This window comes from Brevundimonas lenta, from assembly GCF_014196335.1.
Taxonomy (GTDB): Bacteria; Pseudomonadota; Alphaproteobacteria; order Caulobacterales; family Caulobacteraceae; genus Brevundimonas; species Brevundimonas lenta.
The window spans coordinates 718,727-776,397 of sequence record NZ_JACIDM010000001.1 but is presented as its reverse complement, the minus strand read 5'-3'; the positions used below and the strand labels follow the sequence as shown (position 1 = coordinate 776,397).

Genomic DNA, 57,671 nt, shown 5'->3' with positions numbered 1-57,671 from the left:
GCCTTCCCCTGTTTGGCCGCGAACTCCAGGCGCCTGGTCTGGGTCAGGGTGGCCCCGTCGACGGCGCCCAACGCCACCGACACCGCTCCCGATCGCAGCGCCTGCTCCAGCACCCAAAGCGCTTCGGCCAGGGTGGCGGTCGGCGCGAGGATAAAGGCGGTCCCGGGCAGCCCGGGACCGTAGGGGCGTCCATATTCCCCCAGCCAGGCTCTTGGGGCCGTCATCAGCACCGGCCGGGCGTCATCCCCACGCCGCCGCGACAGGGCGAACAGCATCGTCGCCGCCATGTCCCGCGGACCCGGCGCGCAGGCTTCCTCCAGAGGCGCGGCGGCCTCGGGAAAGCGATCCTGAAAAGGGGCGGGTGCGGCGGTCATGACCATTCAAACGCTGAATGTTCACTATTTGTTCTGACCGTCAGAGAGTCAAATTTGAATCGCCGCCAAGGGTGGGAAAAGCCGCTTCAGCCCTTCGGCCGGGCCTTCAGCTCGTCGCGGATTTCCGCCAGCAGGGCTTCGGTCGCGGTCGGTTCAGGCGCGGCCGCTTCCGCACGCCGCAGCTGGTTCACCACCTTCACCAGCAGGAAGATGACGAAGGCGACGATCAGGAACTGGATCACGACGTTGATGAAGGCGCCGTACTGGATCGCGACCTTCTCGACCTCAGCCGTGGCCGGGTTCTCGCGCTTGAGCACCCATTCCAGCTTGGAGAAGTCCATGCCGCCCAGCAGCAGGCCGATCGGCGGCATGACGATGTTGTCGACGAGGCTGGTGACGATCTTGCCGAACGAGGCGCCGATGATGACGCCGACGGCCAGGTCGATGACGTTGCCTTTCGCGATGAACTCCCGGAACTCGGTGACCAGGCCCATCTGCGATTCCTCGATCAGGCGTCCTCGGACGCGTTCAGCCGCTCGCGCAGTTCCTTGCCGCTCTTGAAGAACGGCACGGCCTTCGCAGGAACCTCAACGGATTCGCCGGTGCGCGGGTTGCGACCGGCGCGCGCGGGTCGTCCCCGGACGGAAAAGGCGCCGAAGCCGCGAAGCTCCACCCGGCCGCCGTCCCCCAGCGCTTCAACCATGCGCCCGAGCACGACGTTCACCACACGCTCCACTTCAGCGTGGGTCAGGTGCGTATTTTCGGCCGCGAGCCTCTCGATGAGCTCGGATTTGATCATGCAGGCCCCCGCCCTGTTCAGCCCTTCCGGGGCACATACGGGTGCATCCGGGCGATGGATGCAAGCCCACACTATCCTTCGTCCCGTTGGGGAAAAAGACCCAAACCCCCCTTGAGGTCTCGAATTGTGGGTTAACTGTCCGAAACCGTACATAAATCGTGATCGACTGTCCCGGCATGAGACATGAAAAAAGGCGGCCGCATCGCTCCGGCCGCCTTCTTCATTCGCCAGTGGCGAGGACCTTACTCCTTGGAGCCGGCCTTCTCGCGCAGGGCGGCGCCCAGGATGTCGCCCAGCGATGCGCCCGAATCGGACGAACCGAACTGTTCGATGGCCTCGGCCTCGTCCTTCATTTCCAGCGCCTTGATCGACACCGAGACGCGGCGCGAGGCCTTGTCGATGCCGGTGATCATGGCGTCGACGCGATCGCCGACCGAGAAGCGCTCGGTGCGCTGTTCGGCGCGGTCACGCGACAGGTCGGACTTGCGGACGAAGGCGGTCGCCGGAGCGTCGTCTTCACCGAACTTGACCTCGATGCCGCCGGTCTCGATCGCCGTCACGGTGACGGTGATCTGCTGACCCTTCTTGTAGACATCGCCTTCCATCGGATCGCCGCCGAGCTGCTTGATGCCCAGCGAGACGCGTTCCTTCTCGACGTCGACGTCCAGAACCTTGGCCTTGACGGTTTCGCCCTTGCGGTAGCGCTGGATGGCTTCCTCGCCCGAGACGTTCCAGTCCAGGTCCGACAGGTGCACCATGCCGTCGATGTCGTTGTCCAGGCCGATGAACAGGCCGAACTCGGTGGCGTTCTTGACTTCACCCTCGACGGTCGAGCCGATCGGGTGAGCGGCCACGAAGGCATCCCACGGGTTGTCCTGGGCTTGCTTCAGGCCCAGCGAGATGCGGCGCTTGGAGGCGTCGACGTCCAGCACGACCACGTCGACTTCCTGCGAGGTCGAGACGATCTTGCCGGGGTGGACGTTCTTCTTGGTCCAGGACATTTCCGAGACGTGGACCAGGCCTTCAACGCCGGCTTCCAGCTCAACAAACGCGCCGTAGTCGGTGATGTTGGTGATGCGGCCCGACATCTTGGCGCCGACCGGATACTTGGCTTCCACGCCGTCCCACGGGTCGGCTTGCAGTTGCTTCATGCCCAGCGAGATGCGCTGCGTGTCCGGGTTGATCTTGACGATCTGGACCTTGACGGTGTCGCCGACGGCGAGAACCTGCGACGGGTGCGAGACGCGCTTCCACGACATGTCGGTGACGTGCAGCAGGCCGTCGATGCCGCCCAGGTCGACGAACGCACCGTAGTCGGTGATGTTCTTGACGACGCCTTCGCGGACTTCACCCTCTTGCAGCTGTCCGACCAGCTCCGTGCGCTGTTCGGCGCGGGCTTCTTCCAGAATGGCGCGGCGCGAGACGACGATGTTGCCGCGCGGACGGTCCATTTTCAGGATGGCGAAGGGCTGTTCCTTGCCCATCAGCGGGGCGACGTCGCGCACCGGACGGATGTCGACCTGCGAGCCCGGCAGGAAGGCCGAGGCGCCGCCGAGGTCGACGGTGAAGCCGCCCTTGACGCGGCCGACGATGGTGCCGTTGACCGGCTGGCCGTCGGCGAAGACGACTTCCAGGCGGGTCCAGGCTTCTTCGCGGCGAGCCTTGTCGCGGCTGATGACCGCTTCACCCAGGGCGTTCTCGACGCGCTCCAGGTAGACTTCGACGTTGTCGCCGAGCTTCGGAATGACGGCGCCTTCGCCGATGCCGAACTCGCGGGCCGGGATGCGGCCTTCGGTCTTCAGACCGACGTCGATGATCAGGATGTCTTTTTCGATGCCGACGACGCGGCCGTGGACGACCTGGCCTTCGCCAAGGTCACGGCCTTGCAGTTGCTGGTCGAGGAGGGCGGCGAAATCGTCGCGCGAGGGGGTGAGGGTGTCGGTCATGTAACTCTGGAGTTTCCGAATGGGTTGAGGCGCGTGGCCGGACGGCCCCGCGCGGGTGGTGGAAAAAGGGAAGTCAGGTCGTCGGGACGCGAGGCAACGAAATCAGCCAGGACGCCCGCGGAAGCCGAGGATGGGAGCGTTGGATTTGCGAAGCGGTCTAGAGACCGTGTTTCGCGCGCGCCGCCTCGACGATACGGCGGGCCGCATCGAAGGCGGCCTCTATACCCATGTCGGTCGTGTCCAGCAAGACGGCGTCGGCGGCCTGCACCATCGGAGCCGCGCCGCGTCCGGCGTCACGCTCGTCGCGTTTGACGATATCGGCCAGCATCTCCTCGAAGGCGATGGTCGCGCCGCGCCCGGTCAGCTGCTTCCAGCGGCGCATGGCGCGCACTTCCGGGGTGGCGGTCACGAACAGCTTCGCCGGCGCATCCGGCGCGATGACGGTGCCGATATCGCGCCCGTCCAGCACCGCTCCACCAGGCTGGGCGGCGAACGCCCGCTGGAACTCCAGCAAGGCGGCGCGAACCCCGGTGTGGCCCGCCACGCGGCTGGCGGCCTCGCCGGCGTCGCCGCTGGTCAACCGCTCGGTGTCGCTCAGATGGCTCGCGTCCAGCGCCCGGGCCACGCTCTCGGCGACGGCCTCGTCGTCCAGAGAACCGCCGGCGTCGAGCACGCCGACGCCCACGGCGCGGTACAGCAGACCGGTGTCGAGGTGCGGCAGACCATATTCGGCCGCCAGCCGCGCGGCGATCGTGCCCTTGCCCGAGGCGGCCGGACCGTCAACAGCGATCACCAGACTCATGGGCGCGCGCTCCCCTGAAGGCGAAGGAAGCCACGGGCCGCGCGATACGCCAGCCATCCGCAGGCCAGAGCGACAACCAGATGCCCGGCTAGCCAGAGCCAGAACATCACCGGATCCTCCGCCAGGCGCACGACGCCTCCCCGCCGCAGGTTGATCTCGCCCACGTCCAGCCGCCCAAAGCCCGCCCAGGCGATGGCCAGAGCCACCCCGGCGAACAGCACGGCGTCAAACGCGTGACGGCCCTTCGACTTCGGCCGGCCGGTCAATCCGGTTTCCTCACGCATCACCCGTCTCCACGATCGCGCCCAGGCCCTGCATCAGCTCCACGAAGCCCGGGAAGCTGGTTGCGATCATCCCAGGCTCGTCCACCGTCACCGCCTCATCGGCCGCAAGGCCCAGCACCAGATGGCTCATGGCGATGCGGTGATCGCCGTGCGTCGTCACCGTCGCTCCGCCGCGCACCGGACCGCCGGTGACGGTGAATCCCTCAGGCTCCTCCTCCACCTTCACGCCGCACGCCTGGAGGCCCGCCGCCATTAGGGCGATCCGGTCGCTCTCCTTGACCCGCATCTCGCCGATCCCGCGCATCACCGTCGCGCCCTCGGCGAAGGCGGCCGTGGCGGCCAGGATCGGATATTCGTCGATCATCGAGGCGGCGCGCTCTTCCGGCACGACCACGCCCTTCAGCGCAGAGTGTCGCGCCGTGATGTCGCCGACCTCTTCGCCCCCGGCCATCCGCCGGTTCGCGATGGTCAGATCCGCACCCATCTCACGCCAGGTCTCGAACAGACCGGTCCGCAGCGCGTTGAGCATCACGCCTTCGACCGTCACCACCGAACCCGGAACGACCAGGCCGGCCGCCAGCGGGAAGGCCGCCGACGAAGGATCCCCGGGCACGGCTACGGCGGTTCCGGTCAGGCTTTGCCCGCCCTGCAGCGACACCTTCCAGCCCTCGCCCATCGGCAAGACGCCGACCTCGACTCCGAAGGCGCGCAGCATGCGCTCGGTGTGGTCCCGGCTCTTCTCCGGCTCCGTCACCGTCGTTACGCCGTCTGCATTCAGCCCGGCCAGCAGGATTGCGGATTTGATCTGGGCCGAGGCTACCGTCTGCACATAGTCGATCACCGTCAGGCCGCCGCCGCTGACGGCCACCGGCAGCCGGTCGTCGTCTGCCTGCCACTCGAACCGCGCTCCCATATCGGCCAGGGGTCCGGTCACCCGCTTCATCGGCCGCTTCCGCAGGCTCGCGTCCCCGTCGAAGGTCACCGTGATCGGATAGCCGGCCGCCGCGCCCATCAGCAGGCGCACTCCGGTGCCGGCGTTGCCGCAGTCGATAACGCCCCCAGGCGTGCGGAAGCCGCCCTGTCCGGTCACGCGCCAGCGCCCCTCGCCCAACCGTTCGACCGTCGCACCGAAGGCCTCGACCGCGCGGGCTGTGGCCAGAACGTCGTCGCCTTCCAGCAGCCCTTCGATTTCGGTCACGCCGGTCGCCATCGCGCCGAAGATCATCGCCCGGTGGGACATGCTCTTGTCGCCCGGCGCGCGCGTCACACCGATCAGCGCGGGGCTGCGGCGGGCGGTCAGATGAGTGGTGGTCGGCACCCGGCGGTCTCCGAAAAGGTCAGGGCGGCGCGGGCGCGCGGAGATGGCTTTTGACAGCGGCCCTCAGGGGTGGCAAGGGAGCCGCCCGAATTCCCCCTACCGTGAGAGGCGCCTCCGTGGCTAATCCCGAACTGGGCCAAAAGCAGGTCTGCCCGAACTGCCAGGCCAAATTCTATGATCTGGGCCGTCGCCCGGCTCACTGCCCCAAATGTGCGACCGACTTCGACCCTGAGGAAGCGCTGAAGTTGCGCAACCGTCGCGGCCGTCCGGCCGGCTACCCGGCTGACGACGAGGCCGAGGATCAGGTCAAGGACAAGAAGGTCGACGGCGACGAGGACGAGGAAGAAGAAGAAGCGGTCGCAACGCCGGAGATCGACGAGGAAGGCCACGAGCCCATCCTCACGCCGGACGACGACGACGACACCGCCGTCGATCCGACCGAAGAGCCCGGCATGGGCGAAGCGGTCGAGGATGACGACGTCCTGGCTGACGACGATGACGACTCCGTGCCGTTCATCGAGGACGAGGACGACGACTCGTTCGAGGACGAGATCGGCACTCCCGAGAAGGACGAAGACTGATCGAAACGGGGGTGTGAAAGCTGCGCTTCAGGCATGCTTGAACGTTGAAATCGCACCCCTTTTCATCAATTACGCTGATTGATGAAAATAAATGTGGAACCGGGCTTGATCGATCCAAAGCCCTGACATAGGTTCCGCCGCCTCGCCGGGGGCCACCTTCTCGAAGGCCTCGGCGGACCGACCGAAAGGTTCGGGGCTTTAGCTCAGTTGGTAGAGCGCTTGCATGGCATGCAAGAGGTCAGCGGTTCGACTCCGCTAAGCTCCACCATGAAGGCCCCGCGGGAAACCGCGGGGCCTTCGCCATATCTGGCCTCCGCTTCTCCATCGCCCGCGCTCGCGCTACCTTCGGGCGGCACGGGAGGCGATCGTGAACACCTTGCTTCGACTCGACGGTCTTGCGCGCGGCCAGGACGCCGCGCTCGGCCTGTTCCGCCTCTACCTCGGCGGCTTCCTCGTCTGGGGCGTCTGGGACAACATCACGTCGGCGGCGCGCATGGCCGAGTTCGAGGCCTTCCTGAGGGCCCTGGATTGCCCCTGGCCGGCCCTGGCGGCCCCGGCGTCGGTCTGGGCCCAGTTGCTGATCGGCGCGCTTCTGATCCCCGGTTTTCTCACGCGCTGGGCAGGCTTGCTGCTGACCATCAATTTCACGGTCGCCGTCTGGCTGCTCGGCCGGCTCGAAGCCCCGGCCGAGGCGGTGGCCCGGGAACAGTTCGGCCCGATGATGTGCGTGCTCGCCGGCTTCCTCCTCGCGACCCACGGCGCCGGCAAGCTGTCCCTCGACGGCCTGCTCCGAAAAGGGCGTTGAACCCGACGCAGGACAGCCCCATCTAGAGCGCTGGCTGGCGCCTCGCCGATTGCGGGGGGCGTGGACGGCCTTAACGCCTGCTTCGGGGGCTGCGAGACGTGAATACGCGAACCATCCTGTTCGACAGCCCCTTCCTGCTGGGCTTCGACCACACCCGGGCCCTGATCGACCGGGCCGCCCGCGCCGCCGCGGACAGCTACCCGCCCTACAATGTCGAACAGCTCGGCGAGCAGTCGGTGCGGATCACCCTGGCCGTCGCCGGCTTCGGTCCAGACGATCTGGCCGTCACGCTCGAAGGCCGGCAGCTGACCATCGCCGGCAAGCGCGAGCCCTCGGACAAGGCCGATCAGGCCTTCCTGCATCGCGGAATCGCCGGCCGGGGCTTCGTCCGCAGCTTCGTTCTTGCGGACGGCCTGGAGATCGACGGAGCCCGACTGGAGCACGGCCTCCTGCATGTCGACATGAGCCGACCCGACGATGTCCCCGCCATCCGACGGATCCCTATCACCACCGGCTAAGGGTCTGGCTTTTAAGACTATATCGATTGGGTCGTCCGTCGTGGCGGACGGGCGATCATCGCTCTTTAAATCGCGGTCGCCGCTTTCGGGACCGAACCAGTGCGCGCTCCGGCGCGTTAGTGCAGCGTAAGGAGGCGGTCGTTATGACGCCGATGAAAATGAACCGACAGGACTTCGCCGATCTCGGGGCCCCAGACCTGGTCTATGTGCGCGCGATCCGCGCCGCCGACGTGATCGCGGACGCCCCTGTGGCCGCTACCGCCGGCCTTTCGATCGATCCAGCGGCCACCCTGTACGCGGTCCACGGCGCCGACGGCGAACGACTGGCGATCATGATGGACCGCGAGACGGCCTTCGCCACCGCTGTGGCCCACGAGCTGGAGCCGGTTTCGGTTCACTGAAGGCGTCCACCGACGCCAACCCTGAAAATCAGGCCGCGGTCGCCGGCGCGTTGTCGCGGACGAACAGCGCGTGGATAGCGTCCGGCGTATGCGCCTGACGCAGTTGCTCGCGCATTTCGGACGAGCGCAGGGCGCGCGAAACGGCGGCCAGGGCCCGCAGGTGGTCCGCTCCGTCACGCGGCGGCGCGAACAGGGCGAACAGCAGGTCCACCGGACGGTCGTCGACGGCGCCATAGGCCACCGGCGTATCCAGACGAACGAACACGGCCGTCACCCGGGCGATGCCCTCCAGGCGCGCGTGAGGCACAGCCACGCCGGCGCCGAGGCCGGTCGACCCCAGAGCCTCGCGCTCGAGCAGGGCCTCCAGCACGCGATTGGCAGGCATGCCCAGCGCTTCCGCCGCGGCGTCCGCCACCACGTGGAGAGCCTGACGCTTAGACGATGCGCCGCTGCGCAGAACGACACCGCCGTCCGCCAGCAAATCACCGATGTCCATGACGATTACGCCCCGACTGCACCCGTTCGGGCGGGCGCCATTTAGACGACCCGCCCCGTTGTGGGAAGCACTATGACTCTTGACCGTTTACAGAACCGTGTCCGTTGAACGTTTTTGACGTTCGCTCCGGGTCGATCCAGCCGACGTTTCCGTCGGGCCGGCGGTAGACCACCGAGATGCCGCCGTGCCCGGCGTTGCGGAACACCACGACCGGATAGCCGGTCATGTCGAGTTCGAGCACAGCGCGGCCGACGGTGACCGTGCGGATTTCCGCCTCGGTCTCGGCGATGACCATCCCCGTCGGGGGCGGCTCGTCGTTGGAGACGTCACCGAAGGTGTCGTCCTCGACCTCGTCCGGATTGCGAAGGACGATGCTGCGCGCAACCTCGCGGGCCGCATCCTCCGTCTTCTCCGGCGATAGCCGCTTCGGACCGATGTGGTGATCCTTGAGCCGCCGCTTGTAGCGGCGGACCCGCTTCTCGAGCTTGTCGAGTGAGTCAGAGAAGGCGCCATGTGCGTCGCCACCGAGTCCGGTGGTGACGATGGCCTGCCCCGACGCCAGCCGCACCCAACAGTCCACCTTGAAGCCGTGTCCGTCTTTCGACACCACGACCTCGGCGTCCTGGGCGCCGCGTTCGAAGTATTTACCGATCCCGTCCTGGAGTTCCTGGGAGATGCGCGAGCCTAACGCTTCGCCGACATCTACATGCTTGCCGCTGATTTGGACTTGCATGTGGATTAGAACGCGCCCGGCTTGGGTTGGTGTCAACGCCGATCACCGATTTGTGGTGACGGTCCGGATTTCGCCCGTTCCGCCGTCGGTCCCCGAAGCGCCCTAGCCCGCCTTCAGCAGGCGTTTGCGCTCGACCGAGGAGGGTATCCGGAGAGCCTCGCGGTATTTCGCCACAGTGCGGCGAGCGATGTCGATGCCCGCCTCCTTCAGCAGTTCGACGATCCGGTCGTCGGACAGGACGTCGCCATCCCGGCCCTCGCCGTCGATCATCGACTTGATCCGGTGGCGCACGGCCTCGGCTGAATGCAGCGCCCCGCCGTCCGACGACTGGATCGCCGCCGTGAAGAAGAATTTCAGCTCGAACACGCCACGGGGCGTCGAGACGTATTTGTTCGAGGTCACCCGGCTGACGGTCGACTCGTGCATGCCGATCGCGTCCGCCACCGTCTTCAGGTTCAGCGGCCGCAGGAACTCCACGCCGAACGCGAGGAAGGCGTCCTGCTGGCGCACGATCTCCGACGACACCTTCAGGATCGTCTTCGCCCGCTGGTCCAGCGACTTGACCAGCCAGCTGGCCTGGGCGGCGCAATCGGCCACGAAGGTCTTTTCCGTATCGGACCGCGCACCCGCCGAGACCACGCCGTGATAGCGCTTGTCCATGATCAGGCGCGGCAGGGTGTCGGCGTTGAGCTCGACCTTCCAGCCGCCGGCCGGATCGGCGCGCACATGCACGTCCGGGATCACCGTCTGGGCCGGCTCGCCGCCAAAGCCCGCGCCGGGCCGCGGCGTCAGCGCCTTCAGCTCGGAGATCATCTCGGCCATGTCCTCGGCGTCCACGCCGCAGACTTTCTTCAGCGCCGTCAGATCCCGCTTCGCCAGCAGGTCCAGGTTCTCGAGCAGGCAGTTCATCGCCGGATCGAAACGATTGCGCTCGACCAGTTGCAGCTTCAGGCACTCCGGCACCGACCGGGCCATGACGCCCGTCGGCTCGAAGCCGTGGCAGGTCGTCAGCACCGCCTCGATACGTTCCAGGTCCACACCCAGGCGCTCCGCGATCTCGCCGAGGTCCGCCCGCAGATAGCCGCCCTCGTCGACCGCATCGATCAGGGTCAGGGCGATCGCGTGATCGGCCGCGGTGAAGCCGGCCTGCGAGGCCTGGGCCTGCAGATGCTCCCACAGCGTCGCATCGCGGGTGTCAGGCTGCTCGCGCCCCTCCCCGTCGGGCAACCCGCCGCCGGATCCGGCGCGCGACCAGTCGTTCAGGCCGACCTGGGCCTCGCCGACGCCCACGTCCTCCATCCGGTCCGAAGTGCGCTCGCCCGGGCTGGCGTCGCCGTAGACGTCGTCCGATCGGGCGTCGAGGGTGCGATCCGCATCCTGCATCCGCCCTTCGTCGAAGGTCAGCTCCGCCCCTTCGCGGCTCTCGACCGCCTCGGCGGGCGCCTCGCCGCGCTCGGCCGCGGGCTCGATGTCCTCGCGCTGCAGCAGCGGATTGCGTTCCAGCTCGGCCTCAACGAAGGCTTCCAGCTCAAGGTTCGACAGTTGCAGCAGCTTGATCGCTTGCTGCAGCTGGGGCGTGATGACCAGCCCCTGGCCCTGCCGTATCTCCAGCCTCTGTCCGAGCACCGCTTGTCGCCCCCCGTCGGACCGTCTGGCCCGAAACTTGCTACGGCGACCCTGTCGCCGAACCGGTTAACGACGTTCTAAGCGCGCAGAGGGCTGACCCGACCTTTACTCGGCGCCCCGGATCGGCAAACGCTGGGGTCCTGCACAGAGAGAAGTCCCCATGCGCCTTGTCCTCGCCGCCTTGCTTCTGTTCGCCCTGCCCACGGCTGCCGCGGCCCAGAGCAACCCGGCCGAACAGACGATGATGCAGACGGTGCAGAGCGAGCACGACCGCCACATCGCCCTGCTTGAGCGTATGGTGAACCAGAACAGCGGCTCGCTGAACCTGCCCGGCGTCCGCGCGGTCGGCGACATGGTCCGCACCGAACTGGAGCCTCTCGGCTTCGAGGTCTCGTGGGTCGATATGGCGGAGACCGGCCGCGCCGGTCATTTGATCGCCAGGCACCCGGGATCGGGCAGAAACGTCCTCCTCATCGGCCACCTCGATACGGTGTTCGAGGCCGACAACCCGTTCCAGCGGTTCGAACGGACCGGCTCGCGCGCCACAGGCCCAGGCGTCGGCGACGACAAGGGCGGGGTGGTGGTGATCATCGCCGCCCTGCGCGCCATGCAGGCCGCCGGAACCCTCCAGGACGCCAACATCACCATCGTCCTGACCGGCGACGAGGAACGGATCGGCGCCCCGGTCGCCATCGCGCGGCAGGACCTGATCGCGGCCGGGCGCGAAGCCGCCTTCGCCCTGGAGTTCGAGAACCTGGCCGTCGAGGACGAGAACGACTTCGGCACCATCGCGCGTCGCAGCTCGGCCAACTGGACCCTGACCACCACCGGCCGCACCGGCCATTCCAGCGGCGTGTTCAACGACAACCTCGGCTACGGAGCCATCTACGAGATGGCGCGCATCCTCGACGGCTTCCGCCGCGAACTGCCCGAGCCCAACCTGACCTACAACGTCGGCGTCATCGGCGGCGGCACGCCTGCCGCCATCGACGCCGAAGGCTTCAGCGTCACGGCGTCGGGCAAGACCAATATCGTCGCCTCCACGGCCGTCGCACGCGGCGACCTGCGCACCCTCACCGCCGAGCAGGACGCCCGCATCCGCGCCGGCATGCAGGCCATCGTGGACGCCCACCTTCCCCGCACCGACGCGGAACTGGTCTTCGGTGAAAGCGGCTATCCGCCCATGGCCCCGACCGAAGGCAACCGCGCCCTCCTGGCCCGCCTCAACGCCGTCAATCGCGACCTCGGCCTGCCCGAGATGGCCGAATACGATCCCGCCCGTCGCGGAGCCGCCGACAGCGGTTTCGTGGCAGCCGACGTCGATACGCTCGGCGGGCTGGGCGTCGCGGGCGGCAATGCCCACGCCGACGGCGAATGGGTCGATCTCGACAGTCTGGTGAGGCAGTCCCAAAGGGCTGCGGTCCTGATCAGCCGACTGAGCCTGGGGCAGCCCTGACGCAGACCGTCAACCGTACATATCGCCCAGATAGACCCGGCGGACTTCCGGATCGCGGATCACGTCCTCGGCCTTGCCTTCGAACAGCACCGAGCCGCCCGAGATGATCGAGGCGTGGTCGATGATCTCCAGCGTCTCGCGGACATTGTGGTCGGTGATCAGTACGCCGATCCCCTGCCCGGCCAGATAACGGATCACCTGGCGGATGTCGGCGATGGCCAGCGGGTCGATGCCGGCGAAGGGTTCGTCCAGCAGCATGAAGCTGGGTTTGCCGGCCAGCGCACGGGCGATCTCGCACCGCCGCCGCTCGCCGCCCGACAGGCCCGAGGCCGGCGCATGGCGCAAATGGTCGATGCGCAGCTCTTCAAGCAGCCGGGCGACCTCCTCATTGATCGCCGCCTGGCCGGAGTGATGCAGCTCCACCACCGCCTTGACGTTCTGCTCGACGGTCATGCCGCGGAAGATCGAGGCTTCCTGCGCCAGATAGCCCAGCCCCATCCGGGCGCGCTGGTACATCGGCTGGCCGGTGATGTCCTCGCCGTCCAGCCAGATCGAGCCGGAGTCCGGCGGGATCAGGCCGGTGATCATGTAGAAGCAGGTCGTCTTGCCCGCGCCGTTGGGGCCGAGCAGGCCCGCTACCTCGCCGCGCTGGACCGTCAGCGAGACGTCGCGCACCACCTGCCGCTGCCCGAACGAGCGGGCCAGGTGTTCGGCCCGCAGACCCGTCGGGCGCGGCGCCTCGACCGCCGCCTCGGGGGCGACGGGGTCATGGACGTTGAGAGCTGAGAGTTCCTTGCGGGCCACGCGTCATTCCGAGCCGCGGCTCAGGTCCCGCTGCGTTCGGGAACGAAGACGCCCTGGACGCGGCTGCCGGAGCCGCCTTCCATCTGCGCGGCCTCGGTACGGGTGTTGTAGGTCAGCCGACCGCCAGTCATGACGTTCTCGCCCTGGGTCAGGATCACGTCGCCGGTCAGCACGATGGTGTCGTTGGCCGGGGTGTAGACGGCGCGATCGCCGCGGATCGTCTGCTCGGGAGTGACGAAATAGACGTTGCCCGTCGCCTCGACCCGGCTCAGGTCGCCGTTGTTGATCGTGCCCTCGACCCGGTCGGCGCGGATGCGGCTGTCGCCCTGCGTCAGCTCGGCGCGTCCACGCAGGGACAGGCTGGTGGGCGTGCGCGACACCTCGTCGGCCCCCCACATGATCGGCTGCCCGCCCTGGAAGCTCTGGGCGTCGCCGATCGTCGGCGCGGCCAGAAGGGCCAGACCGAGGCTCGCGGCCGCCAGTGTTCTGATCATGCTCATCCGTTGGACCTCGCCGGGTTTATCGTCCCGCGCACCTTGTTATCGCCCGACCCGCTGAACACGACCCGTTCGCCCTGTTCATAAATCGCATAGGACGAAGCGGACACCGTTCCAAGGGGGCCGGAGCCCTGAACGCCCTTCGACCCTGTCACGACGCCCGTGCGCGTGTCGACGACCGCCTCCGGCGTCACCAGCGTAAAACCGGAGCCGCCGTCCGAGACCTTTACGTTCGGGCCGAGGGTCACGGTCCGCGCCGCCTCGTTGTACAGGCCGCCGTCCGCCGTCAGCGTCGTCACCTTGCGGCCGCCGAGATTCAGCCGCAGCGCCGGGGCGACCAGCTTGAAATGCCCGGTCTGCGGATCCCGCACGGCGCGCTTGAAGCCCACCACGAAACCGCGTCCCTGAGCGTCCTGGCCGAGGAAGCGCGAGTTCTCCAGCGTCACCTCGCGTGGCGTTTCGGCCGACCGCTCCACGTCCGACATCACCGTGCGGAGCACGATCCAGCTGAGCGTGCCGCCCGCCAGCACGACGATCAGCACCGGCAGCAGCCGGCGCAGCAGCTGAACCCGCCGCGAACGCGTGCGGAAGGCCACGGCCGTCGCGTGCACGCGGGCCTCGTCCTCGGCTTCCCGGGTGTTTGTCGGCTCGGTCATCAGGCCCCGGAATCAGGCATGGGCGAAGATGTCCATCTCATCCCAGCCGGCCAGGTCGAGCGCGGATCGGCTGGGCAGGAATTCAAAACACCGGGCGGCCAGTTCGGTTCGACCTTCGCGCTCCAGCATCTCGTCCAGCTTGGCCTTCACGGCGTGCAGGTAAAGGACGTCCGACGCGGCGTAATCCAGTTGCGCCTGGGTCAGTTCGGCGGCGCCCCAGTCGCTGGACTGCTGGGCCTTGCTCAGCTCGACGCCGGCGCACTCGCGCACCACGTCCTTCAGGCCGTGGCGGTCCGTGTAGGTGCGGGCCAGCTTGGAGGCGATCTTGGTGCAGTAGACCGGGCGCGTCTCCACGCCCAGGTGCAGCTGGAACATGCCGATGTCGAACCGGCCGAAGTGGAACAGCTTCAGCACCGCCGGATCGACCAGCAGCCGCTTCAGGTTCGGGCAATCGTAGAGCGGACGGTTCAGGCGCACGACATGGGCGTCGCCGTCGCCTGACGACAGCTGCACCACGCACAGGGGGTCGCGACGGAAGCGCAGGCCCATCGTTTCGGAGTCGACCGCCACCACCGGGCCCAGGTCGAGGCCGTCGGGCAGGTCGCCTTCGTGCAGGTAAACGGTCATCCAGCCAGTCTCGTAAAACTTGTCAGCCCATCAAGTAGCCGAGCGTTGCGCGCGAGGCGATAGGGGCCAAAACAGAAACGGCGCCGCATCAGGAGATGCGGCGCCGCTCAAAAGATGGTGCCCAGAAGAGGACTCGAACCTCCACGGCCGTTAAGCCACTGGCACCTGAAGCCAGCGCGTCTACCAATTCCGCCATCTGGGCCCAGACATCGCCGCCCCGTCGTTGTTCGGGGGCGTTTCCGTCCGGAAGGCGCGGACCTCTAAGGCAGGTGCCCGATCCGGTCAACAGCCTTTTGTCACGTTTATTTCGGGTCACGCCGATCGCATTCCGAAGCGAACAAATCCGCCTGTGCGTTGCGGGCCTCGCAGGCATCGTCTAATCCCGCCGCAACGCCGGTCCGGAGCCGGCACGATGTCTTTTCGCGGAGTCTGTCATGGTCGATGCTGCGCCCGGTCTGATCACTGTTTTCGGGGGCTCGGGCTTCGTCGGCGGCCAGGTCGTTCAGGCGCTGGCCCGTCGCGGCTGGCGGATTCGCGTCGCCTGCCGCCGCCCTGACCGCGCATGGAAGCTGCAAACCTCCGGTCACGTCGGCCAGATCCTCGCCGTTCGCTGCGACGCCACGGACCCGGCCCAGGTCGAGGCCGCGGTCGCCGGCGCGGACGCGGTGATCAATCTGATCGGCATCCTGCATGAGACGCCGTCGCGCAAATTCCACGACCTGCATGTCGCCGCCGCCCGGAATATCGCCGCCGCTGCAGCCGCCGTCGGCGTCGACCGCCTGGTCCACGTGTCGGCCCTCGGCGCCAATCCGGAAAGCGCGTCGGAGTACGCCCGCACCAAGGCCGAAGGCGAAATGGCCGTCCGCGAGGTCAAGCCCGACGCCGTCATCGTGCGCCCGTCTGTCGTGTTCGGCTCGGGCGACGACTTCCTGAACAAGTTCGCCGCCATGGCCCAGATGGCGCCGGCCCTGCCGCTCATCGGCGGCGGCCAGACGAAATTCCAGCCCGTCTACGTCGGCGACGTCGCCGCAGCGATCGCTGCGCTGACGGCCCGCGCCGACGCCGGCGAGCAGACCTACGAACTGGGCGGTCCTGCGGTCATGACGTTCGAGGACGTGATGAAGCTGGTCCTGCGGGAGACGCACCGCACCCGCGGCCTGCTGCCCATGCCGTTCTTCGTGGCGAAACTGGTCGGCGGCCTGGCCCAGCTGACCGCCCTGTTCGGCATCAAGCCTATGCTGACGGAAGACCAGGTCCTGCTGCTGGAAAGCGATAACGTGGTATCGGGCTCGACACCCGGCCTCGCTGAACTGGGCATCGAGCCCACCGGCCTGGAGGCTGTGGCCTCGTCCTACCTGTGGCGCTACCGCCGCGGCGGTCAGTTCGCGGAAGCGGCGGCCTGAGGCCGCCCTTCCGTCTTCAGGCGATCAGCCACATCGCCAACAGACCGACGGTGCCGACCAGGATGCGCCAGGCGGCGAACGGGGCGAAACCGTAGCGGCCGACGAAGTCGACCAGCGTCTTCACCACGAACAGACCGCTGAAGAACGACACGACGAAGCCGATGGCGATCAGCCCGGCCACGTCCTGCGTGATCAGGTCCCGGCTCTCCCAGAAGTCGAGCCCGAAGGCCGCGACCATCGTCGGGATGGCGAGGAAGAACGAGAACTCCGCCGCCGCCCGCTTGTCGACGCCCAGCAGCAGGCCGCCCACGATCGTCGCGCCTGAACGGGACACGCCCGGCACGATCGAGATGCACTGGAACAAACCCACGCCCAGCGCGGTCTTCCAGTTGAAGGCCATGGCGTCGTCGATCCGCGCCGGCGGCGCCCAGCGCTCCAGCGCGATCAGGCCGAACCCGCCGAGGATCAGGGTCACGCAGACGATCGTCGGATTGAACAGCACCTCCTTGATGAAATCGTGGAACAGCAGACCCACGATCGCCGAGGGGATGAAGGCCAGCAGCACCGACAGGGCGAACATTCGCGCCGCCGGATCCTTGCCCGGCAGGTCGAGCACGACCTTCCACAGGCGCTGGAAATAGATCGCCACCACCGCCAGGATCGCGCCCAGCTGGATCATGACGATGAAGGTGTCCCACGGCTCCGGAGGCAGTCCCAGCGCCTCCTTGGTCAGCAGCAGGTGGCCCGTGGACGAAACCGGAATGAACTCGGTCAGGCCTTCCACCAGGCCAAGGATGATCGCCGCCAACCAATCCGGCATACGCGCCCCTTACAAAGCTGGGGCGCGATTCAGTTCGCGCCCGGTTCAGGACCCACATAGCGCAGGCGCGCCCGGATAGGCGAGCCGTCGGTCATCTGGTCCAGCGCGTGGCCCAGCAATCCGGCCAGGCGGCCGACCAGCATCAGGTCCTGCGCACCCTCGCGCGGGAGCTCCAGTCGACGCGATACAGCCGCCAGCGCCAGCGAGAACGCGGGGGGACGTCCCGCCGCCGCCTCGCCTTCGGCCACCGCGCGCGCCAGATCGAGCGGCAGGTCCGCCGCCTGCAGCAGGGCCGCTGCGCGCGGATCCCCGCCTGGCCACATCCGGTCGCCGAAGCCGGCCAGCACGCCGGCCTCATGCGCGCGCCGGGCGGCGTCAGCGGCCTGACGTCGCACCGCGATGATCCAGGACGAGGCCCTGGTCATCTCGCTCATCACATCCGATGCGGCCACCACCGCCAGCCCGGCCAGCGCGCAGGCCGCGGGCGAGGCTCCGCCTGCGGCCGCCGCGCGCACGGCCAGCACGGCCGCGTCCAGGCCGGCGTCGGCCGACAGCACGAGGGCGCGCCGGATCAACTGGGCGTCGCGCTCGGGCGCCTTCCACGACCGCGCCAGTCTCTGGTGCAGGAACAGTCGCGGTCCCGGCCCGGCCACGGCGTCCACGGCCTCGTCCAGAACCCGCGCGCATTCGATGGCCAGGGTCTCGGGCGACCGCGGCTTGGCCTCGGCGTCCTCTTCGGCCCGTCGCGCCAGGGCGGCGAACAGGCGCGCCCGCGCCGATCCGCCGGGCGTCAGGCCGACCCGCGGCCGGACTTCGGCGAACGGATTGATCGTACGCACGCCCCACAGGCGCCGCGAAACATCCTCCAGCGTCGCCGTCTCCGACAACTGAACGGCGTCCAGCCCGCGGAAGAACAGGCGTCCGTCGGCGATGAAACTGATCGAGGAGGCCAGATCGGCCTCGCCCCGCGTCGGCGGCCCGCCCGGCGGCGCCCGCGGCGAGTCCTCGTCGGTGATCGGCTCGCCGGTCAAACGGGCGATGTCGCGCACGGCGTAAAGGCTGCGGCGCGGATCCAGCGGATCGGGCCGCGCAGTGATCCGCCCCCGGCTGACATAGGCGTACAGCGTCTGGGCTTTCACGCCCAGGCGGTCCAGCGCCTCTCCGCGCCCGATCCAGCGGTCGTCCGACGCCGGTTGCATGCCCATTCCCCCGGTGCGCCACCCCCTGGAACAGCGTTCCGGCGGCGACCGGAAACCGTTGTAATGGTAAACGCCTTCACGGTGAAGCTTGTGTCGGCCTTGGCACGGCCATGGCTTTCCGCGACAAGGACGGCGATGACCGCCTCCTCTCTGGACGACATCCACGCCGCCACGCGCAACGTCACCCGACTGTCGGTCGGCGTGGCCGTGACCCTGATCGTGCTCAAGGCCTTCGCCCTCGGCGCATCCGGTTCGGTCTCAATGCTGGCGTCGCTTGCGGATTCGACCCTCGACCTCGTCGCTTCACTGGCGACCTTCTTCGCCGTGCGCTGGGCCGCCGCCCCGCCCGACGACGAGCATCGATTCGGCCACGGCAAGGGCGAGGCGCTCGCCGCCCTGGTCCAGGCCGGCCTTGTCTTCGCGTCCAGCGTCTTCATCGGCTGGGAGGCCATCCAGCGCATCTTCGACCCGCGTCCGGTCAGCGCCGGCTACTGGAGCGTGCTGGTCGTCCTGATCTCCATCGCCCTGACCGGCTGGCTGGTCTGGCGCCAGACGCGGGCCGTCAAGGCGACCGGCTCCGTCGCCATCGAGGCCGACCGCGCCCACTACGTCGCCGACCTCGCCGCCAACGCCGTGGTCCTGATCGGCGTGATCTCGGGCGCCTTCCTGTCCGCGCCGGGACTGGACGCAGCGGCCGGCCTCGTCGTCGCCGTCTGGCTGTTCTGGGGCGCCACGGGCATCCTGCGTGGCGCCGCCGACCAGCTGCTGGATCGCACCGCCTCCGACGCCGACCGCGTCGCCATCACCACGGCCGTCCTGTCCGATCCCCGCATCGGCGGCGTGCATCGACTGCGCACCCGTCAGGCCGGCCCGGTCATGATGATCCAGATGCACATCGACATGGACCCCGCCCTGACCCTGGATCAGGCCCACGCCATCATGCAGGAGGCCGAGGAACGTCTGCTGGCCCAGTGGCCGCACGCGGACATCCTCATGCATCCGGACCCGCGCGGTCCCGTCCGCCCTCATGCCGACGACGTTTCTCCCACGACCGCAAAAGGACCCTGGGCCTGACGCCTTCGCGGGATGGCTAACGCCCGCTTAACGGCCTTGGGCGCATGGACAGCGCATGTCTTCCGTCCTGTATCACTTCGCTTTCGATCCCGGTTCGCGCGCCGCGCGCCTGGCGCTGGGCGAAGCGAAGGTCGCCTTCGAGGAAACGCCCGTCCGCCCGTGGGAGGACAGCTGCCCGATCGCGGGGCTGAATCCGTCGGGCATGCCGCCGGTCCTGCAGGTAACCGAGACCGGCCGGACCCTGACCCTGTGCGAACCGGCGGCCATTCTCGGCTGGCTCGAAGACCGTTCCGCCGCGCCCTTCCTGCTGCCCGCCGATGCGGCCGAGCGCGCCGAGACCCGCCGCCTGGTCACCTGGTTCGACCGCCGCTTCACCGACGAGGTCGACGCCGTGCTTCTGCACGAGCGCATGGAGAAGCCCCTGCTTCGCCTCGGGCCGCCCGAAGCCCGCGCCCTGCGCGCCGGCCGCGAGGCCCTGCGCGCCCACCTGTCGCAGTTCGAAAGCCTGGTGGCCGAGCGCGACTGGCTCTCCGGGCGCCGGCTCAGCCAGGCCGACCTCGTCGCCGCGGCCCACCTGTCGATCCTCGACTATTTCGGCGAGGTCGCCTGGGCCAACTGGCCCGCGTTGAAGACCTGGTACATGAAGCTGAAATCGCGGCCGTGCTTCCGGCCCCTGCTGGCCGACCGCTTCCCTGGCGTGCCCGCTTCGGGGCAGTATGCCGACCTCGATTTCTAGGGGGCGGGCATGAATACGAATCTTTGGGCGGCGGCGCTTGGCGCTGCGATGGTGCTTGGGTGGACGCCGGCGGCGGCCGCTCCTCCACCCGGGTCGGGCGCACCCGCTCTCGAACAACCCGGCGCCAATGAAGACGAGCTGGCCCGCCAATGGCTGGCGGATTCGGCGCGGTGGTCCACCGCCTATTCCGAAATCCTGAGCGCCAGGACCGATCGCATCGGCCGCTTCAGCGACGCCACCGCGCAGTTCATCGACCGCGTCGACGCGGGCGACCGGGCCGGCGCACGCGCCTGGGCGGAAGCCTGGATTGCTGCGGAAAGGTCCGGAATGGCCGGCGAGCGGGCGACGTTCGATACCCTGCCGACCGACCCGCCGGCCCTGCCGGGCTTCCTTGTTGAATACCCGGAAGCCCGCGCGGTCCGCCTCGGCTACATCGAATTCCGCGACGGCCTAGCCACCTTCCTGCGCCAGACGGATGCGGCGTTCGCGGACTATTCGAACCTGATGATCACGGCGACGTCCGGTCGGGATCAGGACCGGCTCGCCCTGATCAACGGCGTGATGATGCTCAGCGCAGCGGCCATCGACAGCGAGATCATCCTGCTACGGACGATGCGCAGCAAGCCGGGCGAACCGCAGCACCACCTCGTCTCCGCGATGCTGGAGTCCGACTATGCGATGTCGGCCTGGATGAAGCAGTTCGCGGCGACGCTGCTGGGCAAGGAGGTCGATCGGGACCTCGTCGCAACGGAAATGCGGCAGCGGGCCGCCGCCGCCTCGCAACAGGCAGACGACCTCGCCGCCGCCGCACGACAGAGCCGCACGGAGATGAACGCCGCCATGCAGCAGGCCGGTATGGCTCAGGTGTTCGGCGCCGCCATGGACTCCTACATTGAGAGCGCAAACGTCGAGCGGGAGATTGCAGCCTTGCTGACCAAACTGGCGGACAAGACAGCGGCAGGCGACCTCGAGGGTCAGCTCGCACTCAGCCAGGCCATGGAAGGTCTCGGCACGCGTCGCATGACCCTGCAACAGGACCGGGCGGCTATGGTGGCCGCTGTTTCCGACTGATGGCGGACGACCTGCGCGCCGAGGTACGCAAGCGCGCGGGCATGCTCGGCTTCGACGTCTGCCGCTTCGCCTCGGCCTCCGCGTCGTGGAGCGCGGGTGAGCGGCTGGCCCATTTTGTCGAGGCCGGGCGACACGGCGACATGGGCTGGATGGAGACGACGCTTGAGCGCCGCGCCCACCCCACCGCCATGTGGGAGGGCGCCCGCAGCGCCATCGTCCTGGGTCTCAACTACGGACCGGAGCATGATCCCCTGCCGGAGATGCAGGACGCCTCGGCCGGCTACATCTCAGTCTATGCGCGCGGCGACGACTATCACGAGGTCATCAAGGGTCGGCTCAAGACCCTCGCCGGCCAGATCGCCGCCCGCACCGGCGAGGAGGTCAAGGTCTTCGTCGACACCGCTCCCCTGATGGAGAAGCCGCTGGCCCAGCGGGCCGGCCTCGGCTGGCAGGGCAAGCACACCAACCTGCTGTCGCGCAGTCACGGCAACTGGCTGTTTCTCGGCGTCATCCTCACCGCGACGGAGTTCGAGCCGGACGCGCCGGAGGGGGAGCACTGCGGCACCTGCACCGCCTGCCTCGACGCCTGTCCGACGGCGGCCTTCCCGGCCCCGTTCCAGCTCGACGCCCGCCGCTGCCTTTCCTATCTGACCATCGAGTTCGCGGGGCCCTGGCCGGTCGAGTTCCGCACGGCGGCCGGCAGCCGCATCTACGGCTGCGACGACTGTCTGGCCGTCTGTCCGTGGAACAAGTTCGCCGCCGCCGCCCGGGAAGGGCGCGTGCAGGCCCGGGACGCCCTGGTCTCGCCCCGCCTGGCGGATCTCGCCGCCCTGGACGACGCCGCCTTCCGCGCCCTGTTCACGAAAAGCCCGGTCAAACGCATCGGTCGCGACCGCTTCGTCCGCAACGTCCTCTACGCCATCGGCAACAGCGGGGACGCGGAACAGATCCCGTCCGCCGAGGCCCTGCTGGACGACCCGAACCCGGTCGTCCGCGACGCCGCCGAATGGGCGCTGGCGCGTCTGACCACGTAGAGTCCCGCGCGCCTTGTCATCCGTCTGGCGGCCGGCGAGCCCAACTCAATCCGGTTTGATCGGCCCGTAGATGTCGAGATCGACGACGAGGCCACGCTCCCCGATCATGCGGAGTGTTTCAGGTTGCAGCGTCAGGCCATCGTTCGACGTTGCAAGGAACAGCCCACAGAAGACGCGCCCCCTGTACCGACCAGCCAACGACCGCCACGCTTGGAGGTCATCGTTCAGGCCCGAAAACAGCTGCCTGATCTTCCAATCGAGATCCGCAGGCTCCTGTCGATCCGCCACCAGCCGCCACGAACCGGTTTTGGCGGTGATCTCCCTGCCGTAATCGTTAGTCCACGTTTCGCCCCTGGCGACGCCGACGGTTGGTTCGCCCCCGAGACTGCGCGTGATCTCGGCCGGATCGAGGTCGTCACCATAGAAGCCGATGGATGCCGCCGAGGATTCGAGCGTCCCCATGGCCCCTTACCCGTTGGCCGAGCCGACACCTGTCTCGCCGCCCGGCGCGCGGGCGATATCCAGCAGCTTAAGCCGGAACACCAGCACGCTGTTCGGCGGGATCGGGCCCTGGCCCTGTTCGCCGTAGCCCTTCTCGGGCGGCAGATAGACGACCCATTCGTCGCCGACCTTCATGTGCTGCAGCGCCTCGGTCCAGCCGTCGACGACCGTGCCCAGGGTGAAGACCGCCGGCTGGCCGCGTTCGAACGAGCTGTCGAACACCGTACCGTCCGTCAGGCTGCCTTCGTACTCCACGCGAACCAGATCGTTCCGGTCCGGGCTCTCGCCGCCTGCGGGGCCCGACTGCAGGATCTTGTACTGCACGCCCGACGGCAGGGTTTTCACCCCCTCCGCCTTGGCGTTGTTGGTCAGGAAGAACTGGGCCGCGCGTGCGTTCACGTCGGCGGTCTCGTCCACCGTCGCCGGGCCCTTGTTGCAGGCGGCCAGCGCCAGCGTCGCCATGACGGCTGCGGCCGCTGCGGTCCTAGCCCATGCGAAGGTCATATCCAGCCTCTTCCAGTCCCTGTCTGATTTCCTGAGCGTGCGCTTCGCCGCGGGTCTCGACCATGATGTCGAACTCCGCGCCCTTGGCCGGCACATCCAGCGCCAGCCGGTTGTGCACCACGTCGATGATGTTGCCGCCAAGACCGCCGATCACCGCGCTCATCTTGGACAGCATGCCCGGGCGGTCGTCGCCCAGGATGCGATAGACCACCAGCTTCTTCTCGCGGACCAGCTCGCGGTTCAGGACCACGGCCAGCATGCGGGCGTCGATATTGCCGCCGGTCAGCTCGATGCCGACCTTCAGGCCCCTGAATTTGTCGGGGTAGGCCAGCATGGCCGCCAGGCCGCCGGCCCCGGCGCCCTCGGCGACCGTCTTCTCCAGCGTGGCGAGGAAGGCGACGCCCTTCTCGAAATCGGCCTCCTGGCAGACCAGGACCTCGTCGATCAGCGGGTCCGCCAGCGCGAACGGAATGTCGCCGACCGCCTTGATGGCGATGCCCTCGGCGATCGTCTGGCCGCCGCATTTCGGCGGCTGGCCGGCCCGTTTGGCCGAGAACGAGGGATACATGGCCGCCTCGACGCCGACGATGCGGATAGAAGGCTTCAGGGCTTTCGCCGCGATGGCCGAACCGGCGATCAGCCCGCCGCCGCCGATCGGAATGATCAGAACGTCGAGGTCAGGCGCGTCCTCCAGGAACTCCAGGCCGCACACGCCCTGGCCAGCCACAATGCCCGCGTCGTCGAAGGCCGAGATGAAGACGAAGCCTTCCTCGTCGCGCAGCCGGTGCGCCTCCTCGGTCGAGCCGGAAAAATCGGCGCCCTTGATCACGACGGTCGCGCCGTGGGCCCGCGTGCCGTCCGCCTTCACGAAGGGCGTGCCCTCCGGCATGACGATCGTCACCGGCACGCCCAGACGGCCGCCGTGATAGGCCAGCGCCTGTGCGTGATTGCCCGCGCTGGCGGCGACCACGCCGCGTCGCCGTTCGTCCGGCGTCAGTTGCAGCAGGCGATTCAGCGCGCCGCGTTCCTTGAACGAGCCGGTGAAATGCAGGTTGTCGAACTTGATCCAGACCTCGGCTCCGGTGAGCTGCGAGATGCGGCGCGAATAGCGTACGGGCGTACGGTCGACCTGACCGGCGATACGGTCCCGCGCCGCCAGAATGTCGTCAAACGTGACTGTCATGGGCGTCCCCTATACCCGGTTCTGCGCCGGGCTGATGCGCGCTTTTGGACCACGGCCCCATGCGTCGCAACCTTGACCTTATGGCGGCGTTGAGCGTCTGATCAGATGTTCGAACCGCAGTTGACGGAGAGAGCCATGTCCAAGCCCAGGTTCGCCCTGCCCCTGATCGTCCTCGCCGCCGCCGGCGCCGTCCTGGCCGGTTGCGCGACCACGCCTGTCGGCGGCGCTCCGTCGGGCCCCGCAACCTTCCGCACTGACGATTTCAGCTGGTCGACACCCGCCGGCCGCGGCTCCATCGACGGTCGCGTCGAATACCGCCAGAACGGCGTCGCCTTCGCCTGCACCGGCAACGTCGCCCTGACGCCGGACACCCCCTACACCCGCGCCCGCTTCCAGACCCTGTACGGTTCGGTCGACCGCGCCGCCCTGCCGGAAGCCGTCGTGCGCGCCCGCACCGTTCCGGATCCCAATGCCGACTATCGCTCGTTCGTCCGGTCGACGACCTGCGCCGACGGCCGCTTCGAGTTCACTGGCCTGCCCGACGGCGGCTGGTTCATCATCGCCCCGGTCAGCGCCGGCGGAGACCGCGTGGTGCTGATGCGCCGCGTGCAGACCCGCGGCGGAAGGATCGCCGTCACCCTCTGAAAGTTCACGCCACCCGTTCGAAAGGCCGCGTATCGGGCCGCTCTGGAGAGTTAACCATGCGCCTCGCCCTGACCGCCGCCGCCGGCCTCGCCCTGCTCGCCGCGCCCGCCGCCGCCCAGTCCTGGAATCCGTACAGCTACAGCGGCCAGGACCGGTACGACGGGCGATACGACTACGACCGCCGTGACACCAACGCCGTCCCGTCGAACTTCGACTGGCGCAGCCAGCTGGACCGGCCGGGCGATTATCGCTGCGACGCCTATTGGGATGCGAACCGGGACGACTGCGGCGATCGCTGGCGCGACCAGCGCCGCCGCGTCAGCCCGCAGGCGCGCCGCGACTATCGCGAGCTCGCCGGCTACTCCCGCGACGAGTACAGCCGCTACGGCCATGGCGACTACGGCTACGGCTACAGCCAGGGGCGCTACGGCTATCGATCCCATCAGCGCGGATACGGTTCGGCCTACGGCTACGGGCACGGCTCCGGCGGCACGACCTACGAAGGCGCCTACGGGCGGCCGGACGTGGTCTTCCCCGGCGGCGGTCGGGCATACGCCGGCGGCCGCGACGTCCGCCGTATGGACTGGTGCCGCGCCAACTATCGCTCGTACGATCCGGCCAGCGGCTATTACCGCGGCTACAGCGGCGAGCTGATTTTCTGCGGCTAAACCGCCACTTCCGCGGCAATTGACGCGCTAACGGCGTTCATCTGATCACAGACGTGTGGGTGAGCGCCGTTCGCCCTTTTTTCGCCCCGCCCGGCCCGCTCGGTCACATCCGCCCACCAGGGCGTTTAGTCGAGGGGGAGCGTACGTGTCCCAGCACAATATCTCTGGCTCGGAAGTCTTCGGACCCAAGCCGTTCGTCATCCTGCGTGGCGTTAAATCCAGCGGCCTGCGCCGCCAGCGCACCGCCCGCACCTGGGTGGCCTTCGTCGCCGGCGCGATCGTCGCCGTCACCGGCGGCGCTGTCGCCATGGCCGCGGTCTTCGGCCCCACCCTGTTCGGCTAAGCCGCCGACCTGAACGGTGCGAAACGGCCAGAAGGCGAACCCTTCTGGCCGTCGCCGTTCTTCAGGCCAGCCAGACCATCCGGCGCGTCCGCGCCTCTTCCCCGCGAGCGCGGCTGAAACCCTTGCGGACCTCGCCCGTGTACAGGAAGCCGGCCTTCTCCAGCACGCGGCCGGAGGCGGGATTGTCGTCGAAATGGCCCGCCACCAGCGCGCGCCGACGCCAGTTGCGGCTGGCCCAGACCACGCCGGCCTCCAGCGCCTCGGTCGCATAGCCGCGACCCCAGAACGGGCGGCCGATCCAGTAGCCGACCTCCGGCCCCAGATCCCCATCCTCGAACAGACCCAGCACGCCGACGGGCCCGTGGTCCTCATGCTCGATCAGGAAGGTCTGCGCTTTCGCCGGATCCTGCCCCGCGACGCGCAGAACGAACTCCTCGGCGTCGTCCATCGAGAACGGATGCGGCATCCGAAGGGTCATGCGCGCGATATCCGGGTCGTTGGCGAGCGTGGCCAGACGGCAAATATCCTGGGCCTGCGGGCTACGCAGAGCCAGACGCCGCGTCTCGACGACGGGAGAGGGTTCGATCACGCACATGACACGCCTCGTTCGATTCTCACCGCCTCCTTGGAGGGCTCGGGCGGTGTTCGAGGCGGGGAAACGAAAACGGGGAGCCCGGTGATCCGGACTCCCCGCGGAAAATTTTCCCTTGGTCCGGATCGGGGCTTTCCAGCCTGCGCGATCCGGTTTGAGGGCGGTTCGCGCTATTCGGCGGCCATGGCCTGCGGCTGGGTGTCGTTGGCGGCAAGAATCGACACGTAACAACGGCCACCACGCTTGGTGGTGAATTTCACGGCGCCGTTTACGAGCGCGAACAGGGTGTGGTCACGTCCGAGACCCATGTTCTCACCCGGGTGGAACGTGGTGCCGCGCTGACGCACGATGATGTTGCCGGCCAGCACGCGCTCGCCGCCAAACTTCTTCACGCCAAGGCGCTTCGACTCGGAGTCGCGACCGTTGCGCGACGAACCGCCGGATTTCTTGTGAGCCATCGGAACTCTCTTCGCTTTACGTCGGGGGCCCTCAGGCGCCTGACGTTGTCATTCTTAGCACAGTCGCGCCGGAAGGGCGCGGGGTGGATTACGCTTCGTCGGTCGACGCGGCCTTGGCCTTCTTGGCCGGGGCCTTCTTGGCGGCCGGAGCCTTGGCTTCGGTCTCGACCTTGGCGGCCTTCGGAGCCGCGGCCTTCTTGGCCGGCTTGGCTTCTTCGGTCGCTTCAACGCGCGGGGCGAGGCCACGGGCGCGGGCGTTCATTTCAGCCTTGGTCATCAGCGAGGTTTCGCCGTCCCACTTGGCCTTCTCGCCGGCGCCTTCGATGCCGGTGATGCGCAGGACGGTTTCCATCTGGCGATGGCCGTTCGTGCGGCGGTAGCCTTGACGACGGATCTTCTTGAAGATCTTGATCTTCTCACCCTTGCGGGTTTCGACCAGCGTCGCTGCGACGGTCGCGCCGTCGATCAGCGGAGCGCCGACCGTAACGCCCTTGTCGCCGCCGAGCATCAGCACTTCGCCGAAGTTGACGGCAGCGCCGGCGTCGCCATCGAGTTTCTCGACCACGATCACATCGCCCGGTTGGACCCGGTACTGCTTGCCGCCGGTCTTGATCACCGCGTACATGTTGAAGCCTCAGCGTAAACGCAAAAAGAATAAGCCCGACGGGGACCCCCCTCGGGCGAAGAGCGGCGACATATACGGAAGGGGTCGACCGAGTCAACGCGGACGGGCGAAAAACCCGGATTGGCGGCACAGGCGCCGCAGCGGGGACACGTTCGAACGGGCTAGCCCGCTCTCGCTAACTCGATAGCGCACTTTGCCTGGAGGGCGGCGCAGCGCATCCTGAACTTGGCGGGTTTGGTCGGGGAGGCAGTGGAGGGCCTTCGCATGCCTGGTGCGCCCCGCTTCGGCACCGTGTCATATACCGTTGGTACGACATTCAACGGTGTAGACCTCAACGAGAATTTCGGCGTCTCCGTCGCCTCTGCGGGCGATGTGAACAATGACGGCGTCCCGGATCTCATCGTCGGCGCCGATCTGGATGACGTCGGCGGCCCGAACTACGGCAGCGCCCGTGTGATCTCCGGCGCGAACGGCGCCACTCTTCACTTTCTGACGGGCGGAGCGGCGGAGGACTTCTTCGGCCATTCGGTCGCCGGCGCAGGTGATGTGGACAACGACGGGTTCGATGACGTGATCATCGGGGCATGGGTCGCCGATCCCAATGGACAGGAGTCCGGCCTGGCCCGCGTCTATTCCGGCGCGACCGGCGCGATCCTGCACACATTCACGGGCAACAGCGCTGGCGATCGTCTCGGCGTGTCTGTTGCGTCCGCCGGAGACGTCAACGGCGACGGACGGCCGGACCTGATCGTCGGCGTCTATCAGGAAGACAACAACGGTCAGAATTCCGGCAGCGCACTCGTCTATTCCGGCGTAGACGGCGCATTGCTGCACACCTTCAACGGATCGGTTCCGGCCGAGATGTTCGGCACGTCCGTGGCCTCCGCCGGCGACGTCGATGGAGATGGCCAGGCCGACCTCATCGTGGGAGCGCCCGGGGATGACGTGACGGCCACCAACGCTGGCGCCGCCTATGTCTATTCAGGCGCGACGGGGGCGCTGCTCTACACGTTCAACGGCGCCAGTTCCGGCGACAATTTCGGAGTCTCCGTCGCCGGGGCCGGGGATGTGAACGGCGATGGTCGCGCCGACCTGATCGTCGGGGCCAATCTCGACGACAACACCGGCGTGAACTCCGGCAGCGCCCGGGTGATCTCGGGCGCGACGGGCGCCACGCTGTACGCCGTCAATGGCGCCGGGGTCGGGGCCCAATTCGGCCGGTCGGTGGCCGCGGCGGGCGATCTCGACGGCGACGGTTGCGACGACCTGATCGTCGGCGCGCCCGAGGACCGCGCCACGGCCGGCAGCGCGCGCATCATCTCAGGCGCCACAGGCGGCACGATCGCCACCTTCGTCGGCGATGACGGAGATGACAATTTCGGCTTCTCCGTTTCCTCGGCCGACGATCTGAACGGCGACGGCTTCGATGATCTGATCGTCGGCGCCGACGACGATGAGACCAACGGCCTCGTCTCGGGCAGCGCCCGCACCTTCCTGTCGCAGCAGACCAACCTGCTCGACAACGCTCCGGCCTTCACCGAGCACGACCCCGGCGTCCTGCTGGACGGTGACGTCGCCATCGCCGACGCCGAGTTCGACTTCGCCAACAGCTACGCCGGCGGGACCCTGACGCTCGCGCGGGTGGACGGCGCCAATGTCGATGATGTCTTCGCCGGCTCCGGCGCCCTGTCGCTGGCGAACGGCCAGGTGCTCGTGTCCGGCGTCGCCATCGGCGACTACACCGACGTCGGCGGCGAGTTGGTCATCACCTTCAACGCCGCCGCCACCACCGTCCGCGCCAACCAGGTCCTGCGGTCCATCACCTATGTGAACGCCTCGCACACCCCGCCGGCGTCGGCCGCCATCCAGATCACCTTCAGCGACAATGACCCGGTTCAGCCCCAGTCTGTCTCGGGCGTGATCACCGTCGCCCTCACCGCTGTGGAGGACTTGCCGCTGGCCTTCGACGACGCCGTCTCCGCGGCCGAGGTCGGGGTCCTGACCGGCAGCGTCTTCGCCGACAACGGTTCCGGAGCCGACGGCGATTTCGACGGACCGCCGATCGCGGTCGGCCAGGTCAACGGCGCGATCGGAGCGGTCGGCCAGCCCGTCCTGATGGCCTCCGGGGCCGTACTGACAGTCAACGCCGACGGGACCTTCACCTACGATCACGGCACCCTGTTCAACACCCTGCCCGGACCGCTGTCCGGGGCCGCCAACCGCACCTTCAGCGAGACCTTCACCTACGGTCTGGTCACCGGCCAGGTGGCGACCGTCACCGTCACGGTCGTCGGCGAGGACGGAGGGCTCGACATCCTGCTCGGCACGGCCGGCGCAGACGATATGGATGGCGGCGCAGGCGACGACCAGGTCCGCGGCAGCGCCGGAGACGATCTGCTGGACGGCGGCGACGGGATCGACGTTCTCGTCTACGCCGGCTCGACCTCGGGCGTGTCCGTCAACCTCGCGGCCGGCCGCGCGACGAACGACGGCCAGGGCGGCGCCGACAGCGTGTCGAATTTCGAGAACATCGCCGGCTCGGCGTTTGACGACCTGCTGGTGGCGTCGGGCGCCGCCAATCGCCTGGCCGGCGGTGCGGGCGCGGACACCCTGATCGGGCTGGGCGGCGCGGACGTTCTCATCGGCGGGGCGGGCGCGGCCAATCAGCTGCAGGGCGGCGACGGCGACGACCAGTATTTCGTCACCGCCAACGACAGCGTCATTGAACTGGCCGCCCAGGGCCGCGACCGCGTCCTCACCGACCGCACCACCTTCACCCTCGGAGCCAATGTCGAAGAGCTGGTCTACACCGGCGCAGCGGCCTTCACCGGCCGCGGCAACGGGCTGGACAATTTCATCGCCGGCGCCGGCGGGGCGGACAGTCTCAGCGGCGGGGTCGGGCGGGACGTCCTGTCCGGCGGCGCGGGCGTCGACCGCGCCGACTATTCGACCGCCGCAGCGGGGGTCGTCGCCAGTCTCGCGCTCGGCGCGGCCTCGACGGACGGGGACGGGTCCAACGACATCCTGATCGGCCTCGAGGATCTGCGCGGCTCGGGCTTCGATGACCGACTTTCCGGCGACGCCGGAGCCAACCGGCTGGAAGGCCAGGGCGGCGGCGACGTCCTCGTCGGTCGCGGGGGCGCCGACATCCTGTCCGGCGGCGGCGGGATCGATACAGCCGACTACGCGGCCGCCGCGGCAGGCGTCACCGCTTCCCTGACGGCCGCCACGGCTTCCAACGATGGCGACGGCGCCGCCGATATACTGGAGTCCATCGAGAACCTGATCGGCTCCGCGTTCGACGACCTGCTGATCGGCCACGCCCAGGGCAACATCCTGACCGGCGGCGCGGGCCGCGACACCCTGCTGGGCCTCGACGGGGCCGACACGCTCGCGGGCGGACAGGGCGTCGCCAACCAGCTATTCGGCGGTCTGGGCGACGACATCTATGTGCTGGAAGCCGTAGGCGACACCATCTTCGAGGCCGAGGGCGCGGGCACGGATACGGCGCGCGTCGCCTACAACCTGCTGAACCTCGCCGCCAACGTCGAGAACGTCGTCTATACCGGCACGGGCGGTTTCACTGTCGTCGGCAACGCCCTCGCCAACGTCCTCACCGGCGGCGCCGGACTGGACACCTTCACCGGCGGCGGCGGCAACGACACCCTGAACGGCGGCGGCGGACGGGACATAGCCCGCATGTCGGGAACCGCCGCGCAATATTACTTCGCCGATCTCGGCGACGGCCGGCTGCGCATCGTCGACACGGTCGCCGGTCGCGACGGCATCGACATCCTCAACGACATAGAGGCGGTGCGCTTCTCCGACGGGACCATCACCGAGATCTCCGCACTTCCGGCTCCCGCCCTGTCCTTCAAATCCGTCGCGGGTCCCCAGGTGCTGCCGGGCGTGGACGACGTCTTCTCCTTCAGGGAGGAGTCCATCCCCTCGCGCCTCTTGCGCCCCGACCGGGATGGATTCGGGGGGCACGACGGGTCGATGTTCCAGGCGCACGCCGATGACTGGCTGTTCTAGACCTCAACCCTGACGGGACAGCACACCGCTGGACGTCGGTCCCGCCTTCGGCGCCGACGACTGGTTCCTGAAACGACGCGACAAGCTTGACCAATGCGGGCGGGACACATGCGGCGGGCGACCGCTCGCGCGTCACGGTCCGTCAGTTGCTGCCGGCCCCGCTTTAAGGTTTAGGTAACCGCATCAAAAAGGGCGCCTATGGGGGGCGTGCCCGCGCATGCGCCGTTGCGCGCCGCGCGATGCAGGGGGCCAGACATGCCGGTCACGTTCAGCGAACAAGACACCTCGACCTTCCCGCTGCCCGCCGCGGGCGGCCGCATGAACTTCGTCGACGTCGATGGCGACGGCGATATGGACATCCTGTTCCAGACCGGCGCCAACGGCACGGCGTTCCAGTACGCCCGCTCCAACGGCGACGGCACCTACACCATCCTGGCCCTGGGCTCTTCGCCGTTCGCCGGCCTGACCCTCCCGGACCACAACGGGGGCAATTTCCACTTCGGCGACATCGACGGCGACGGCGACATGGACCTGTGGGCCGGTCAGGCGTCGGGCGCCGGCACAGGCAGCTACTTCCGCAACGACAACGGGACGTTCACCGCGCAGTCGTCCTCCACCTTCCCGCAGCCGGGCGCCGCGTCGCGCGTCGCGATGGGTGACTTCGACGGCGATGGCGACGCCGACATGCTCTACCAGACGGTCGGCAACGGGACGCCCTTCCAGTACGCCCGCTCCAATGGCGACGGCACCTACACCCTCCTGGCTCTTGCCTCCTCGCCCTTCGCCGGTTTGACCCTGCCGGACAACGGCGGCGGCACCCACTATGTCGCCGACTTCGACGGCGACGGCGACGTCGACATCTGGGCGACCGTGGCCAGCAACACGGGCAGCTATTTCGTCAACAACGGGAACGGGACCTTCTCGGCCGGTTCGGCCTCCACCTTCCCCGCGGCGGCGGCGATCACCCGCCACGTGATCGGCGACTTCGATTCCGACGGCGACGCCGACATCCTCTACCAGACCGGCGCCGACGGCACGGTCTGGCAGTACGCCCGCTCCAACGGCGACGGCACGATGACGATCCTGTCGCAAGCCGCCTCGCCCTTCGCCGGCGTCAGCCTCGTCAACCACAACGGCTCGAACTTCATGGCCGGCGACATTGATGGCGATGGCGACGACGATATCCTGGGAACGGTCAACGGCACCCAGGGCGAGTTCTACCTCGCCAACGGCAAGCCGCCCGAGATCGCCAGTTCGACCCCGTCGGACAACGCCACGGGCGTCGCCGTCGGCGCCAACATCGTCCTGACGTTCGACGAGTCCGTCACCAAGGGCTCGGGCAACATCTACATCTACCGCGGCGACGGCACCCTGATCGAAACCATCAGCGTCGGCTCGGCCCAGGTCTCCGGCTCGGGCACGACCTGGACCATCGACCCCTCGGTCACCCTCGCGGGCCTGACCAACTACTACATCCTCACCGACGACGGCATCTTCGCCGACGCCGACGGCTCGATCTTCGCGGGCATCAGCGACGCGATCACGCTGAACTTCACCACCGCCGCCGCCAACACCGCGCCGACCTTCATCAACATGAATGGCGACATGGCCGCCTTCACGGAAGGCGCGCCGGTTCAAGTCGATGTGGGCGGCAACGCCATAATCACCGACGCCGAACAGGCCAATTTCAACGGCGGAACCCTGACCTTCACGATCACCAACAACGGCGTCGCCGCCCAGGACGTGCTCAGCATCGCCAACAACGGCACGGCCCCGGGCCTGATCAGCGTTTCCGGCAACGCCGTCTCGTATGGCGGTGTGCAGATCGGGACCTTCACCGGCGGGACCGCCGGCGCCGCCCTGGTCGTCACCCTTGACCCCGACGCCACCCCGGCCGCCACCCAGGCCGTGGTCCGGGCGCTGCGGTACAACAACACCTCCGATGCGCCGAACACGGCGACGCGCACCATCACAACCGTCCTCACCGACGGCGCGGGCGGAACCAGCGCGACCCAGACCAACAGCGTCACCCTCACCGCAGTCAACGACGTACACACGGGCGGGGCTTCCATCACCGGCTCGGCGGCCGAGGACCAGGTCCTGACCGCCGTCTCGACCCTGGTCGATCCGGACGGCCTCGGGACCCTGCACTATCAGTGGCAGCGCGACACCGGCGGCGGTTACGTCAACGTCGGCGCCGACCAGGCGACCTACACCCTCGGCGACGCCGATGTCGGCGGCGTCGTGCGCGTGGTGATCTATTACACCGACGCCGGCGGCACGGTTGAGTCCGCGACCAGCGCCGGCACGGCGGCCGTCGCCGCCGTCAACGATCCGCACACCGGCGGCGCCGTGATCAGCGGCACGGTCAGCGAGAACCAGGTCCTGACCGCGGTCTCAACCCTGGCTGATCCCGACGGCCTGGGGACCCTGCACTATGACTGGCAGCGCAACACCGGATCGGGCTTCGTCTCGATCGGCGCCGCCGACCAGGCGACCTACACCCTCGGCGACGCCGACGTGGGCGCCTCGGTCCGGGTGGTGATCAGCTACACCGACGGCCAGGGCTTCTCGGAGTCGGCGACCAGCGGCGCCTCGCCGACCATCGCCGGCGTCAACGACCCGCACACCGGCGGCGCCTCGATCAGCGGCACGGCCACCGAGGACCAGGTCCTGACCGCCGTCTCGACCCTGGCCGACGCCGACGGCCTGGGGACCCTGCACTACGACTGGCAGCGCGACACCGGCTCGGGCTTCGTCTCGATCGGCGCCGCTGACCAGGCGACCTACACCCTCGGCGGCGCCGACGTCGGCGGTGTGGTCCGCGTGGTCATCAGCTACACCGACGGCCAGGGCTTCTCGGAGTCGGCGACCAGCGCCGGCACCGCGGCCGTCGCCAACGTCAACGACGCTCCCACCGGCGGCGTGTCGATCACCGGCACGGCGACCGAGGACCAGGTCCTGACCGCCGACACCTCGACACTGGCCGACGCCGACGGCCTGGGGACCCTGCACTACGACTGGCAGCGCGACACCGGCTCGGGCTTCGTCTCGATCGGCGCCGCCGACCAGGCGACCTACACCCTCGGCGACGCCGACGTGGGCGGCTCGATCCGCGTCGTCGTCAGCTACACCGACGGCTCGGGCACGGCCGAGACGGCGACCAGCGCCGGCACCAACGCCATCGTCAACGTCGACGACGCCGCCGTGGCGGTGGACGATTCCGACGCGACGCTGGAAAGCGCCGTGCTGAGCGGTTCGGTGGTCGCCAACGACACCGACATCGACGGCCCGGCCTTCGTGGTCACCCACGTCAATGGTTCGGCCGCCGGCGTCGGAACCGAGATCGCCCTGGCCTCGGGAGCCCTGCTGACCCTGAATGCCGACGGGACCTACAGCTACAATCCGAACGGCTCGTTTACCCACCTGTCGGGCCCGGCCTCGGGCGGCACCAACCTGACCGCGACGGACAGCTTCACCTATACGCTGCTCGACGGAAACACGGCGACCGTCACCATCACCATCGTCGGCGAGGACAGCCCGGGCGATGACGTCCAGGGCGACAGCGGGGACAACATCCTGACCGCCGGCGACGGCGAGGACACCCTCATCGGCGGCGCGGGCGACGACACGCTCGATGGCGGCGACGGCGAGGACACCGCCGACTACTCCGGCTCGACCGGCGGCGTGCACATCCGCCTCAACGGCGGCTTCGGCACGGATGGCGAGGGCGGCACCGACACCCTCACCAACATCGAAAACCTGACCGGCTCGGCCAACAACGACATCCTGATCGGCGCGAACGGCGGCAACACCCTGTCGGGCGGCGCCGGCGCGGACGTCCTGATCGGTCTGGATGGAAACGACGTCCTCGTCGGCGGCGCCGGCGCGGCGAACCAGCTGCAGGGCGGGACGGGCGACGACTCCTACTGGGTCGAGGCCAACGACACGATCATCGAACTGCCGAACCAGGGCCACGACCGCATCTTCACCTCGCGCAACGCCATGACCCTCGTCGCCAATGTCGAGGAACTGCACTTCACCGGCGCCGGAAACTTCAGCGGCACGGGCAACGCCCTGGACAACACCATCGTCGGCGGCGCCGGCAATGACCTGCTGTCGGGCCGTGGCGGCGACGACACCCTGCACGGCGGTTCGGGCGGCGTGGATACCGTCACCTATGCGACGGCCGCGGCCGGCGTGGTGGCCAGCCTGTTCCACGGCGCGACCTTCGATGACGGCGACGGCGGTGCGGACGACCTTGTCGACATCGAGAACCTGATCGGTTCGGCCTTCACCGACACCCTGATGGGCGACGCCGGCGCCAACGTCCTGATGGGCGGCGGCGGCGACGACTGGTTCGAGGGCCACGGCGGCAACGACCTCATGAACGGCGGGATCGGAACCGATACGGCCAACTACTTCGCCTCCAGCGGCGCGGTCACCGTTCGCCTCGACGGCGCCACGGCCCAGGATGGCGAGGGCGGAACGGACACCCTGGTCTCGATCGAGAACGTCGTCGGCACCACCCAGGACGACTTCATCGTCGGCAACGCCGTCGCCAACCACCTGCAGGGCGCCAACGGCCGCGACATCCTGATGGGCATGGGCGGCGCCGACATCCTCGAAGGCGGCAACGGCGCGGCCAACACCCTGTTCGGCGGCGCGGGCGACGACCTCTACATCGTCACCGCCAACGACACGATCATCGAACTGACCGGCGAGGGAACGGACAGCGTCCAGACCAACCGCAACCAGTTCACCCTGGCCGCCAACGTCGAGAACCTGACCTTCACCGGGTCGGGCGACTTCGCCGGCACGGGCAACGCCTCCAGCAACGTCATCACCGGCGGAGCCGGGCGTGACACCCTGACCGGCGGCGGCGGCAACGACACGCTGAACGGCGGCCAGGGCCACGACACGGCCCGGTTCACCGGCTCGGCGTCCCAGTACCTGGTCGAAGCCCTCGGCGGCGGTCAGTACCGCGTCACCGATACGGTCGGCGGTCGCGACGGCGTCGATATCCTGAACAGCGTGGAGCAGATCCGCTTCCTCGACAGCACGGTCGTCATCGGCGCCGTGTCGACGCCCGAACTGACCACCAAGGACATGGGCGGCGGCGCCCAGGTCCTGCCGGACGACGACTTCCTGTTCGCGACATTCGACAGCCGGCCGCAGGTCCTGCCGACCCTGTTCGACGATGACGGGGCGCTCGCCTCGTCCGGCGGGTTCGACGGCCTGGCCCTCGCTCCGGTCTTCCGCGAAGCCCACGGCCAGGACGGAAGCCTGCACCTGATCGACAGCTGGCACACCCACGACGACTGGATGTTCTGACACCACTTTCGACCCGGACGCGCGGTTTGACCCTGCCGGGGAAAAACCGCGCGTTTCCTGGACTCGATTGTAAATGTCTCAAAACTCGCCTTAGGTAACGCCGTTCCGACGCCCTCCGACGAGAGGCGCGTCTGCGCGGGCGTTCGGCCGCGCGTCGCCTGCGGAGCAGGACTCCGCCGGTAACAGGGGGGTGCGACGATGCCCGTCACAGGCCAACTCTGGTTCACGACCGAAGCCGGCGATGCGGACACCCGCATCGTCCGCGTCAACAGCGACGGCTCCGGCCAGACCATCAACATCGATAACTCCCCGGCCGTGGATCCCCTGATCAGCTCCTTCGTGGCTGATGTCGGCCTCGACACCGCGGCGGGCTTCTACTTCGCCCTCGCCAACGGCGGCGTGAGCGGGCTCAACGCCTTCCTGGTCCGCGGCGCCATCGGCAGTTCGGCGGCCCCGACCACCGTCATCGATTTCGCCGACAACATCATCGTCAACGGCATCCAGGTCGATGCGATCAACCAGCGCATCTACGTCGGCTACCAGGACGACAGTGGCGCGGCGCCCGCCAACACCGGCATCCGCGTCTACAGCTACACCGCGGCCGGCGCCCTCACTGACCTGGGCTTCCTGGTCACCGCCGCGACCGACACCCGCGGCAACGAGAGCGGCGTCGCCCTACTGGACCCGCGCGACTTCGCCCTCGACACCTCGCTCGGGCGGCTGTTCTACACCGAGCTGCTGACCGGCGGCGTCGCCTCGGTCGGACTGTTCCGGCTGGACCTCGCCAACCCGACCGTCACCACCCAGCTGGTCAGCCAGACGCAGTTCCCGGACAACGGCGCGAACGGCTACATCCACGACGTCGAGGTCGATCCAACGACCGACCTGGTCTACTTCTCGACCCAGTCGAACGCCCCGTTCGGCGGCGCCGGCTACAACGCCGCCCATAACGCCATCTGGTACATCGACGAGCACGCCACGGACGGCACGGCCGTGAAGGTGACCCTGGTCGGCGCGGTCGGGACAGCCTTCTACCCCGGCGACATGACCTTCGATCAGAATTCTCGCCAGCTCTACGTCGAGTCCGAAGAGGGCGGCGCGGGCAGCGCCGACGACGTGATCTACGTCTTCCAGCTGAACGCGGCGGGCACCAGCGCCACCCTGATCAACACCATTTCTCCGTCGCCCGCCTTCACCGGCTCCGCGGCCAATATCCAGGGCATGTTCTTCGCCCACCTGGCGACCCTGGGCGCGCCCACGGGTACGTCGACGGCCGTCGCCGAACAGGGCGCCGGCGTGATCCTGCTCACCGGCGCACCGGACATCACCGACGTCGACGGCGCTCGCCTCACCGGCGCAACGGTCCAGATCACGGACGGCCGCCCCCCGTCCAGCCCGACCGACGACCACCTCGGCTACGGCGCGGCGCAACAGATCTCGGGCCTGATCGCCGGCACCAACATCACGCTCGCCTGGAACGCCTCGACCGGGACCCTGAGCCTGACCGGCTACGACACCATCGCCAACTACGAGGCGGCGCTGGCGGAGATCCGCTTCTGGTCCACCGGCGATAACCCGACCAACTATGGCGCCAACACCGGCCGCACCCTCACCTGGACGGTCAACGACGGCACGCCCGGCGTGCCCGCCGGCTCGTCCAACAGCAGCACGACCACGATCAACATCGCAGCGGTGAACGACGCTCCCGTCAACGGCGTGGTCTCCACGGCCTCGGGCAATGAGGGGTCCAACATCGCGGTCTCCGGGCTGCAGGTCAGCGACGCGGACTCCAATGCCAGCGTCAGCAACCTCTCGGTGACCCTGTCGGTCGACCAGGGCGTGCTGACCCTGCGGACCGATGTCGCGGGCGGCCTGACCGCCGGCGATCTCAGCGGCAACGGCACCGCGACGGTGACCGTCACCGGCACGCAGACCGAGATCAACGCCACGCTCGCGGCGGTGAACGGCCTCGTCTATTTCGGCGCCAGCTTCTCCGGAACCGCGACCCTGACCGTGGTCACCAGCGACGGCGGCAATACCGGCTCGGGCGGCGTGCAGTCGGACACCGACGCCTACAGCATCACCGTGATCGCGGTGAACCAGCCCCACACCGGCGGAGTCTCGATCACCGGCACGGCGACCGAGGACCAGGTCCTGACCGCCAGTACCTCGACGCTGGCCGACGGCGACGGCCTCGGGACGCTGCACTACCAGTGGCAGCGCGACACCGGCGGCGGCTACGTCAACGTCGGCTCCGACAGCGTCACCTACACCCTCGGCGACGCGGACGTGGGCGGTCTCCTGCGGGTCGTCGTCAGCTACACCGACCTCGGCGGCACGGCTGAATCGGCGACCAGCGCCTCGACCTCCGCCATCGCCAACGTCAACGATCCCCACACCGGCGGAGCCTCCATCACGGGCACGGCGACCGAGAACCAGGTCCTCACCGCCGTCTCGACGATCGCGGATGCCGACGGTGTTGGAACCCTGCACTACCTGTGGCAGCGCAACACCGGCTCAGGCTTCGTCAACGTCGGTCTCGACCAGGCGACCTACACCCTCGGCGACGCCGACGTCGGGGGCGTGCTGCGCACCGTCATCTACTACACCGACGCCGGCGGCACGGTGGAGTCGGCGACCAGCGCCGCGACCGCCGCCATCGCCGGCGTCAACGATCCGCACACCGGCGGCGCCTCGATCACCGGCACGGCGACCGAGGACCAGGTCCTGACCGCCGTCTCGACCCTGGCCGACGTCGACGGCCTGGGGACCCTGCACTACCAGTGGCAGCGCGACACCGGCTCGGGCTTTGTCAACGTCGGCGCCGATCAGGCGACCTACACCCTCGGCGACGCCGATGTGGGCGGCCTGATCCGCGTGGTCATGGGCTACACCGACGGCCAGGGCTTCGCCGAGTCCGCGACCAGCGCGTCGACCGCGGCCATCGCCAGCATCAACGACCCGCACACCGGCGGCGTCTCGATCACCGGCGCGGCGGAAGAGAATTCAGTCCTCACCGCCAACACCTCCACCCTCGCCGACGCCGACGGTCTCGGCACCCTGCACTACCAGTGGCAGCGCGATCTCGGCTCGGGCTTCGTCAATGTCGGTCTCGACCAGGCGACCTACACGCTCGGGGCCGTCGATATCGGCGGCGTAGTCCGCGTGGTGGTCTCTTATGTGGACCTGCACGGCACGGCCGAATCCCAGGCGAGCGCCGCCACGGCCACCGTCGTGATCGACAACCTCCCGGCCGTCGCGGTCGACGACACGGCCTCGACCGGCGAAAGCGCGGTCCTCAACGGCACCGTGGTCGGCAACGACAGCGACCCGGACGGCCCGGCCCTGACCGTCAGCGCCGTCAACGGCTCGGCGGCCAACGTCGGGACCCAGATCACCCTGGCCTCGGGGGCCCTGCTGACCCTGAACGCCAACGGGACCTACAGCTACGACCCGAACGGCGTCTTCACCCACCTGCCCGCCGGCGCCAGCGACACCGACACCTTCACCTATGCCCTGCTGGACGGGAACACCGCGACGGTGACCCTCACCATCACCGGCGTGGACAGCGAGGGCGACGTCCTCGTCGGCGGCCCCGGAAACAACACGCTGAACGGCGGCGCAGGCGTCGATACCGCCGACTACGGCGGCGCGCCCGGCGGCGTGCACATCCGGCTTCACACCGGCGTCGGCGACGACGGCCAGGGCGGCACGGACACCCTCGTCTCCATCGAAGACCTGATCGGTTCGGCCTTCAACGACATCCTGATCGGCGCAGCCGGCGACAACGTCCTCAGCGGCGGCGCCGGCTCCGACACCCTGATCGGCATGGAGGGCAATGACACCCTGGTCGGCGGCGCGGGCGCCCCAAACCAGTTGCAGGGCGGTCTGGGCGACGACGACTACTTCGTCGAGGCCAACGATACCGTGGTCGAGCTGCCCAACCAGGGCCACGACCGCATCTTCACCACGCGCAACGCCATGACGCTGGTGGCCAATGTCGAGGAACTACACTTCACCGGCGCCGGAAACTTCACCGGGGTCGGCAACATCCTCGACAACACCATCGTCGGCGGCGCGGGCGACGACCTGCTCAGCGGCCGAGGGGGCAATGACACCCTGAACGGCGGCGCCGGAACCGACACCGTCACCTACGCGGCGGCGGCGGCGGGCGTCTCGGCCAGCCTGCTCACCGGCGCGGTCGGTAATGACGGCGACGGCGGCTCGGACACCCTGACCGGTTTCGAGAATCTGGTCGGCTCGGCCTTCGGCGACAACCTGGTCGGCGACAACGGCGTCAACGTCATCTCGGGCGGGACCGGGAACGACATCATCCGCGGCAACGGCGGCAACGACCTGCTGCAGGGCGGGCCCGGATCCGACTATGTCAGCTATTCGGGCGCGACCTCGGGCGTGGTGGTCCGGCTCGACCTCAACACCGCCCAGGACGGCACGGGCGGGACCGACACCATTGTCGCCTTCGAGAACGTCATCGGTTCGGCCCAGGCCGACATGATCGTCGGCGACGCGGCCGGCAACGTCCTGCAGGGCGAGGACGGCGCCGACGTGCTGATCGGGCGTGGCGGCGGCGACCTTCTGATCGGCGGCGCCGGGGCAGCCAACACCCTCTACGGTGGCGCGGGCGACGACCTCTACGTCGTCACCGCCAATGACACGATCATCGAACTGGCCGGCGAGGGAACCGATACGGTCCAGACCTCCCGGGCCTACCTCGTCCTGGCGGCCAATATCGAGAACCTGAACTTCACCGGGACCGGCGACTTCCATGGCGCAGGCAACGCCTCCGCCAACGTCATCACCGGCGGCGCGGGACGCGACTCCCTGGTCGGCGGCGGCGGAAACGACACCCTGAACGGCGGCGACGGCCACGACACGGCCTGGTTCACCGGCCAGGCCTCGGACTACCTGATCGAGGATCTCGGCGGCGGCCAGTTTCGCGTCACCGACAGCGTCGGCGGGCGCGACGGCGTCGACATCCTGAACGGTATCGAACAGGTCCGATTCCTCGACGTCACCAGCGTTCTGGGCGGCGGCGCCGCTCCGGCCCTGACGACCAAGCAGGTGGACGGCGCCCAGGTGCTGCCCGCGGTCGACCACCCGGAGGTCCTGCCTGCGGTGTTCGATGCGGACGACCTCGCGACGGACGGCTTCGACGGCCTCGCCCTCGCGCCCGCCCTGCGCGAGGCTCATGGGCCGGACGGAAGCCTGCACCTGATCGACAGCTGGCACACCCATCACGACTGGATGTTCTGACTGCGCGGCGCCACCCGACCGCGAGAAATTCGCCTTTCGCGAAACGGTCGGTTGAAAGTCTCGCGGCTTTAAGATTTAGGTAACGTTGGTATTGCGCCCGGCTCGGGCGTGACGACGCGTGCGCCTCATGCGCGACGCGTATGGGGGAGACCGCCGATGCCCGTCACCTGGACAACTGTGACCGATCCCATCGGGGATACGGGCGCTTTCGACAGCCGCATGATCTTCGGCGACTTCGACGGCGATGGCGACATCGACATCCTCTACCAGAACGGCAACACCGCCGGGACCGGCATCGGCTACCTGCAGAACAACGGCAACGGAACGTTCGTCAACTACACGGACGCGACCGCCGCCGGATCGATCTTCGCCGGCGTGGACCTCTCTGGCCGCCAGCTCACCCCGGCCAACTTCTTCATCTTCGACTTCGACCGCGACGGCGACCTCGACATCCTGGACCGCACGTCCGGCACCACCACCCTCTTCCAGAACAACGCCAACGCCGGCTTCACCCGCATCGCCGATCCGATCCCGGACACCGGCAGCTTCGACCAGCGCATGGTCTGGGGCGACTTCGACGGCGACGGCGACGTGGACGCCCTCTACCAGAACGGCAACACCGCCGGATCGGGCATCGGCTTCCTGCGCAACGACGGCGGCCTGAACTTCACCAACTTCACCAACGCCAGCGCGGCGGGCACGCCCTTCACCGGCGTCAGCTTCACCGGCCTGCAGATCACCGCCAGCACCTTCGTCATCGACATCGATGACGACGGCGACATGGACATCCTTGATCGCGGCTCGACCCAGGTCATGTACCGCAACGACGCCGGCAGCATGGTGCGGACCACGGATCCGCTGACGGACATCGGCAGCTTCGACGCCCGCATGATCACGGGCGACTTCGACAGCGACGGCGACACCGACGTCATCTATCAGAACGGCAACACCGCCGGGACCGCCTTCGGTTACTTTCAGAACAACGGCGGGACCTTCACCAACTTCACCAGCCTGACCGGCACGCCCTTCGCCGGCCTCGACCTGACGAACCAGCAACTGACCACCTGGACGACCGTCGATATCGACGGCGACGGCGATGTGGACATCGTCGACCGCGACCAGGCCGGCGGCGGCCTGGTGCTGTATCGCCAGAACGGCGCGCCGCCCGTCATCGCCAGCTCGACCCCGTCCGACAACGCCACGGGCGTCGCCGTGGGCGCCAACATCACCCTGACGTTCAGCGAAAGCGTCACCAAGGGCGCCGGCAACATCTATCTGTACCGCGGCGACGGCACGCTGATCGAAACGATCAGCGTCGGCTCGGCCCAGGTGACCGGCTCGGGCACGACCTGGACGATCGATCCGTCAGTCACCCTCGCGGGTCTGACCAACTACTATGTCCTGATCGACCAGGAGACCTTCGCCGACGCCGACGGCGCGGTGTTCGCGGGCATCAGCAACGCCACGACGCTGAACTTCACCACTGTGAACCCGAACACCGCCCCGACTTTCACCAGCTTCAACGGCGACGCCCAGGCCTTCACCGAAGGCACGCCGGTTCGCATCGAGGTGGCCGGCAACGCCAACGTCGCCGATGCCGAACAGGCCAATTTCAACGGCGGCACCCTGACCGTCACGATCGCCGCGAACGGCGTCGCCGCCCAGGACGTGCTCAGCATCGCCAACATCGGCACGGGTGCCGGCCAGATCTCGGTCTCCGGCGCCGCTGTCAGCTATCAGGGCGTCCAGATCGGGACCTTCACCGGCGGAACCGCCGGCGCCGCCCTGGTCATCACCCTCGACTCCGACGCTACGGTCGCCGCCACCCAGGCCCTGGTTCGGGCGCTGCAGTACAACAACACCTCGGACGCGCCGAACACGGCGACGCGAACCATCACGACCGTCCTTACCGACGGCGCGGGCGGAACCAGCGCCACCCAGACGACGACCCTCAGCATCACCGCAACGAACGACCCGCACACCGGCGGCGCCTCGATCTCCGGCACGACGAGCGAGAACGGCGTCCTGACCGCCGTCTCGACCCTCGTCGACCCCGACGGTCTCGGAACCCTGCACTATCAATGGCAGCGCGACACCGGCGGCGGCTACGTCAACGTCGGCGCCGACCAGTCGACCTACACCCTCGGCGACAGCGACGTCGGCGGCGTGGTCCGCGTGGTGATCTATTACACCGACGCCGGCGGCACGGTGGAATCGGCCACCAGCGCCGGCACGGCAGCCATCGCCGCCGTCAACGACCCGCACACCGGCGGCGCCTCCATCACCGGCACGGCGACCGAGGACCAGGTCCTGACCGCCGTCTCGAACCTCGCCGACGTCGATGGCCTCGGGACCCTGCACTACAACTGGCAACGCGACACCGGCTCGGGCTTCGTCTCGATCGGCGCCGCCGACCAGGCGACCTACACCCTCGGCGACGCCGACGTGGGTGGCGTGGTCCGCGTGGTGATCAGCTACACCGACGGCCAGGGCTTCTCGGAGTCCGCGACCAGCGCCGGCACCGCCGCCATCGCCAACGTCAATGACCCCCACACCGGCGGCGCGTCGCTCACCGGCACGGCGAGCGAGGACCAGGTCCTCACCGCGGTCTCGACCATCGCCGACGCCGACGGCCTCGGCGTCCTGCACTACCAGTGGCAGCGCGATATCGGCGGCGGCTACGTCAACGTCGGCGCCGACCAGTCGACCTACACCCTCGGCGACAGCGACATCGGCGGCGTGGTGCGCGTGGTCATCTATTACACCGACGCCGGCGGCACGGTGGAATCGGCGACCAGCGCCGCCTCGGCCGCCATCACCGCCTCCAACGACACGCCCACCGGCGGTGTCTCGATCACCGGCACGACGACCGAGGACCAGGTCCTGACGGCCGACACCTCGACCCTGGCCGACTCCGACGGCCTCGGAACCCTGCACTACGACTGGCAGCGCGACACCGGTTCGGGCTTCGTTTCGATCGGGGCCGCCGACCAGGCGACCTACACCCTCGGCGACGCCGATACGGGCGGCGTGGTCCGCGTGGTGGTCAGCTACACCGATGGCCAGGGCTTCTCCAACGCCGTGACCAGCGCCGCCACGGCGGCCATCGCCGCGGTCAACGACCCGCACACAGGCGGCGCCTCGATCACGGGCACGGCGACCGAGAACCAGGTCCTCACCGCCGTCTCGACCCTGGCCGACGCCGACGGTCTCGGAACCCTGCACTACGACTGGCAGCGCGATACCGGCTCGGGCTTCGTCTCGACCGGCGCCGCCGACCAGGCGACCTATACGCTCGACGACGCAGACGTCGGCGGCGTGATCCGCGTGGTCATCAGCTACACCGACGCCCAGGGCTTCGCCGAGTCCACGACCTCCGCCTCGACCGCGGCCATCGCCAACGTCAACGACGTGCACACCGGCGGCGTCTCGATCACCGGCACGGCGACCGAGGACCAGGTCCTCACCGCGGTCTCGACCCTGGCCGACGTCGATGGCCTCGGGACCATCCACTATCAGTGGCAGCGCGACACCGGCGGCGGCTTCGTCAACGTCGGCGCCGACCAGGCGACCTACACCCTCGGCGACGCCGACGTGGGCGGCGTGATCCGCGTGGTGGCCTACTACACCGACGGCCTGGGCACGGTGGAATCGGCGACCAGCGCCGGCACCAACGCGATCGCCAACGTCGACGACGCCGCCGTGGCGGTGGACGACAGCGACTCGACCCTCGAAAGCGCCGTCCTCAACGGCTCGGTGGTCGTCAACGACACCGACATCGACGGCCCGGCCTTCGTGGTCAGCGCGGTCAACGGCGCGGCCGGCGCGGTCGGAAACCAGATCGCCCTGGCCTCGGGCGCCCTGCTGACGCTCAACGCGAACGGCACCTACAGCTACGATCCCAACGGCGCCTTCACCGACCTGTCGGGCCCCGGCTCCGGCGGGACGAACCTGGTCCGGACCGACAGCTTCACCTACACCCTCGCCAACGGAAACACGGCCACGGTGACCATCACCGTCGTGGGCGAAGACAGCCCGGGCGACGTCGTCCAGGGCGACAGCGGCGACAACACCCTGACCTCCGGCGACGGTTCCGACACCCTCGTCGGCGGCGGCGGCAACGACACCCTGATCGGCGGCGACGGCGTCGACGAGGCCGACTACAGCGGCTCGCCCGGCGGCGTTCACATCCGCCTCAACGGCGGCTTCGGCGACGATGGTTACGGCAACACCGACACCCTGTCGGGCATCGAGAACCTGACCGGCTCGGGCTTCAACGACATCCTGATCGGCGCGGCCGGCGGCAACGTCCTCAATGGCGGGGGCGGCAGCGACGTTCTGCTCGGCCTGGACGGCGACGACACCCTCGTCGGCGGCTCCGGCGCGGCCAACCAGCTGCAGGGCGGTCTGGGAGACGACGACTACTTCGTCGAGGCCAACGACACGATCATCGAGCTGCTCAACCAGGGCCACGACCGCGTCTTCACCACGCGCAACGCCATGACCCTCGTGGCCAACGTCGAGGAACTGCACTTCACCGGCGCCGGAAACTTCGCCGGCACGGGCAACATCCTCGACAACACCATCGTCGGCGGAGACGGCGACGATCTGCTGTCGGGCCGCGGCGGCAGCGACACCCTGCATGGCGGGTCCTCCGGCAGCGACACCGTCACCTACGCCGGCGCCATGGCGGGCGTGTCCGCCAGCCTGCTGACCGGCGCGGTCGGCAACGACGGCGACGGCGGCTCGGATACGCTGATCGACATCGAGAACCTGCTGGGCTCCGCCTTCAACGACAATCTGGTCGGCGACAACGGCGCCAACATCCTGCAGGGCGGCGCCGGCAACGACATCATCCGCGGCAACGGCGGCAACGACAGCCTGAACGGCGGCATCGGCACGGACTACGTCAGCTACTCGACCGCCACCTCGGGCGCGACCGTCCGTCTCGACATGAACAGCGCCCAGGACGGCATGGGCGGCACGGACACCATCGTCGCCTTCGAGAACGTCATCGGTTCGGCCCACGCCGACCTGATCGTCGGCGACGCGGCGGGCAATGTCCTGCAGGGCGAAGGCGGCGCCGACGTCCTGATCGGCCGTGGCGGGAACGACAACCTCTTCGGCGGCGCCGGGGCGGCCAACACCCTGTTCGGCGGCGAAGGCGACGACTTCTATATGGTCGAGGCTAACGACACGATCGTCGAGCTGGCGGGCGAGGGCAACGACACCGTCCTGACCGCCCGCAACCAGTTCACCCTGGCCGCCAACGTCGAGAACCTGACCTTCAACGGCACGGGCAATTTCGCCGGCACGGGCAATGCCTCCAACAACATCATCAGCGGCGGCGGCGGCCTCGACACCCTGATCGGCGGCGGCGGCAACGACACGCTGAACGGCGGCCTCGGCCACGACACGGCCCGCTTCACCGGCCTGGCCTCCGAATATCTCATCGAGGATCTGGGCGGCGGCCAGTATCGCGTCACCGACACCGTCGGCGGCCGCGACGGGGTCGATATCCTGAACGGCGTCGAACAGGCCCGCTTCTCGGACTCGACCACCGCTCTGGGCGGCGCAGGCGCGCCGGCGCTGACGGCCAAGCAGACGGATATGGCCCAGGTCATGCCGCTGATGGACGACGACTTCCTGTTCGGGACGCTCGACGACCAACCTGTGGTCCTGCCGGCGGTGTTCGATGCGGACGATTTCGCGATCGACGGCTTCGACGGCCTGGCCCTCGCCCCGGTCCTGCGCGAGGCCCACGCTCCGGACGGCAGCCTGCACCTGATCGACAGCTGGCACACCCACGACGACTGGATGTTCTGAACCCTCATTCGGTGACAGTGGCTCGCCGCTGTCACCGGGTGTAATTGAGCCGCTTCATTTTCCGCGCTGCCCGCTGGCCGGGTGTCGCCGGCCGCATGCGGTCGCGCGCCGTCGGAAGGTGCAGCGTCATGGATCAGCAACGTCTCGACCAGTTCATGGGCAAGATGGTCGGCGACCTCGGGGCCGCCGTCTCGGCCGCCCTGGTCATCGTCGGCGACAAGCTCGGCCTCTACAAACAGCTGGCCGAAGGCGGGCCCCAGACCCCGGCGCAACTGGCCGAACGGGTCGGCGCGCGCGAGCGCTACGTCCGTGAATGGCTAAACGCCCAGGCCGCCTCGGGCTATGTCGATTACGATCCGGCGAGCGGCGCCTACGAGCTGAACGAGGAACAGGCCATGGTCTTCGCCCGCGAGGGCGAGCCGACCTTCATGGCCGGCGGGTTCGAGATCGTCGCCTCCCTGTTCCGCGACGAGCCGCGCATCACCGAGGCGTTCAAATCCGGCGACGGCGTCGGCTGGCATGAACACGACAAATGCCTGTTCCGCGGCACAGAGCGCTTCTTCCGCGCCGGCTACAACGCGCACCTCGTGGCCAGCTGGCTGCCGGCCCTGGACGGCGTCGTCGAAAAGCTGGAGCGCGGGGCGAAGGTGGCCGACATCGGCTGCGGCCACGGCGCCTCGACCGCCATCATGGCCAGGGCCTTCCCGAAGTCGCAGTTCTTCGGCTTCGACTATCACGGCCCCTCGATCGAGCGGGCCGAGAAGTTGGCCGTCGACGAGGGCGTCAGCGGGAACACCACCTTCGCCGTCGCCTCGGCCAAGGGGTTTGAGGGTAACGACTTCGATCTCGCCTGCATCTTCGACGCCCTGCACGACATGGGCGATCCCGTCGGCGCCGCCGCCCACATCCGCCAGGCGCTCAAGCCCGACGGGACCTGGCTGCTGGTCGAACCGTTCGCCAACGACAAGGCCGAGGACAATCACAACCCGGTCGGCCGCATCTTCTATTCGGCCTCGACCATGATTTGCACCCCGGCCTCGCTCAGTCAGGAGGTCGGGCTGGGCCTCGGCGCCCAGGCCGGGGAAGCCCGGCTGCGCGCGGTCTGCGAGGAGGCCGGCTTCACCCGTTTCCGTCGGGCCGCCGAGACGCCGTTCAACCTGATCTTCGAGGTCCGCCCCTGACAGTTCGACGCATCCCGCTCGACGGGGGCTCGACTGTTACAAAGTAACACGCTACAGAACGGGCGATGTCGCCGTCCGATCTCGCGCAACCCCTCCTGCTGTCCCTGCTGGGCACCGGCTTTGTGACAGCCTTCCTGCACGCCGCCCTGCCGACCCACTGGCTGCCCTTCGTCCTCGTCGGACGGGCCCAGCGCTGGAGCCTGCCGCGCGTACTCGGGGCCGTGACGGCAGCGGGTCTGGCCCACATCGTCACCACCGCGGCGGTCGGCGGCCTGATCGTCATGGCCGGCCTGGCGCTGGACCAGTGGATCTCTGGCCTGCTGCCGCATCTCTCGGCGGTCCTGCTCTTCCTCTTCGGCGCCTTCTACCTCGCCCGCGCCACCCTGCGCGGGCCCCAGCTGGCCGGCGGCCCGCAGATCGAATTGCCAGAGCCGGCCGTATCCCACGCCGCGGCCTTCTGGGGTCTGGTCGCCATGATGGCGATCTCCCCGGGCGAGGTCCTGCTGCCGATCTATCTGTCCCAGGCCGCCGAAGGCGCCATGGTGCTCGGGGTCCTCACCCTCGCCTTCGCCGCCGGCACCATCGCGGGCATGGCCGTCTTCACCCTGCTGGCCCGCGCCGGCTGGTCGGTCCTCCGCCTCGAGCGCTGGGCCCGCTACGAAGGCGCCGTCCTCGGTATCGCCTTGATCTGTATCGGACTCCTGGTCGTCATGCATCAGCACTGACGATAGGTTATACATTTACAATCAATCAGTTAGCTCACGCCGCCGTTGACCGTCGCCGCCACGGCTCCTACGAAGGCTGACATGGGCCACGGGCACGACCATTCGCATCACGACCACGCGCACCATGACCACGATCATGGTCATGGGCACAGCCACGCGCACGGCCATCACCATCACGGCCCGGTCGACACCGGCGACTGGCGCTACGCGCTGGGCCTGATCATCAACCTGGCCTTCGTCGGCGTCGAATTCACCGCCGGGGTGCTCAGCGACTCCACCGCCCTGATGGCCGACGCGGGCCACAACCTGTCTGACGTCCTCGGCCTCGCCATGGCCGGCGGCGCCGCCTGGCTGGCCCGTCGCGCCGGCGGTTCGCAGAAGACCTACGGCTACGGCAAGGCCACCGTCCTCGCCGCCCTGTTCAACGCCCTGCTTCTGATCTTCGCCTGCGGCGCCATCGCCTTCGAGGCGTTCCGCCGTCTGAACGATCCGGCTCCGGTCGGCAGCGTCACCATCATGGTCGTCGCCGGCATCGGCTTCGTCATCAACCTGGCCACTGCCCTGCTGTTCATGAAGGACCAGCACAAGGACCTGAACGTCCGCGGGGCCTATCTGCACATGATGGCCGACGCGGCCGTTTCGCTGGGCGTCGTCATCGCCGGCGGCGTGATCCTGTTCAGCGGCTGGGCGATCATCGACCCGCTGGTCAGCCTGGTCATCGTCGCCGTCATCATGATCGGCACCTGGGGGCTGTTGAAGGACTCGGTGAACCTGGCGCTGGACGCCGCTCCGCGGGGGGTGGACGTCGACGCCGTCCGCGCCGCCTTCCTCGACCTGCCGGGTGTCACGGCCGTGCACGACCTGCACATCTGGGGCCTGTCGACCACCGAGACCGCCCTCACCGCCCACCTGGTGCACGACCGCGCCGACGGCCAAGCCCTGCTGGCCGAGGCGCAGGGCCTCGCCCGCACCCGCTTCCGTATCGGCCACACCACCCTGCAGCTGGAAACCGGCGCCCTCCCTGACTGCCCGGCGTGCTGAGCCGCTGAAGGGTTCATCACGAAGAGCACGAAGGGGGCACGAAGAACACAAAGGGGTCGGAGCACGATCACGACGCGGCACGCGTCATTCCTTTGACGGAAGCGAGGCGCACCGCTTGCCACCTCCCCGGTCCCGTCGTGTCCTTCGTGGCCTTCTTCGTGTCCTTTGTGACGAACCAGCCGACCTCAACGGTCGAAGGCGCCTGACGGCGCGAAACCCGTTCTCACTGGCGCCCGGCGCCCGCCGCCCCTAGATGAGCGCCATGACCGACACCGCCTCTGGCAAGACCCCCGTCACCGTCCTCACCGGCTATCTCGGCGCGGGCAAGACCACCCTCCTGAACCGCATCCTCACCGAGGATCACGGCAAGCGTTACGCCGTCATCGTCAACGAGTTCGGCGAGATCGGCATCGACAACGACCTGGTGGTCGGCGCCGACGAGGACGTGTTCGAGATGAACAACGGCTGCGTCTGCTGCACCGTACGCGGCGACCTGATCCGCGTCGTCAACGGCCTGATGAAGCGCCAGCGCCCGGGCAAGCCCGCCTTCGACGCCATTATCGTCGAGACCACCGGCCTGGCCGACCCCGGCCCGGTGGCCCAGACCTTCTTCGTCGACGACGAGGTCAAGGCGAAGACCGTGCTGGACAGCGTCACCGCCCTGGTCGACGCCAAGCACGTCATGGCCCGCCTCGACGACTCGAAAGAGGCCCGCGAGCAGGTCGCCTTCGCCGACCAGATCATCCTCAACAAGACCGACCTCGTCACCGAGGACGAACTGGTCGCGGTCGAGACGCGCCTGCGCGGCCTTAACCCGCTGGCCCCCATCACCCGGGCCCAGCGGGCCGACGTGCCGCTGGACCAGATCCTCGGCGTGCACGGTTTCGATCTGGAGCGGATCACCGAGGTCCGCCCCGACTTCGTCAATCCGCCGCACGGCGCCGACGGTCACGTCCACGACGACCACTGCGGCCACGATCACCACGATCACGACCACGGGCACGATCACGCCCATGATCACGAGCACCATCACCACGGCGCCCGCGGCCATGCGCACGAGGACGACATCAAGGGCATCGCCCTGTCGCTGGACCGCCCGATGGACGGCCAGAAATTCACCCACTGGCTGGACAAGCTGCTCGGCGAGCAGGGTCAGAACATCCTGCGCGCCAAGGGCATCATCGATGTCCAGGGCGAGGATCGCCGCCTGGTCTTCCAGGCCGTGCACATGATCCTCGAGGGCGACCTGCAGAAGCCGTGGGGCGACAAGGAGCGCCGCTGGTCGCGCGCGGTCTTCATCGGCCGCGACCTCGACGAGGCGGCCCTGAAGGCCGGGTTCGAGGCCTGCGCAGCATGATCGCCCCGGCCCAACCCCCGCGCGAGGCCGTGGTTCGCTACGCCACGCCCGAGGTCGACATTCTGAGCCCCGGCGACTTCGTCCGCTGCGCCGTCTCCGACAAGGCCATTCCGCTGGACCGTCTCACCTATTGGAGTGTCGAGCTTCAGGAGGCATACGCCTCGCCTGAACTCATGACCCGCCGCTGGGTCGAGACCCACAAGGCCGCGGAATGATCCGTTTCGACTTCGACGCCCAGCCCACCGCCGCCCTGTTCGACAAGACCGGCGCCGTCTTCGCGCTCGGCGACGGCGCGGTGCGTTTCGAGGGCGGCGAGTTCAGCATCGCCCATGACGGCGCCGTGCTGTGCGCCGCCGTCCATCCCTCCGGCGACGGCGTGGTCACCGGCGGCGACGACGGCCGGGTCATCTGGCACCGCCGCGGCGAGGCCGGTCTGCTGGCCACCGCCAAGGGCGCCTGGATCGACGCCATCGACGCCTCGGCCGACAGCGGCCTGATCGCCTTCTCGGCCGGCAAGACCCTGTCGGTCATCGACGCGAAGGACGCCGCCTTCCGCCGCGACTTCCAGCACGAGCGCACCGTCTCCGGCGTCGCCTTCGAGCCGAAGGGCCGCCGCATCGCGACCTCGACCTACGGCGGCGCGGCCCTGTGGTTCGCCCGCATCGCGGAGCAGAAGCCGACGCTGCTGAAGTGGGCCGGTTCGCACACCGGCGTCGCCTTCTCGCCCGACGGCGCCTTCGTCGTCACCTCGATGCAGGACAACCAGCTGCACGGCTGGCGGATCAAGGATCAGAAGAACCTGCGCATGGGCGGCTATCCGTCCAAGGTGAAGGCCATCAGCTTCCTGTCCGGCGGCCAGCTGATGGCCACCTCGGGCGCCCAGGGCGCCGTGCTGTGGCCCTTCGTCGGCTCCAACGGCCCGATGGGCCGCGAAGCCACCGAGATCGGCTTCGATGAGGGCAGCCTCGTCTCCGTCGTCGCCTCGCGTCCGAAGCACGGTCTGCTCGCCGCCGGCCTTAACGACGGCCGCGTCTGGCTGGCCGATCCGGCGGGTCAGGGGCTGAATTTCCTCAAGGCCGAAAAGGGCGCCGCCATCACCGTCCTGGCCATGAGCGAGGATGCGAAACGCGTCGCCTGGGCCGACGAGGACGGTCACGCCGGCGTCTTCGACCTGTGACGGCTTGCGTACGCGGCCCGCGCCGGGCCAGGATCACCGCATGAGCGGGGGGGCGACCATCAAGAAACGCGGACGGCCGCTGCTGACCGTCTTCCTGGCGCTTGTCCTGCTGGTCATGAGCGGCGTCGCCGCCTATGCGATCTTCCCGCCGCCGATCACCTTCCTGATGGCCAGCCGCGCCCTCGCCGGCGAGGGTCTGTCCTACAAGTGGCGCTCGCTGGACGACATGTCGCCGCGCCTGGTCGAGGCCGCCATCGCCGCCGAGGATTCCACCTTCTGCCGCCACGCCGGCTTCGACATGAAGGCCATCGAGCGCGCGCTCGAGGCCAACGCCCGCAACGAAAAGCGCGGCAACGGCCGTGTCCGCGGCGGCTCGACCATCAGCCAGCAGACCGCCAAGAACGTCTTCCTCTGGCCCGGCCGCGACTGGATCCGCAAGGGTCTGGAGGCCGGCTACACGGTCCTGATCGAGACGGTCTGGAGCAAGCGGCGGATCATGGAGGTCTATCTCAACGTCGCCGAGATGGGCCCCGGCGTGTACGGCGTCGAGGCCGCGTCACGGCACTGGTTCGGCAAGAGCGCCGACGAGCTGACCCCGCGCGAGGCTGCCCGCCTGATCGCCATCCTGCCCTCCCCGCGCCGCTACAAGGCGGGCTCGCCCGGTCCGTACGTCCGCCGCCGCGCCTCGCGCATCCAGGCGGCCATGGGCACGGTGCGCAACGAAGGTCTAGCGACCTGCGTTCTGGGATAAGCGGCGCCGCTTGACCGAACGGCTCCGCTCCGGTCCCTTGCCCGGAGAAAAGCGGCGGCAAGCCGCGAGGAGGAGGATCCCATGAAGCGTTCCCTGATGACGGCCGCCGCCGTCTGCGCCCTCGGCCTCGGCCTGGCCGCCTGCGCCGGCATGGCCATGAACAGCGAGGCCCAGGCCGCCGCGCCGGAACAGGCCGCCGCCGCGCCCGCCTTCCCCGCCACCGCAGAGGGCGCGACCGCCTTTGTCGCCGACGCCGAAGCGCGCCTCGCCGCCCTCAACGAAGAGGCGGCGCGCATCCAGTGGACGCGCGCGACCAACATCACTTTCGACACCATGTGGCTCGAGAGCCGGATCAACGCCAAATACACCGAGACCCAGGTCGAGCTGGCCAACGGCGCCGCGCGCTTCAATGACGTCCAGGTGCCCGACGACGTCCGCCGCAAGCTGAACCTGCTGCGCCTCGGCATCGTCCTGCCGGCCCCGAACCGCCCCGGCGCCGCCGCGGAGCTGGCCGAGATCACCACCCGTCTGGATTCGACCTATTCCGTCGGCAAGTTCGACTTCCAGGGCCGCCAGATCACCCTCGACGACGCCAACATCCTGATCGCCGAGAGCCGCAATCCGGAAGAGACCAAGGCCCTGTACGAGGGCTGGCGCACCATCTCGCCGGTCATGGCCCCCGACTACGCCCGCATGGTCGAGATCGCCAACGAGGGCTCGCGCGAGCTCGGCTTCGCCGACACCGGCGCGATGTGGCGCGCCGGCTACGACATGGATCCCGACGCCTTCGCCGCCGAGACCGACCGCCTGTGGGAGCAGGTGAAGCCCTTCTACGAGAACCTGCACTGCTATGTGCGCAACCGCCTGAACGCCAAATACGGCGACGCGGTCCAGCCCGACCACGGCCCGATCCGCGCCGACCTGCTGGGCAACATGTGGTCGCAGCAGTGGGGCAACATCTACGACGTCGTCGCCCCGACCACGGGCGGCGAGAGCAGCTACGACCTGACCGAACTGCTGACGTCGCAGAACTACGACGCCAACCGCATGGTGAAGACCGGCGAGAATTTCTACGTCTCGATGGGCCTCGATCCCCTGCCCCAGACCTTCTGGGAACGGTCGATGATCACCCGCCCGCAGGACCGCGAGGTCGTCTGCCACGCCTCGGCCTGGAACCTCGACAACCTCGAGGACATCCGCATCAAGATGTGCACCCAGGTGAACGGCGACGACTTCTACACCGTCCACCACGAGCTGGGTCACAACTACTACCAGCGCGCCTACAAGGATCAGCCGTTCCTGTTCAAGAACGGGGCGAACGACGGCTTCCACGAGGCCATCGGCGACTTCGTCGGCCTGTCGGCCCTGACGCCCACCTACCTCAACCAGATCGGCCTGCTGCAGACCGTGCCGGGCGACGAGGAGGACATTCCGTTCCTGCTCAAGATGGCGCTCGACAAGATCGCCTTCCTGCCGTTCGGCCTGATGGTCGACCGCTGGCGCTGGGACGTCTTCAGCGGCGAAACCGCGCCGGCCGAATACAACGACGCCTGGTCGGCCAACATGCTGAAGTATCAGGGCCTTGTGCCGCCGGGACCGCGGCCGGCGAACGCCTTCGATCCGGGCGCCAAATACCACATCCCGGGCAACACCCCGTACACCCGCTACTTCCTGGCCCACATCTACCAGTTCCAGTTCCACCGGGCGGCCTGCAAGCAGGCCGGCTGGACCGGGCCGCTGCACCGGTGCTCGATCTACGGCAACAAGGAAGTCGGCGAGCGCTTCAACGTCATGATGGAGATGGGCCAATCCCGCCCGTGGCCCGAGGCGATGGCCGCCTTCACCGGCGAGAACGGCAACGACGCTTCCGCCGTCGCCGACTATTTCGCCCCGCTGAACGTCTGGCTGACCGAACAGAACCGCGGCAAGGACTGCGGCTGGGGCGCCTGAGCCCTTCGAAATGACGGCGCCCGGCGGCGATGGTTGCCGCCGGGTTAACCGTCGCCGTTGGAGCTTCCCTTAACCGAACTCCGTCATTCTTCTGGAATGACCGTGGGCGAGCTGCGTCCGCGGCGCGGCAATTCGGGGCGGGCGATGAATACCGGAAACTGGATCGGCGGCGTCATCGGCGGGTTCGCCCGCCTCTCGCGACGGCTGGCGTCGGAAACGCGCGGCAACGTGGCCATGCTGTTCGGCCTGACCATGCCGGTTCTCATCCTGATGGCCGTCGGCGGTGTGGACATCCACCGCGCCTCGACCGTCCGCGTGAACCTGCAGGACGCCCTCGACGCCGCCGCCCTCGCCGCCGCCCGCTCGCCCTACACCAAGGCCGCCGACATCCAGCGCGTCGGCGAAGCTTCGCTGAAGGCCAACCTCGCGGCCTATCCCAACATCAAGCTCAGCACGTCCAAACCGCCGACCTTCGTCCTCACGCCCAACGACATCGTCATCGCCAACGCCAAGGTCGATGTGAAGGCCATCGTCGCCAACATCTTCCTGCCGCCCTACGGCAAGTTCATGGACGACTACATCGTGGTCGGCTCGCATTCCGAGGTGAACCGCGCGTCGCGGAACGTCGAGGTGGCGCTGGTGCTCGACATCACCGGCTCGATGGATACCGGCACCCGGCTGGAGGACATGCAGAAGGCGGCGAAGGACCTCGTCGACAAGGTCATCCAGACCAATCAGACTCCCTACTATTCCAAGGTCGCGCTGGTCCCGTATTCCTTCGTGATCAATCCGGGCAGTTACCTCACCGCCACCCGCGGCAATCCGGCCACCTACGTGAACGTCACCGGCGCGGTCATGAACGTCGTCGGGGCCCAGAAGACGATCACCGCCGCGACCAGGGCCCGGCCCGTGGTGATCACCTCGAACAACCACGGCTTCGCCAACAACGAAGTCGTCTGGATCAGCGGCGCGACCGGCATGACCCAGATCAACAACAAAGCCTACATCGTCAAGAACCGGACGACCAACACCTTCGAGCTCTACAAGCTGGACGGCACGCGCGTCGACGGCACCGGCTACAGCTCCTACTCGGGCTCGGCCGGCAAGGTTCAGCGATGCCAGGACAACGACTGCTCGGTCATTGTCACGGCCGCTGGCCACACCCTGACCAATAACGACTACGTCTACTTCACCAACGTCAGCGGCCTGAACGACTCCAGCGGGACCAGCGTCGTCAACGGCAAGCCCTTCCTGGTCGGCAACGTCACCAGCACCACCTTCACGATCGAACCGCCCGAGAGCTCGACGATCACGCCCTACGCCTCCGGAGGCAGGGCCTGGTGCGCTCAGGTAGGCTGCGAGTATCTGGCGTTCGAGAACATGGAGGGCGACCTGGTCGCCCACCGGATCAGCGGCTGCATCACCGAACGCACGGGCGCCG

48 protein-coding genes and 2 tRNA genes (2 of these 50 running past the window's edge) are annotated in these 57,671 nt (G+C 68.4%); 27 read left to right on the top strand and 23 right to left on the bottom strand.

The window, feature by feature from the left end:
* The 7 genes from GGR12_RS03925 to aroA all read right to left on the bottom strand — a co-directional run.
* On the bottom strand, positions 1-374 hold the 5' portion of the coding sequence (locus tag GGR12_RS03925) for a hypothetical protein (protein WP_183203073.1). The gene continues 280 nt to the left of window position 1, outside the view; 374 of the gene's 654 nt are visible here — the first part of the coding sequence; it begins with the start codon at positions 372-374; its stop codon lies beyond the left edge, outside the window.
* An 86-nt stretch (positions 375-460) separates the two neighbouring features.
* Positions 461-868 (bottom strand): large-conductance mechanosensitive channel protein MscL, encoded by a 408-nt coding sequence (gene mscL / locus GGR12_RS03920; protein WP_246328720.1) that lies wholly within the window; start codon positions 866-868, stop codon positions 461-463.
* A 14-nt stretch (positions 869-882) separates the two neighbouring features.
* Positions 883-1,173: an integration host factor subunit beta gene (locus GGR12_RS03915; RefSeq protein WP_183203072.1), complete on the bottom strand. Its 291-nt coding sequence runs from the start codon at positions 1,171-1,173 to the stop codon at positions 883-885.
* Between the two features lie 242 nt (positions 1,174-1,415).
* Positions 1,416-3,119: a 30S ribosomal protein S1 gene (gene rpsA, locus GGR12_RS03910; RefSeq protein ID WP_183203071.1), complete on the bottom strand. Its 1,704-nt coding sequence runs from the start codon at positions 3,117-3,119 to the stop codon at positions 1,416-1,418.
* A gap of 157 nt (positions 3,120-3,276) precedes the next feature.
* Positions 3,277-3,921: a (d)CMP kinase gene (gene cmk, locus GGR12_RS03905; protein WP_183203070.1), complete on the bottom strand. Its 645-nt coding sequence runs from the start codon at positions 3,919-3,921 to the stop codon at positions 3,277-3,279.
* Entirely contained in the window at positions 3,918-4,205 is a 288-nt protein-coding gene (locus tag GGR12_RS03900) for a hypothetical protein (protein WP_183203069.1), read from the bottom strand. The genes cmk and GGR12_RS03900 overlap by 4 nt, the downstream gene beginning before the upstream one ends.
* Positions 4,198-5,505 (bottom strand): 3-phosphoshikimate 1-carboxyvinyltransferase, encoded by a 1,308-nt coding sequence (gene aroA / locus GGR12_RS03895; protein ID WP_281378537.1) that lies wholly within the window; start codon positions 5,503-5,505, stop codon positions 4,198-4,200. The genes GGR12_RS03900 and aroA overlap by 8 nt, the downstream gene beginning before the upstream one ends.
* Positions 5,506-5,639: 134 nt before the next feature.
* Here aroA and GGR12_RS03890 point away from each other — a divergent pair, with 134 nt between their 5' ends.
* The 5 genes from GGR12_RS03890 to GGR12_RS03870 all read left to right on the top strand — a co-directional run bounded on the left by GGR12_RS03890 (position 5,640) and on the right by GGR12_RS03870 (position 7,828).
* Positions 5,640-6,104: a TIGR02300 family protein gene (locus tag GGR12_RS03890; protein ID WP_183203068.1), complete on the top strand. Its 465-nt coding sequence runs from the start codon at positions 5,640-5,642 to the stop codon at positions 6,102-6,104.
* Positions 6,105-6,296: 192 nt separating this feature from the next.
* Positions 6,297-6,372: transfer RNA gene (locus GGR12_RS03885), tRNA-Ala, on the top strand.
* A gap of 99 nt (positions 6,373-6,471) precedes the next feature.
* Complete coding sequence (locus GGR12_RS03880) at positions 6,472-6,909, top strand: DoxX family membrane protein (protein WP_183203067.1); 438 nt, start codon at positions 6,472-6,474, stop codon at positions 6,907-6,909.
* A 98-nt stretch (positions 6,910-7,007) separates the two neighbouring features.
* Positions 7,008-7,427, top strand: coding sequence for an Hsp20 family protein (locus GGR12_RS03875; RefSeq protein WP_183203066.1), 420 nt, complete (start codon positions 7,008-7,010; stop codon positions 7,425-7,427).
* A gap of 143 nt (positions 7,428-7,570) precedes the next feature.
* Positions 7,571-7,828 (top strand): DUF1150 family protein, encoded by a 258-nt coding sequence (locus tag GGR12_RS03870; protein WP_183203065.1) that lies wholly within the window; start codon positions 7,571-7,573, stop codon positions 7,826-7,828.
* 28 nt (positions 7,829-7,856) lie between these two features.
* Here GGR12_RS03870 and GGR12_RS03865 read toward each other — a convergent pair whose 3' ends face one another.
* From GGR12_RS03865 to rpoN, 3 genes are all read right to left on the bottom strand, one after another.
* Positions 7,857-8,324: a PTS sugar transporter subunit IIA gene (locus tag GGR12_RS03865; protein WP_183203064.1), complete on the bottom strand. Its 468-nt coding sequence runs from the start codon at positions 8,322-8,324 to the stop codon at positions 7,857-7,859.
* A 70-nt stretch (positions 8,325-8,394) separates the two neighbouring features.
* Positions 8,395-9,057 (bottom strand): ribosome hibernation-promoting factor, HPF/YfiA family, encoded by a 663-nt coding sequence (gene hpf / locus GGR12_RS03860; protein ID WP_183203063.1) that lies wholly within the window; start codon positions 9,055-9,057, stop codon positions 8,395-8,397.
* A gap of 102 nt (positions 9,058-9,159) precedes the next feature.
* Positions 9,160-10,683 carry an RNA polymerase factor sigma-54 gene (gene rpoN / locus GGR12_RS03855; protein WP_183203062.1) on the bottom strand — a complete coding sequence of 508 codons (1,524 nt, stop codon included), beginning with the start codon at positions 10,681-10,683 and terminating at the stop codon, positions 9,160-9,162.
* Positions 10,684-10,843: 160 nt separating this feature from the next.
* Here rpoN and GGR12_RS03850 point away from each other — a divergent pair, with 160 nt between their 5' ends.
* Positions 10,844-12,139 (top strand): M20/M25/M40 family metallo-hydrolase, encoded by a 1,296-nt coding sequence (locus GGR12_RS03850; RefSeq protein ID WP_183203061.1) that lies wholly within the window; start codon positions 10,844-10,846, stop codon positions 12,137-12,139.
* A gap of 9 nt (positions 12,140-12,148) precedes the next feature.
* On the opposite strand, the gene lptB is transcribed toward GGR12_RS03850, so the two are convergent.
* The 5 genes from lptB to GGR12_RS03825 form a co-directional block, all read right to left on the bottom strand.
* Positions 12,149-12,943: an LPS export ABC transporter ATP-binding protein gene (gene lptB / locus GGR12_RS03845; protein WP_183203060.1), complete on the bottom strand. Its 795-nt coding sequence runs from the start codon at positions 12,941-12,943 to the stop codon at positions 12,149-12,151.
* Between the two features lie 20 nt (positions 12,944-12,963).
* The gene (locus tag GGR12_RS03840) at positions 12,964-13,437 is read right to left on the bottom strand and encodes an LptA/OstA family protein (protein ID WP_183203059.1); all 474 of its coding nucleotides are present in this window, start codon (positions 13,435-13,437) and stop codon (positions 12,964-12,966) included.
* Between the two features lie 2 nt (positions 13,438-13,439).
* Complete coding sequence (gene lptC / locus GGR12_RS03835; RefSeq protein ID WP_183203057.1) at positions 13,440-14,096, bottom strand: LPS export ABC transporter periplasmic protein LptC; 657 nt, start codon at positions 14,094-14,096, stop codon at positions 13,440-13,442.
* 12 nt (positions 14,097-14,108) lie between these two features.
* Complete coding sequence (locus GGR12_RS03830; protein ID WP_183203055.1) at positions 14,109-14,723, bottom strand: ribonuclease D; 615 nt, start codon at positions 14,721-14,723, stop codon at positions 14,109-14,111.
* A gap of 115 nt (positions 14,724-14,838) precedes the next feature.
* Positions 14,839-14,925: transfer RNA gene (locus GGR12_RS03825), tRNA-Leu, on the bottom strand.
* Positions 14,926-15,157: 232 nt separating this feature from the next.
* On the opposite strand from GGR12_RS03825, the gene GGR12_RS03820 reads away from it, so the two are divergent.
* Positions 15,158-16,126: a complex I NDUFA9 subunit family protein gene (locus GGR12_RS03820; protein WP_183203053.1), complete on the top strand. Its 969-nt coding sequence runs from the start codon at positions 15,158-15,160 to the stop codon at positions 16,124-16,126.
* Positions 16,127-16,142: 16 nt separating this feature from the next.
* On the opposite strand, the gene GGR12_RS03815 is transcribed toward GGR12_RS03820, so the two are convergent.
* Together GGR12_RS03815 and GGR12_RS03810 are read right to left on the bottom strand one after the other, a co-directional pair.
* The gene (locus tag GGR12_RS03815) at positions 16,143-16,946 is read right to left on the bottom strand and encodes an undecaprenyl-diphosphate phosphatase (RefSeq protein ID WP_183203051.1); all 804 of its coding nucleotides are present in this window, start codon (positions 16,944-16,946) and stop codon (positions 16,143-16,145) included.
* 29 nt (positions 16,947-16,975) lie between these two features.
* The gene (locus tag GGR12_RS03810; RefSeq protein WP_246328719.1) at positions 16,976-18,145 is read right to left on the bottom strand and encodes a citrate/2-methylcitrate synthase; all 1,170 of its coding nucleotides are present in this window, start codon (positions 18,143-18,145) and stop codon (positions 16,976-16,978) included.
* Between the two features lie 135 nt (positions 18,146-18,280).
* Between GGR12_RS03810 and GGR12_RS03805 the strand changes: the two genes are divergently transcribed.
* The 4 genes from GGR12_RS03805 to queG are packed head-to-tail and all read left to right on the top strand — an operon-like array spanning position 18,281 to position 22,060.
* Positions 18,281-19,219, top strand: a complete 939-nt coding sequence (locus GGR12_RS03805) for a cation diffusion facilitator family transporter (protein WP_183203047.1) — start codon at positions 18,281-18,283, stop codon at positions 19,217-19,219.
* 55 nt (positions 19,220-19,274) lie between these two features.
* Positions 19,275-19,955: an FtsZ-binding protein FzlA gene (fzlA, locus tag GGR12_RS03800; protein ID WP_183203044.1), complete on the top strand. Its 681-nt coding sequence runs from the start codon at positions 19,275-19,277 to the stop codon at positions 19,953-19,955.
* 9 nt (positions 19,956-19,964) lie between these two features.
* Positions 19,965-21,026 (top strand): hypothetical protein, encoded by a 1,062-nt coding sequence (locus GGR12_RS03795; protein ID WP_183203042.1) that lies wholly within the window; start codon positions 19,965-19,967, stop codon positions 21,024-21,026.
* Positions 21,026-22,060 (top strand): tRNA epoxyqueuosine(34) reductase QueG, encoded by a 1,035-nt coding sequence (queG, locus tag GGR12_RS03790; protein WP_183203040.1) that lies wholly within the window; start codon positions 21,026-21,028, stop codon positions 22,058-22,060. Before GGR12_RS03795 ends, queG begins: the two co-directional genes overlap by 1 nt.
* 45 nt (positions 22,061-22,105) lie before the next feature.
* On the opposite strand, the gene GGR12_RS03785 is transcribed toward queG, so the two are convergent.
* The 3 genes from GGR12_RS03785 to GGR12_RS03775 are packed head-to-tail and all read right to left on the bottom strand — an operon-like array spanning position 22,106 to position 24,248.
* On the bottom strand, positions 22,106-22,522 hold the full coding sequence (locus GGR12_RS03785) for a DUF4279 domain-containing protein (RefSeq protein ID WP_183203038.1): 417 nt from the start codon (positions 22,520-22,522) through the stop codon (positions 22,106-22,108).
* 6 nt (positions 22,523-22,528) lie between these two features.
* Positions 22,529-23,065, bottom strand: a complete 537-nt coding sequence (bamJ, locus tag GGR12_RS03780) for a BamJ family beta-barrel-assembly machinery protein (RefSeq protein ID WP_183203036.1) — start codon at positions 23,063-23,065, stop codon at positions 22,529-22,531.
* Entirely contained in the window at positions 23,046-24,248 is a 1,203-nt protein-coding gene (locus GGR12_RS03775) for a threonine ammonia-lyase (RefSeq protein ID WP_183203034.1), read from the bottom strand. The genes bamJ and GGR12_RS03775 overlap by 20 nt, the downstream gene beginning before the upstream one ends.
* 135 nt (positions 24,249-24,383) lie before the next feature.
* On the opposite strand from GGR12_RS03775, the gene GGR12_RS03770 reads away from it, so the two are divergent.
* The 3 genes from GGR12_RS03770 to GGR12_RS03760 all read left to right on the top strand — a co-directional run bounded on the left by GGR12_RS03770 (position 24,384) and on the right by GGR12_RS03760 (position 25,904).
* On the top strand, positions 24,384-24,893 hold the full coding sequence (locus tag GGR12_RS03770) for a hypothetical protein (RefSeq protein ID WP_183203032.1): 510 nt from the start codon (positions 24,384-24,386) through the stop codon (positions 24,891-24,893).
* Between the two features lie 56 nt (positions 24,894-24,949).
* A complete protein-coding gene (locus GGR12_RS03765; protein ID WP_183203030.1) occupies positions 24,950-25,561 on the top strand; it encodes a BA14K family protein in 612 nt (203 codons plus the stop codon).
* A gap of 145 nt (positions 25,562-25,706) precedes the next feature.
* Positions 25,707-25,904 (top strand): hypothetical protein, encoded by a 198-nt coding sequence (locus GGR12_RS03760; RefSeq protein ID WP_183203028.1) that lies wholly within the window; start codon positions 25,707-25,709, stop codon positions 25,902-25,904.
* 61 nt (positions 25,905-25,965) lie between these two features.
* Here GGR12_RS03760 and GGR12_RS03755 read toward each other — a convergent pair whose 3' ends face one another.
* From GGR12_RS03755 to rplU, 3 genes are all read right to left on the bottom strand, one after another.
* The gene (locus GGR12_RS03755; RefSeq protein WP_183203026.1) at positions 25,966-26,499 is read right to left on the bottom strand and encodes a GNAT family N-acetyltransferase; all 534 of its coding nucleotides are present in this window, start codon (positions 26,497-26,499) and stop codon (positions 25,966-25,968) included.
* A 167-nt stretch (positions 26,500-26,666) separates the two neighbouring features.
* The gene (gene rpmA / locus GGR12_RS03750) at positions 26,667-26,954 is read right to left on the bottom strand and encodes a 50S ribosomal protein L27 (RefSeq protein ID WP_183203024.1); all 288 of its coding nucleotides are present in this window, start codon (positions 26,952-26,954) and stop codon (positions 26,667-26,669) included.
* 88 nt (positions 26,955-27,042) lie between these two features.
* Positions 27,043-27,579: a 50S ribosomal protein L21 gene (gene rplU / locus GGR12_RS03745; RefSeq protein ID WP_183203022.1), complete on the bottom strand. Its 537-nt coding sequence runs from the start codon at positions 27,577-27,579 to the stop codon at positions 27,043-27,045.
* A 264-nt stretch (positions 27,580-27,843) separates the two neighbouring features.
* Here rplU and GGR12_RS03740 point away from each other — a divergent pair, with 264 nt between their 5' ends.
* The 13 genes from GGR12_RS03740 to GGR12_RS03680 form a co-directional block, all read left to right on the top strand.
* A complete protein-coding gene (locus GGR12_RS03740) occupies positions 27,844-31,614 on the top strand; it encodes a beta strand repeat-containing protein (protein WP_183203020.1) in 3,771 nt (1,256 codons plus the stop codon).
* Positions 31,615-31,869: 255 nt separating this feature from the next.
* A complete protein-coding gene (locus GGR12_RS03735; RefSeq protein WP_183203018.1) occupies positions 31,870-36,948 on the top strand; it encodes a beta strand repeat-containing protein in 5,079 nt (1,692 codons plus the stop codon).
* A gap of 198 nt (positions 36,949-37,146) precedes the next feature.
* Positions 37,147-42,222, top strand: coding sequence for a beta strand repeat-containing protein (locus GGR12_RS03730; RefSeq protein WP_183203016.1), 5,076 nt, complete (start codon positions 37,147-37,149; stop codon positions 42,220-42,222).
* Between the two features lie 156 nt (positions 42,223-42,378).
* Positions 42,379-48,048, top strand: coding sequence for a beta strand repeat-containing protein (locus tag GGR12_RS03725; protein WP_183203014.1), 5,670 nt, complete (start codon positions 42,379-42,381; stop codon positions 48,046-48,048).
* A gap of 128 nt (positions 48,049-48,176) precedes the next feature.
* On the top strand, positions 48,177-49,229 hold the full coding sequence (locus GGR12_RS03720) for a methyltransferase domain-containing protein (protein WP_183203011.1): 1,053 nt from the start codon (positions 48,177-48,179) through the stop codon (positions 49,227-49,229).
* Between the two features lie 65 nt (positions 49,230-49,294).
* The gene (locus GGR12_RS03715) at positions 49,295-49,954 is read left to right on the top strand and encodes a hypothetical protein (RefSeq protein WP_183203010.1); all 660 of its coding nucleotides are present in this window, start codon (positions 49,295-49,297) and stop codon (positions 49,952-49,954) included.
* An 81-nt stretch (positions 49,955-50,035) separates the two neighbouring features.
* Positions 50,036-50,995, top strand: a complete 960-nt coding sequence (locus GGR12_RS03710; RefSeq protein WP_183203007.1) for a cation diffusion facilitator family transporter — start codon at positions 50,036-50,038, stop codon at positions 50,993-50,995.
* Positions 50,996-51,257: 262 nt separating this feature from the next.
* Positions 51,258-52,352, top strand: coding sequence for a CobW family GTP-binding protein (locus GGR12_RS03705; protein ID WP_183203005.1), 1,095 nt, complete (start codon positions 51,258-51,260; stop codon positions 52,350-52,352).
* Positions 52,349-52,567, top strand: a complete 219-nt coding sequence (locus GGR12_RS03700; RefSeq protein WP_183203003.1) for a DUF2093 domain-containing protein — start codon at positions 52,349-52,351, stop codon at positions 52,565-52,567. The genes GGR12_RS03705 and GGR12_RS03700 overlap by 4 nt, the downstream gene beginning before the upstream one ends.
* A complete protein-coding gene (locus GGR12_RS03695) occupies positions 52,564-53,529 on the top strand; it encodes a WD40 repeat domain-containing protein (protein WP_183203001.1) in 966 nt (321 codons plus the stop codon). The genes GGR12_RS03700 and GGR12_RS03695 overlap by 4 nt, the downstream gene beginning before the upstream one ends.
* A gap of 40 nt (positions 53,530-53,569) precedes the next feature.
* Positions 53,570-54,280 carry a monofunctional biosynthetic peptidoglycan transglycosylase gene (mtgA, locus tag GGR12_RS03690; protein WP_183202999.1) on the top strand — a complete coding sequence of 237 codons (711 nt, stop codon included), beginning with the start codon at positions 53,570-53,572 and terminating at the stop codon, positions 54,278-54,280.
* A gap of 81 nt (positions 54,281-54,361) precedes the next feature.
* Positions 54,362-56,230 (top strand): M2 family metallopeptidase, encoded by a 1,869-nt coding sequence (locus GGR12_RS03685; protein ID WP_183202998.1) that lies wholly within the window; start codon positions 54,362-54,364, stop codon positions 56,228-56,230.
* A gap of 144 nt (positions 56,231-56,374) precedes the next feature.
* Positions 56,375-57,671, top strand: the 5' portion of a protein-coding gene (locus tag GGR12_RS03680) for a TadE/TadG family type IV pilus assembly protein (protein ID WP_183202996.1). The gene runs 629 nt beyond the window's last position; 1,297 of the gene's 1,926 nt are visible here — the first part of the coding sequence; it begins with the start codon at positions 56,375-56,377; its stop codon lies beyond the right edge, outside the window.

Bases quoted from the DNA above. Each gene is read 5' to 3' on its own strand.
- GGR12_RS03820 (WP_183203053.1), top strand. From the start codon at position 15,158: ATGGTCGATGCTGCGCCCGGTCTGATCACTGTTTTCGGGGGCTCGGGC.
- mtgA (WP_183202999.1), top strand. From the start codon at position 53,570: ATGAGCGGGGGGGCGACCATCAAGAAACGCGGACGGCCGCTGCTGACC.
- lptC (WP_183203057.1), bottom strand. From the start codon at position 14,096: ATGACCGAGCCGACAAACACCCGGGAAGCCGAGGACGAGGCCCGCGTG.
- GGR12_RS03900 (WP_183203069.1), bottom strand. From the start codon at position 4,205: ATGCGTGAGGAAACCGGATTGACCGGCCGGCCGAAGTCGAAGGGCCGT.
- fzlA (WP_183203044.1), top strand. From the start codon at position 19,275: ATGTCTTCCGTCCTGTATCACTTCGCTTTCGATCCCGGTTCGCGCGCC.
- GGR12_RS03785 (WP_183203038.1), bottom strand. From the start codon at position 22,522: ATGGGGACGCTCGAATCCTCGGCGGCATCCATCGGCTTCTATGGTGAC.
- GGR12_RS03705 (WP_183203005.1), top strand. From the start codon at position 51,258: ATGACCGACACCGCCTCTGGCAAGACCCCCGTCACCGTCCTCACCGGC.
- GGR12_RS03795 (WP_183203042.1), top strand. From the start codon at position 19,965: ATGAATACGAATCTTTGGGCGGCGGCGCTTGGCGCTGCGATGGTGCTT.
- GGR12_RS03715 (WP_183203010.1), top strand. From the start codon at position 49,295: ATGTCGCCGTCCGATCTCGCGCAACCCCTCCTGCTGTCCCTGCTGGGC.
- mscL (WP_246328720.1), bottom strand. From the start codon at position 868: ATGGGCCTGGTCACCGAGTTCCGGGAGTTCATCGCGAAAGGCAACGTC.
- GGR12_RS03685 (WP_183202998.1), top strand. From the start codon at position 54,362: ATGAAGCGTTCCCTGATGACGGCCGCCGCCGTCTGCGCCCTCGGCCTC.
- GGR12_RS03695 (WP_183203001.1), top strand. From the start codon at position 52,564: ATGATCCGTTTCGACTTCGACGCCCAGCCCACCGCCGCCCTGTTCGAC.
- GGR12_RS03720 (WP_183203011.1), top strand. From the start codon at position 48,177: ATGGATCAGCAACGTCTCGACCAGTTCATGGGCAAGATGGTCGGCGAC.
- cmk (WP_183203070.1), bottom strand. From the start codon at position 3,921: ATGAGTCTGGTGATCGCTGTTGACGGTCCGGCCGCCTCGGGCAAGGGC.
- hpf (WP_183203063.1), bottom strand. From the start codon at position 9,057: ATGCAAGTCCAAATCAGCGGCAAGCATGTAGATGTCGGCGAAGCGTTA.
- GGR12_RS03700 (WP_183203003.1), top strand. From the start codon at position 52,349: ATGATCGCCCCGGCCCAACCCCCGCGCGAGGCCGTGGTTCGCTACGCC.
- rplU (WP_183203022.1), bottom strand. From the start codon at position 27,579: ATGTACGCGGTGATCAAGACCGGCGGCAAGCAGTACCGGGTCCAACCG.
- GGR12_RS03775 (WP_183203034.1), bottom strand. From the start codon at position 24,248: ATGACAGTCACGTTTGACGACATTCTGGCGGCGCGGGACCGTATCGCC.
- rpmA (WP_183203024.1), bottom strand. From the start codon at position 26,954: ATGGCTCACAAGAAATCCGGCGGTTCGTCGCGCAACGGTCGCGACTCC.
- GGR12_RS03870 (WP_183203065.1), top strand. From the start codon at position 7,571: ATGACGCCGATGAAAATGAACCGACAGGACTTCGCCGATCTCGGGGCC.
- GGR12_RS03725 (WP_183203014.1), top strand. From the start codon at position 42,379: ATGCCCGTCACCTGGACAACTGTGACCGATCCCATCGGGGATACGGGC.
- GGR12_RS03810 (WP_246328719.1), bottom strand. From the start codon at position 18,145: ATGCAACCGGCGTCGGACGACCGCTGGATCGGGCGCGGAGAGGCGCTG.
- rpsA (WP_183203071.1), bottom strand. From the start codon at position 3,119: ATGACCGACACCCTCACCCCCTCGCGCGACGATTTCGCCGCCCTCCTC.
- GGR12_RS03770 (WP_183203032.1), top strand. From the start codon at position 24,384: ATGTCCAAGCCCAGGTTCGCCCTGCCCCTGATCGTCCTCGCCGCCGCC.
- bamJ (WP_183203036.1), bottom strand. From the start codon at position 23,065: ATGACCTTCGCATGGGCTAGGACCGCAGCGGCCGCAGCCGTCATGGCG.
- GGR12_RS03730 (WP_183203016.1), top strand. From the start codon at position 37,147: ATGCCCGTCACAGGCCAACTCTGGTTCACGACCGAAGCCGGCGATGCG.
- GGR12_RS03755 (WP_183203026.1), bottom strand. From the start codon at position 26,499: ATGTGCGTGATCGAACCCTCTCCCGTCGTCGAGACGCGGCGTCTGGCT.
- GGR12_RS03865 (WP_183203064.1), bottom strand. From the start codon at position 8,324: ATGGACATCGGTGATTTGCTGGCGGACGGCGGTGTCGTTCTGCGCAGC.
- GGR12_RS03735 (WP_183203018.1), top strand. From the start codon at position 31,870: ATGCCGGTCACGTTCAGCGAACAAGACACCTCGACCTTCCCGCTGCCC.
- GGR12_RS03840 (WP_183203059.1), bottom strand. From the start codon at position 13,437: ATGATCAGAACACTGGCGGCCGCGAGCCTCGGTCTGGCCCTTCTGGCC.
- GGR12_RS03850 (WP_183203061.1), top strand. From the start codon at position 10,844: ATGCGCCTTGTCCTCGCCGCCTTGCTTCTGTTCGCCCTGCCCACGGCT.
- GGR12_RS03710 (WP_183203007.1), top strand. From the start codon at position 50,036: ATGGGCCACGGGCACGACCATTCGCATCACGACCACGCGCACCATGAC.
- GGR12_RS03740 (WP_183203020.1), top strand. From the start codon at position 27,844: ATGCCTGGTGCGCCCCGCTTCGGCACCGTGTCATATACCGTTGGTACG.
- queG (WP_183203040.1), top strand. From the start codon at position 21,026: ATGGCGGACGACCTGCGCGCCGAGGTACGCAAGCGCGCGGGCATGCTC.
- GGR12_RS03805 (WP_183203047.1), top strand. From the start codon at position 18,281: ATGACCGCCTCCTCTCTGGACGACATCCACGCCGCCACGCGCAACGTC.
- GGR12_RS03815 (WP_183203051.1), bottom strand. From the start codon at position 16,946: ATGCCGGATTGGTTGGCGGCGATCATCCTTGGCCTGGTGGAAGGCCTG.
- GGR12_RS03830 (WP_183203055.1), bottom strand. From the start codon at position 14,723: ATGACCGTTTACCTGCACGAAGGCGACCTGCCCGACGGCCTCGACCTG.
- GGR12_RS03915 (WP_183203072.1), bottom strand. From the start codon at position 1,173: ATGATCAAATCCGAGCTCATCGAGAGGCTCGCGGCCGAAAATACGCAC.
- GGR12_RS03765 (WP_183203030.1), top strand. From the start codon at position 24,950: ATGCGCCTCGCCCTGACCGCCGCCGCCGGCCTCGCCCTGCTCGCCGCG.